Genomic DNA, 57671 nt, shown 5'->3' on the forward strand with positions numbered 1-57671 from the left:
GGGGAGTCGCCCAGAATCCTGGCCGCCTCCAGGGTGTTGGTGAGCAGGTCGTGCACGATCTGCTGCGACATGGCCGCGCCCGCCGTGAAGTCCCCGTGCTCCGGCGAGTAGCTGGGTGTCACGACGAGGGTGCCGTCACGGGGGTCGATGCGCAGGTTGTCGAGCCAGAACTCGGCGGCCTCCTTCATCACGGGGTACGCGGTGGAGCGCAGGTACGCCGTGGAGCCACCGAAGCGGTAGTGCTCGTACATCTGCTGGGTCACCCAGGCGGCCGCCTCCGGGAACCAGAACGCGGTCGCCCAGTCGTGCACGCCGGTGAAGCCGTAGGGGTTGGTCTCGTTGTGGACGACCCAGCCGCGCGAGCCGAACATCTCCTTCGCCGTATGCCGGCCGGGCGCTCGCAGGGCCTCCACGAAGCGGTCGTACGGGGCGGTGGTCTCGGCGAGGTTGGCGGCCTCGGCCGGCCAGTAGTTCATCTGGAGGTTGATGTTGACGTGGTAGTCCGCCGACCAGGGGGGTGTGGTGCTGTGGTTCCAGACGCCCTGGAGGTTCGCGGGCAGGGAGCCGGGGCGGGAGGAGGCGATGAGGAGGTAGCGGCCGTACTGGAAGTGCAGCGCCTCGAGGGCGCGGTCCGCCGCGGTCTTTCCACCGGTGTAGTTCGCCAGCAGTTCGTTCGTGGGGACGTCCGGGATGTCGGCGCGGATGTCGAGCGCGACCCGCTCGAAGAGGGCTCGGTGGTCGCGGACGTGGCGTGCCCGGAGCTTCAGGTACCCCTTGCGGAACGCCTCGTCGACGGCCTTCGTCACGGCCCGGTGCGGGTCGTCGCCCCGGTAGTCGGGGTAGGTGTCGGCGTAGTCGGTGCCCGCCGCGACGACGAACCAGACGTTGTCGGCGTCCGTGACGGTGAGTGTTCCGTCCGCGTTCGCGGTGAGGGCGCCTCCTTTCTGGTGGACCCGGATCTGCGCCTCGAACTTCAGGCCGTTGTCGGCGAGGGCACCGCGCACGGTGATCCGGTCGCCGGTGGCCGTCGCCGTGAAGTCGGAGCGGGGCGAGGTGTAGCGCAGGGTGAGGGTGACGCCTCCGGTCAGGTGGCCGGCGATCACGCCGTCCGGGTGGGAGGCGAAGAACTCCCTCGTGTGGCGTCTCTGTCCGTCCGTGTACGTCACGGTCGCCACGGCGTCACGCAGGTCGAGGGCGCGCCGGTAGCCGGCGGGGGTGTCCGTAGGTGCGCCGGGCAGGTCGAGGTGGAGGTCGCCGAACGTCTGGTGGGCGCCATAGCCGACCCGCGGCTGGCCGAGGCGGGCGGCGACGGAGTCGGGGTCGACCTCGGTCTCGGCGTCGATCCGCTCCTGGACGTCCTCGATCGCGCCGGGACGGGGCTCGGTCCAGTCGCCGTGGTGGTAGCCCTGGACGGAGCCGGGGCCTCCGGTCCACAGGGTCTTCTCGTTGAGCTGCAGCCGCTCGGAGGCGAGCGTGCCGAACACCATGGCGCCGAGCGCCCCGCCTCCGATGGGCAGGGCCTCGCGCTCCCAGTCGGAGGCGGGAGCGGCGTACCACAGCTCCAAGGGAGCAACCCGCTCGGCGGATACATGGGATGAATCAGCGGCTACTGCGGGCTGCGCGAGGGCTCCCCCGCTCACCGTCAGGGCACCGGCGCCGCCAAGCGCGCTCTTCAAAGTCGCTCTCCGGGACATCTCAGGTGACATGCCCGGGACCGTAATGGTCGGATGACTGGGGTAACAAGGGGCATGACAAGAACGCGGTACGCCCACGAGCCGGTCCGGTACGCCCGCCAGCCGGTCAGCCCTGCTGGAACAGCTCCGCAGGCAGCGGCTTCAGCAGCGCGTACAGATCGTCCGTGATGGGGCGGTCCCAGGCGGCGATGGTCACCAGGACGTTGTCACTGCGGTCGAACTGGACGCAGGAGATGCGGCTCTCGGAGAGCTTCAGGCGGCGGACGATCAGGAGGTTGTCTCCCTGCATCACCGGCATGTCCTCGGAACCGACGACGGTGATCTCCTCGTCGTTCTCCAGCGCCAGCAGCAGCTGGGCCACCTCGAAGGGGACCTCGCCCTCGGCGGTGTCCCGCGCCGGGGAGCCCTCCGGGAGGTTGCCGATGATCATCGCGGGGCCCCGGCCGCCGAACAGGTCGTAGCGCAGGAAGACGCCCTGGCAGCTGCCGTCGGGGGCGGGCAGCAGGCCCGCGCCGAGGTTGCCCGGCCAGTCGCCCGGGTCCATGGCCAGTACGTCGAAGTCGGGCCCGGCGGGGGTGGCGCTGCGGCGGCGGAGGAAGGACATGCCGCAATGGTACGTGCCCGGCGGCGAAACCGGTTCGGGGCCCGGCCTGCGATCCTTGATCACTGCTCGCTCGCCGCGGGCGTCTCACCTCGGCATCTGCGGACCGTGGTGGGCCCGCCCCCGGGAGGTGCGGCGGAGCGGGCTCACCATCACCGGCCTGCCGGCCGGTCGTGGGTCGGGCACGGGATCCCGAATCTGGGATCTCAGGGGTTGGGGTCGAGTGCGACGGCCACCTCGGACACGGGGATCGGGAACGTGTCGATGTAGGTCGTCTCCCCGGTGGACAGGTCGACGGTGTTGAACGTCGCGGTGCTGCCGTCCGGCGAGAGCAGGGTGGCGAAGCCCGTGTTGGAGATCGTCTTGCCGGCGGACAGGTCGCTGAAGATGTCGAAGCCGGAGTTGGGGCCGGCGTCCGCGCCCAGCGAGCCTGTCGCCACCAGCAGGCCGTTGGCGGGCGGCGACTGGATGAGGAGCTGGTCCGTGTTCGTGTTGATGTCGTGCAGCGTGGTGTTCGTGGCGCCGTTCAGGTCGTTGTTCGTGTAGGCGACGGCACTGACGCCATGGGTCGTCGCGCCGTCCGTGGTCAGCGGGGTGTTCGTGGCCGTCTGGTTGTTGGCGAGGTTGTGCGCCAGGTTCTGGCCGGTGTTACCGACGATGCGCAGCCGGTCGGCCGCGGGGTTGAAGTCGACACCGAAGTTCGTGCCCTGCAGCGGAACGCTGAGCTGGGAGACCTTGGTGACGACCACGTTCGCGGTCACCGGCGGCCACGTGATCGTGTAGACGCCGCCCTTGTCGCCGACGCCGTACAGGAGGCCGTTCTGTACGCGGAAGTCGATTCCGATCAGGCTGGTGTCGCCGACGAGCCCGGTGACGGTCTTGACCCAGTTGAGCACGCCGGGCTGATCGGTCCAGAACGCGGCCATCGTCTTGCCGTTGGGCGTGAGCGTGAACGCCTGGAGGCGGGGGGTCGCGGCGTGGCTGGTGCCCGGGGCCCCTGCCACCACGAGCGCGGCGACGGCGGACACGGTCGCGATCGCCGCGGCCATTCTCTTGCTGAGCCCTGATTTCATCGGTCATTCCTCCCGTTGAGCGTGTGGGGCGGGTAGGAGCGTGTGCGGCATGCTCCGCCGCGCCGAGCCCTTGGCCCGGCGGCCACAAGCTATGAGGGGGGACTGGACAGCGACTGGACGCCGACTGGGTGCGTCCCGTGAGGGGCGCGGGGCTGTGACTTCATGCGGCTCCGCCGCGTGGGCGCGCTCAGCCACAACGACCCCGCGGCGGGCCGCCGGGCCTGAACGGGCAGACGAAAAACACCCACTGCTTGGCCGCAGGGGCTTTTCAAGGAAGCCGCACACGCAGCGCGGCAGGCGGGGGCGCAGACGGCGCGGCGAACAAGGCACGCGCCATGGCACGCGGACAGCGCGCGGCGACGAGGGCGGCCGCACGACGGCCAGCCCGTTCGCCCAGCGCAGGGGCACTCGCATGCACTCGCAGGCACCCGGTGACGTTGTCGGCGACTGGGCCCGCAACCGCCGTACCGAAGCGTCGGGGGCGGGGCCGAGGGCGCGGTACGCGGGTTACACGCCGCCCTCACCCCGCCCCCATCGCTGTGTGCCTCAGGTCAGGTCGAACTCCCCCTCGCGCGCGTTCGACATGAACGCGCCCCACTCCGCGGGCGTGAAGATCAGGGAGGGGCTCTCGGGCCGGCCGCTGTTGCGCATCGCGATGAAGCCTTCCACGAAGGCGATCTGGACGTCGCCCCGCCCCTGGCTGCTGGACCGCCACTCGGCGTTGCTGAGGTCCAGGTCCGGCTTGTGCCAGCCCGCGAGCGAATGCTGCTCCATGGTGGTCTCGGCCACGGTTGTGCTCCTCCCGGTTCGTCGTCCGCCGCCAGACTAGCGATCGGTCTCCGTCGCCAACAGGCCACGCGGGGCGGAGGTTCGTCAGGCCGGCGGTTCGGCGCCCACGAGCCACATCGAGAAGAACTGCGATCCCCCGCCGTAGGCGTGTCCGAGCACGCGACGGGCCCTGTCCACCTGGTGTTCTCCCGCCTGACCACGGACCTGGAGCGCGGCCTCGGCGAACCGGATCATCCCGGACGCGCCGATCGGGTTGGTGGACAGCACACCGCCCGACATGTTGACCGGCAGGTCGCCGTCGAGTTCGGTCACCCCCGACTCCGTGAGCTTCCAGCCCTCGCCCTCGTCGGCGAAGCCCAGGTTCTCCAGCCACATGGGCTCGTACCAGGAGAACGGCACGTACATCTCGACCGCGTCGATCTCGTGGCGCGGGTCGGCGATGCCCGCCTGCCGGTACACGTCGGCCGCGCAGTCCTTGCCCGCCTGCGGCGAGACGCAGTCCTTGCCGGCGAAGAGGGTGGGTTCGCTGCGCATGGCCCCGCCGAGCATCCAGGCGGGCGGCCTCGGCGAACGGGCGGCGCCCGCGCGGTCGGTGAGCACCATCGCGCAGGCACCGTCGGAGGAGGGGCAGGTCTCCGAGTAGCGGATCGGGTCCCAGAGCATGGGCGAGGCCTGGACCTTCTCCAGGGTGATGTCGTGCTCGTGGAGGTGCGCGTAGGGGTTCTTGAGGGCGTTGCGCCGGTCCTTGTACGCGACGAGCGAGCCGACCGTGTCGGGCGCCCCACTGCGTCGCATGTACGCGCGCACGTGCGGGGCGAAGAAACCGCCCGCGCCCGCCAGCAGGGGCTGCTGGAACGGGATCGGCAGCGAGAGCCCCCACATGGCGTTCGACTCGGACTGCTTCTCGAAGGCGAGGGTCAGGACGGTGCCGTGGACCCGGGCGGCGACGAGGTTCGCGGCGACGAGCGCGGTCGACCCGCCCACCGAGCCGGCGGTGTGCACCCGGAGCATGGGCTTGCCCACCGCGCCGAGCGCGTCGGCGAGGTACAGCTCGGGCATCATCACGCCCTCGAAGAAGTCGGGCGCCTTGCCGATGACGACGGCGTCGATGTCGGCCCAGGTCAACTCGGCGTCGTCAAGGGCACGTCGGGCCGCCTCGCGCACGAGTCCGGCGATCGACACGTCGCGGCGGGCCGCCACGTGCTTGGTCTGGCCGATCCCGACGACTGCCACGGGCTCCTTGCTCATGGCGCTCATGACTCCCCTTCCAGGACGGCGACCAGGTTCTGTTGCAGACAGGGGCCCGACGTCGCGTGGGCGAGCGCCCGGTCGGACTCGCCCCGGTGGATGCGGGCGGCGGCCTCACCGATGCGGATCAGGCCCGCGGCCATCACGGGGTTGGCGGCGAGGGCTCCTCCCGAGGGGTTGACGGTGACGCCGTCGTCGAGCCGGAGTGCCTTGCGCAGGACCACTTCCTGCGAGGTGAAGGGAGCGTGCAACTCGGCTGTGTCGACGGGCCGTTCGAAGGCTCCGGCCCTCTCGGCGGCCAGCCGCGCGGACGGCGAGTCGGTCAGGTCGCGTACTCCCAGTCCGTGCGCCTCGACGCGGTGGTCGATGCCCCGGATCCAGGCGGGCCGCTCGCACAGTTCACGGGCCCGCTCCCCCGCCGCGAGGATCACGGCTGCGGCTCCGTCACCGATGGGCGGGCAGTCCCCTTTGCGCAACGGGCGCACCAGATAGTCGCCGTGCGGTACCGAACCGCTCAGCTGCGCGTGGGAGTTGGAGGTCGCGCAGGCTCGGCTGCGGGCGGCGACACCGGCCAGTGCGGGCTCGTCCGTCTCGCCCGCGTCGATGAGCGCCTGCGCCTGGAGCGCGGCCAGCGCCACGGAGTCGGGCCACAGCGGGGCCACGTAGTACGGGTCCAGCTGGCGGGTCAGCACATCGCGCACGGAGCCGGGCGAGGACTTCCCGTACGAGTAGACCAGGGCGGTGTCCGCGTCCCCGCTGAGCAGCTTGGTCCACGCCTCGTACAGCGCCCACGCGCCGTCCATCTCCACGTGGGACTCGGAGATCGGCGGCCAGGCGCCGACGCCGTCGAGGGCCATGGTGAACGAGAAGGCCCGGCCCGCTAGGTAGTCGCAGGAGCCGGAGCACGTGAAGCCGATGTCGGCGGTCTTCAGGCCGGTGGCCTCAAGCACCTCGTGCAGGACGGGCATGAGCATCTCCACCTCGGAGAGCTCCTCGCTGGTGCGGCGGTGGTCGGTCTGGGCGAAGGCGACCACGGCGATGTCACGTACGTCGTTGGCTCCCTGGCCTGTCACAACAGCTCCTTGTACGTGTCGTAGTCCGCGTCGGGTTCGCCGGTGGGCCGGTAGTGGTCGGGGTAGCGGGCGCCCTCGGTCCACACCGGTTCGACGCGCAGGCCCATGCGCACCTGGTCGTAGGGGATGCCGGCGATGCGTCCGTGCAGGGCGAGGTCGGCGCCGTCGAGGGCGATGTGCGCGTAGACGTACGGGACTTCGATGTCCAGGTTCTTGGCCTTGATGTTGACGATGCAGAAGGTGGTGACGGTGCCCGCGGGACCGACCTCGACCTGCTCGGACGTGGCGACGCCGCAGGTGGGGCAGGCACCCCTGGGCGGGACGTACACCTTGCGGCAGGAAGGGCAGCGTTCGCCGACGCACCGCCGGCCGGAGAGCGCGGCGATGTAGGCGGACTGGGCGCGGCCGGGCGAGTAGGTGTAGTCGAGGCGGGCGGCGGCGACGATGCCCGTCACCATGTCCTCGAACTCGCCGCGGTGGCCCGTGGGTTCGGGGGCGCTGTCGCCGTCGTACGGCTCGAAGCAGGCGATGTCCGTGATGGCGCCGGCGCGTTCGGCGGCCCAGCGGACACGTACGCGCATTCCGGTGTGCACGGCGTCGGGGCCGGGGGCGTCGAGGGCGTGCAGGAGGGCCGTGTCGGCGCCGTCGAGTTTCACCAGGACCCAGGCGAAGGGCGTGCCGAGGGGCTGGCCGCGGCGTGGGGCGTGGTTCCAGGCCCAGGTGGTGACGGTGCCGGTGGGGGCGACCTCCACGAGGTCGCGGATCTCCTCGGCGGTGACCGGGTCGTACTCGACGGGTGGGACGAGGACGCGGCCGTCGCCGGTCCTCACACCCAGGACGACGCCTTCCCGCAGCCCGGTGAGAAAGGCGCTCTGCACGGGGCCGAGCGAGCGGGTGAAAGGGAACTCGACGACAAGCGGGGCTTTGAGGACTTCGGGCACGGCATCTCCTCACGGAACTGGGGCTCCGCGCCCCTGAGGGGGCGCGGGGCTGTGACATCTGCGGCTCCGCCGCGTGGGCGCGACCGGCCACAACGAACCCGCACTGTGAACCGGCCTCAGGCGGAGCGCCTACGCGCGCTTGTACACGGGCGGGCGCTTCTCCGCGAAGGCGCGGGAGCCCTCCTTGGCGTCGGCGGTGTCGAAGATCGGCCAGCCGCGCTCGAGTTCCGCGGCGAGTCCGTCGGTCTCGGTCATCTCGGCGGTCTCGTACACGGAGGCCTTGACCGCCTCGACGGCGAGCGGGCCGCAGGCGTTGATCTGCTCGGCGATCTGCAGGGCCTTGGCGAGCGCGGTCCCGTCGGGGACGACGTGTCCGACGAGCCCGGCGCCTGCGGCCTCCAGGGCGGTGTACGGGCGGCCGGTGAGCAGCATCTCCAGGGCGTGGGTGCGCGGGATCTGGCGCTGGAGGCGGACCGTGGAGCCGCCGATGGGGAACAGGCCGCGCCTGACCTCGAAGAGGCCGAAGGTGGCGGACTCGCCCGCGACCCGGATGTCGGTGCCCTGGAGCATCTCCGTCCCGCCGGCGACGCAGTGTCCCTCGACGGCGGCGATCACCGGCTTGCGGGGGCGGTGGTGGCGCAGCATCGCCTTCCAGTGCAGGTCGGGGTCCGCCGTGAGCCGGTCGCGGTACTGCTGTCCTTCCATGCCCTTCCCGGCGAGGGCCTTGAGGTCCATGCCCGCGCAGAACGTGCCGCCCGCGCCGGTGAGGACGATCGAGCGGACCGAGTCGTCCGCGTCGGCCTCGACCCAGCCGTCGTACAGCCCGACGAGCATGGGCAACGAGAGCGCGTTCTTCGCTTCCGGCCTGTTGAGCGTGAGCACCAGTGTGGCGCCCTCGCGCTGCACGGTGAGGTGTTCCGTCCCACCCATCGCCGACCTCCCTGTGTCAGAACGAGAACAGGTTGCAGTAGGCGACGGTCCACTTCAAGGGTTTTCTGACAGTCAGTCAGATTTCTTGTGCGCGGACCCTTCCCACTTGTGGCCGCCTTTGCTCTGATGACCGGCGAGTCAGCACGGCAGCCGTGGACGTTCGAGGTGAGGAGGAGCGGTGGAGTACAACCTTGCCGACCTGTTCGAGTCGGTCGTCGACGTGGTCCCGGGCCGCGAGGCCCTCGTGTACATCGACCACCCCGGTACGGGCGCCGAGCGCCGCCTGACGTACGCGGAACTGGACGCGGCGGCGAACCGCGTCGGTCACCATCTGATCGACAGCGGGATACGCCCCGGTGAGCACGTGGGGCTCCACCTCTACAACGGCGTCGAGTACCTGCAGGCCGTCCTGGGCTGCCTGAAGGCGCGCGTCGTGCCGGTCAACGTCAACTACCGTTACGTGGAGGAGGAACTGGTCTACCTCTACCGCGACGCGGATCTGGTGGGACTCGTCTTCGACGCGGAGTTCACCGGGCGGGTGGCGGCGGCGCTGCCGCGGGCCTCGGCGTTGCGGCACCTCGTCCGGGTCGGCACGCCCGGACCGGACGCCCCGGCCCTGGACGCGATGGACTTCGCCGACGCGGAGGCGGCCGGTTCCCCCGAACGAGGGTTCCCCGCGCGCTCGGGGGACGACCAGTTCATCATCTACACCGGCGGCACGACGGGCATGCCCAAGGGGGTGATGTGGCGTCAGGAGGACCTGTTCTTCTCGGGTCTGGGCGGCGGCGCGCCGACCGGCGAGCCGGTGAAGAAGCCGGAGGAGCTCGCCGAGCGGGTCGCGGCCGGCGGGGACGGGATCACCTTCTTCCCCACTCCCCCGCTCATGCACGGCACGTCGACGCTCACGGCGTTCATCGGCTTCAACTTCGGCCAACGGGTCGTCCTGCACCGGAAGTTCGTACCGGAGGAGGTCCTGCGGACGATCGAGAAGGAGAAAGTCACCAGCATGTCGCTGGTGGGCGACGCGATGCTCCGGCCGCTGATCGACGCGCTGAACGGGCCGATGAAGGGCACGGACTGCTCCTCGATGTTCAGCGTGTCGTCGTCCGGCGCGGTCATGTCGGACACGGTGCGGGAGCAGTTCCAGGCACTCGTGCCGAACGTGATGCTGCTGAACAACTTCGGCTCCTCGGAGTCCGGTTTCAACGGCACGGCGACGGCGGACTCGGGCCCGGAGCGCGGCTTCCGGATCCGCGTCAACTCCCGTACACAGGTCGTCGATCCGGCCACGTACGAGCCGGTGCCGCCCGGTGTGCCGGGGCGCGTCGCCCAGCGCGGGCACGTACCGCTGGGTTACTACAACGACCCGCGGAAAACGGCCGAGACCTTCTTCGAGAAGGACGGCGAACGCTGGGTCCTCCTCGGCGACATGGCGACCGTCGACGAGGACGGCGTCGTCACGGTCCTCGGCCGGGGCTCCCAGTGCATCAACACCGGCGGCGAGAAGGTGTACCCGGAGGAGGTCGAACAGGCCCTCAAGGCCCATCCGGACGTGTACGACGCGCTGGTCGCCGGGGTGCCGGACGCGACATGGGGCAACCACGTCGCGGCCGTAATCCAACTGCGCGAGGGTGCGCCCCTGTTGTCCCTGGAGGACATCCAGTCCCACTGCCGGGCCCGTCTCGCCGGCTACAAGATCCCCCGCCAGCTGGTGGTCACGGACACCATCCAGCGCTCCCCCAGCGGCAAGGCGGACTACCGGTGGGCGCGGTCGGTGGCGGCCGCGGCGGATCGCTGACCCTCCCCAGCAAAGTTGAACACGTTCAGATCTGCTGGCAGGATGCTGTCGGCGCCACTCGCCTCCCGGGCGTGTCGCGTTCAGTCCGTCACGCGGGAACGGGGCTACGGGGGCGGGATGACGATGGGGCGCTGGAGGCGTGGAGGCCCGGCGGTCGCCATGGCAGGGGCCGTGCTGCTCCTGGTCGGCTGCAATCCGCACATGTACGACGAGGTACCGGGCGTCTCGGACGTACGGCGGTCCGAGCTCACGGGGACCTGGCGCTGCGTCGAGGGCACCCGCGTCGAACTGAAACCCGACGGCACGGCGGTGATCACTCGGCTGGACGGTCAGGAGTGGGACTACTACGACCGGTGGCGCCTGTCCGGAACCGGGACCTGGAGCCTCACCGACGACGTCGGCTGGAGCGACGGGCAGCACGTCCGGCTGCGCCTCGACGCGCCCACTTCCCGGGAGGAGCGCGCCGACGCGGCGGACACCACCCTCGATGACGACGGCGGTCCCGCGCCCGAGCGGTACACGTGGACGCTGGAACTGGACCGCCACGAGAAGGGTCTCGTCCTGTTCTTCCTCTACGGGGACCCCGATTCCCGCAGCACGTACGTGCTGGAGCCGGGCTGAGCGCGCGCCGAGAGGGGCCCCCGGACGCCCCTGGCCGGCCGCTCAGGGCCGTCCGAAGAACGCCGCGACGCGTCCCACGAACCACTCGGGGTCGTCCAGCCACGGGTAGTGGCCCGCACCGGGCTGGACAGCGAACTCGGCGTCGGCGAACAGGCCGGCGACACGACGCGCGAGTGCGGGGCGGGGGCCGCCGTCGAGTTCGGCGGCGTACACGAGCACCGGCGCGTCGAGTTCGGCGAGAGCGGCCCGCGTCGCCGGTGGGTCGTAGGCCCCCTCGGAGCCGTACAGCTCGGCGGCCTCCTCGTTGACCTGGTGCTCGTCGGCGGCCATGTGCGCCCTGGCGGCGGCGTCCCAACGGCCGTAGAAGAACGGCGCGTACGCCATGATGTCGTCGTCCTGGGAGCCCTGTCCGGTCCAGGCCGCCTCGAACGCCGGGTACGCGTCCTCGAACCACGGCTCGCCCTCGCGCAGCCCGGCCGCCTCCAGCCTGTCCTCGACGGTCGCCGGCATCCCGAGTGCCCAGGGCGTCGCCGTTATCAGGGCGAGTCGCGCCACCCGCTCCGGGTGCCTGGCGGCGTACCTCATGGCGAGGCTTCCGCCCGCCGAGTGCGCGAGCACGTCCATCCGTTCCAGACCCAGCCGCACGCGCAGCGCCTCCACGTCGCCGACGAGCCGGTCGCACCGGTACGTCGTGCGGTCCCGCGGCACGGCCGACTGCCCGGTGCCGCGCAGATCGAGCAGCACGAGTTGCCGATGGGCATCCAGTCCCCCCAGATCACCGAGGTACTCGGAAGCCCGCATCGGCCCACCCGGGAGTACGACGAGCGGCTCCCCGCGCCCCCTCAGGTGGTAGGCGAGTTCGGTCCCGTCGGGAGCGGTGAAGGTGGGCATGCCGAAGATCCTGACGGCCTCGGGGCGATCACCGCAAGCGGCTAAAAATGCGGGTCGGCGTCGCCGTATCGAGCAGTTGGTGCTGCGTACGCCGGGAGTCGCCCCTCATTTCCAGCTGCTGCTGACCCGCGAGGGCCGGCTCGACGCGCTCACCGTGCGGGCCGAGGCTCGGTGCGGGGCGGGGCGGGGCCGGTGGTCCGGGACGAGGCGGCGCGGGTCATCGCCGCCTCGGTGAAGGAGGGGATCGGGGTGTCGGTCTCGGTCGAGCTACCGCTGTGGGGTGCCCCCGAGGGGCTGGATTTTCCAGCCCGTCCGGCGTTTGAGGACGAGGCCGCAAGGCCGACAGTGGGGGCCTGGGGGCGCAGCCCCCAGGGACGGGACGGGAAAGGGCGGCGGGGGCGATCAACCCGGCCCGGTGGAACTCAGGGCTTGCGGGCCAGGCCGCCGTGCTGGCCGATCGGCACCGGAGCCGGCTCACTCGCCTCCGGCCGCCACAGCGGCACCGAGACGACCCCCGGCTCCACCAGTTCCAGACCGTCGAAGAAGGCCTCGATCTGGTCCACGGGCCGCAGGTAGTACGGAACCGCGCCGGTCTCGTTGTAGGCGTCCTGCGCCTGCTCGTAGTCCGGATCGGTGCCTCGCGAACCCTCGTTGACGGACAGGTAGCTGCCGGACGGCACGGCGTCCACGAGCCCGCCGACGATCGAGCGCGCCTGGTCGTAGTCACCGACGTGCCCCAGGATGCCGCTGAAGATCAGGGCGGTGGGGCGGGAGAGGTCCAGCGTCTGGGCGGCGGCGGCCAGGATGCGCTCGGGCTCGTACAGGCTGGCGTCCACATAGGCGGTCGCCCCCTCCGGGGAGGAGTAGAGCAGGGCACGCGCGTGCGCGAGGACAAGCGGGTCGTTGTCGACGTAGACGATCCTGGACTCCGGAGCGAGCCGCTGGGCGACCTCATGGGTGTTGTCCACGGTCGGCAGCCCGGTCCCGACGTCGAGGAACTGCCGGATGCCCGCCTCCTCGACCAGGTAGCGGATGTTGCGGCCGAGGAAGGCCCGGCTGCTCCGGGCGATCGTGACGATGCCGGGGAAGACGGCGGTGTACGCGTCGCCGGCCTCCTCGTCCACGGGGTAGTTGTCCTTGCCGCCGAGCCAGTAGTTCCAGATCCTGGCCGAGTGCGGGACCGAGGTGTCGATCTTCCGCTTCGCCGTGGGTTCGGGCGTGGTCGCGTGGTCGGTCATGGGCTCCGTCTCCTCAGCCGAGGCATGAACTGTGGCGGACAACCTGGAGGCCAAGGCCGGGAGCGCGCACGCGAGTTCGCGCTTCGAACGCCGGTTGTCACGGGGTGATCCTATGCCCCCGGCGGCCCACCGGAACCGCTCTCAGGCTTCTCCGGCCTCCGCGAACCGGTCCCGCAGTTCCCTCTTCAGGATCTTCCCGCTCGCGTTGCGCGGCAGCTCGTCGACGAACAGGACCTTCTTGGGCGCCTTGAAACCGGCGAGCCTCTCGCGGGCGTGGGCCAGCAGGTCGTCCTCCGTCACTTCCCCGCGGCGGACGACGACGGCGGTCACGGCCTCGATCCACTTGTCGTCGGGCAGGCCGATCACGGCGACCTCCGCGACCTGCTCGTGCGTGTAGAGCGCGTCCTCGACCTGGCGCGAGGCGACCAGGACGCCACCGGAGTTGATGACGTCCTTCACCCGGTCGACGATCGTGAAGTACCCCTCGGCGTCCCGCACGGCGAGGTCCCCGGAGCGGAACCACCCGTCACGGAAGGCGTGGGCCGTCTCGTCCGGCTTCTCCCAGTAGCCGTCGCACAGTTGCGGCGACTGGTAGACGATCTCGCCCTGCTCCCCGTCGGGCACGTCCTTGCCGGACTCGTCGACGACCCGCGCCTCGACGAACAGCACGGGCCGCCCGCAGGAGTCCATGCGCCCCTTGTGCTCGTACGGCCCGAGGACCATGGACAGGGGGCCGATCTCGCTCTGTCCGAAGCAGTTGTAGAAGGCGAGCCTGGGCAGCCGCTCCCTCAGCCGCTCCAGGACGGGCACGGGCATGATCGACGCCCCGTAGTACGCCTTGCGCAGTCCGCTCAGGTCCCGGGTGGTGAAGTCCGGCCGGTTGGACAGGCCGATCCACACGGTGGGCGGGGCGAACACGCTGTCCGCGCGGCCGGTCTCGATCATGTCGAAGAGCGTGTCGCCGTCGGGTGCGTCGAGGATGACGTTCTCGGCGCCCACCGCCAGGTACGGCAGCAGGAAGACGTGCATCTGCGCCGAGTGGTACAGGGGCAGGGCGTGCACGGGCCGGTCGCCCGCCTGGAGGTCGAGCGCGGCGATGGCGCTGAGGTACTCGTGCACGAGCGCCCGGTGCGACATCATCGCGCCCTTGGGGAGCGCGGTGGTGCCCGAGGTGTACAGCAGCTGCGCGAGGTCCTCGGGGCGCGGCTCCTCCCCGTCGTACGGGGCGGTGGTGGCGAGCCGTGCGAGCAGCGAGTCGTCGGTGTCGCGCAGCGCCAGCGTACGTACGCCGTCCGGGAGGTGCCCGGCGAGACGGGGGTCCGTCAGCACGAGGGTGCTGCCGGACTGGTCGAGGATGTACGTCAGGTCGTCGCCGGTCAGGTTGTGGTTGACGGGGACATGGACCAGTCCCGCGCGCACGCAGGCCAGGAAGGCGATCAGGTACGCGTCCGAGTTGTGGCCGTAGGCGCCGACACGGTCTCCGGGGGCGAGTCCGGTGTCGCGCAGCGCCTGGGCGGCGCGGGAGACGGCGTCCTCCAGCTCCGCGTACTTCCAGGACCGTTCGCCGTAGTGGACCGCGACGCGGGCGGGGGTCCGCCGGGCGCTGCGCCGCAGTACCCCGTCCACCGTCACGCTGCGACCCGCCGCCACCGTCATGCCCCGCTCCTTCGTCCCGCTGTCCTTGCCGCGATCCTCGTTGCGCCGTGTGAGCGGGTCAAGCGCGGCGCGCGGCCACGGCGACCCGGCGTACATGGCCTGAAGTGGATCAACCCCATCACACCCCGAACGTACGCACGGACATGAGGATTTGTCCGTTGTTACGCTCAACCTCCCCTTCCCCCAAGGACGTTGGGAGGCTCGACTTGCACGCCCGACTGAGACAGCTCGCGGTCACGGCCGCCGTTGTGTTGACCGCCGCCGGGTCCCTGCCGGCCGCCGCGGCCGACGGCCGGGGCCGTCAGGAGAACCCCTCGCACGGTGGCCTCTCCGCCGTCATCCGCTACACCGAGTACGGCATCCCGCACATCGTCGCGAAGAACCACGCCGGGATCGGCTTCGGCGAGGGCTGGGCGCAGGCCGCCGACGAGGTGTGCACGCTCGCCGACGGCTTCGTGACCCTGCGCGGCGAGCGCTCCCGGTACTTCGGTGCGGACGCGGCCGGCGACGGCTCGCTCTCGTCGGCCAGGACCAACCTCGCCGGCGACCTGTACTTCCGCGGGGTCCGCGAGGCCCGCACGGTGGAGAAGCTGCTCGCCGAGCCCCCTCCGGTGGGCCCGAGCCGCGAGGCCCGGGACATGATGCGCGGCTGGGCCGCCGGGTACAACGCCTGGCTGGAGCAGAACGAGATCACCAACCCCGCCTGCAAGGACGCCGACTGGGTCCGGCCGGTCACCGAGCTCGACGTGGCCGCCCGCGGGCTCGCCATCGCCTCGATCTCCGGTGAGGGGCGCTTCGTGGACACGATCACGACCGCGCAGCCGCCGACGGAATCCACCACCGGCTCCTCCCGGCCGTCCCCGTCGTCCGGGTCCGCTCGCACGCCGGACGCGAAGGCCGTTGCGGAGGCGGCGGGTGAGCTCTGGGGCGATCCCGGCATGGGTTCGAACGCGGTGGCGTTCCGCGGCGACACGACGGCGAGCGGCAGCGGTCTGCTGCTGGGCAACCCGCACTACCCGTGGGCGGGCGGGCGCCGGTTCTGGCAGTCGCAGCAGACGATCCCCGGGGAGCTGAACGTCTCCGGTGGCTCCTTGCTCGGCACCCCGGCGATCTCCATCGGCTTCAACGCGAACGTGGCGTGGAGCCACACCGTCTCCACCGGCATTCCGGCCAACTTCCACCAGTTGACGCTGGACCCGGCCGATCCGACGACGTACCTGGTGGACGGCGAGCCGGAGAAGATGACCCGGCGGACGGTGACCGTCGCGGTGAAGAACGCCTCACCGGTGACCCGCACCCAGTGGTGGACCCGCTACGGCCCCGTCGTCACCTCGCTCAGCAGTCAGGTCCCCCTGCCGTGGACCACCACGACCGCCTACGCCCTCCACGACCCCAACGCCGGCAACCTCCGCTTCGCCGACACCTCGCTCGGCTTCGGCAAGGCGCGGAGCACGGACGACGTGGCGAAGTCCCTTGCCCGTCACCAGGGCATCCCCTGGGTGAACACGATCGCAGCGGACCGCGCGGGTCACTCCCTCTACACCCAGTCACAGGTACTCCCCCGCATTACCGACGACGTGGCGGCACGCTGCTCGACAACACTCGGGAAGACGACATATCCCGCGTCGGGAATCGCGATCCTCGACGGCTCACGCGGCGACTGCGCCCTCGGCAGCGACCCCGACGCCGTACAGCCGGGCATCTTCGGGCCGTCCAGGATGCCGACGCTCAAGGACGCGCCGTACGTGGAGAACTCCAACGGCACCGCGTGGATGACCAACCCCGACCGGCCGGTCACCGGGTACGAGCGCGTCTTCGGCACGGTCGGCACCGAACTCGGTCTGCGCACCCGCGGCGGGATCGAGGAGGTGCGGGCGATGGCCGAGCGGGGCAGTCTGACCGTACGGGACCTGCAACGGCAGCAGTTCGCCAACCGGGCGCCCGCCGGCGACCTCACCGCCGAGGACGCCGCCCGGGCGTGTGCCGCGCTGCCCGGCGGTACCGCGACCGGCGGTGACGGCAGGGCCGTTGACGTGTCGGAGGCATGCGGCGTGCTGAAGGCGTGGGACCGCACCATGGACACCGACAGCCGGGGAGCACTGCTCTTCGACCGGTTCTGGCGGAAGCTGACCCAGGCAGTGCCCCCGAATCACCTGTGGAAGGTGCCGTTCTCGGCGGCGGACCCGGTCCGCACGCCCCACACGCTCAACACCGACGCGCCCGGCTTCGCCACGGCCCTCGCCGACACGGTGGCGGAACTGCGGGCCTCTGGCATCGCCTTGGACGCGAAGCTCGGCGCCCACCAGTTCGTCGTCCGCGGCGGGGAGCGCGTCCCGGTGCCGGGCGGCTCGGGACGGCTCGGTGTGTGGAACGTGATCGAGCCGACCTGGGACGCGGCGGCCGGCGCCTACACGGAGGTGCCGTTCGGCTCCAGCCACATCCAGGCCGTCGGCTGGGACGGCGGCCGTTGCCCGGTGGCGCGCACCCTCCTGACGTACTCCCAGTCGTCGGACCCCGGCTCGCCGCACTACAGCGACCAGACCCGGCTGTTCTCCGGTGAGAAGTGGGTGACGTCGCGCTTCTGTGAGAAGGACATCCTGTCCTCGCCGAAGCTGAGGGTGGTCCGGGTGAGCGAACACCGCTGACCCGTGCGGAGTGCGGGAGTGTGGTGGCGTCCCCCGTGGCGGCACCACACCCCTCCCCCGCCTCCGGGCCGGACCCGTAGGTGACCCGCACGCGTCCTGCTGCCGCCTCAGACGGTCCTGGCCCGCCCTTCCCAGTACGGCTCGCGCAGCCGTCGTTTGTAGAGCTTGCCGTTGGGGTCGCGGGGCATCGCCTCGATGAAGTCGACGCTCTTGGGGCGTTTGTAGCCGGCGAGCTCGCGCGCGCAGTGGCTCAGGATCTCCTCCGCGAGCGCCGGGCCGGGCAGGAAGCCCGGGGCGGGCTCGACGACGGCCTTGACCTCCTCGCCCCAGTCGTCGTGCGGGATGCCGAAGGCGGCGGCGTCGGCGACGGCGGGGTGGGTGAGCAGGGCGGCCTCGATCTCGGCGGGGTAGATGTTGACGCCGCCGGAGATGATCAGGTCGATCTTGCGGTCGCGGAGGAAGAGGTAGCCGTCCTCGTCGAGGTAGCCGAGGTCGCCGACGGTGAAGAAGTCGCCGATGCGGTTCTTCTTCGTCTTGCTCTCGTCCTTGTGGTACGAGAAGCCGCCGGTGCTCATCTTCATGTAGACGGTGCCGAGTTCGCCGGGTCCCAGCCGGTTGCCGTCGTCGTCGAAGACCGCGAGTTCACTGATGGGCCAGGCCTTGCCGACGGTTCCGGGCTTCTTCAGCCAGTCCTCGGCGGTGGCGAAGGCGCCGCCTCCCTCGCTGGCCGCGTAGTACTCCTCGACGCTGTGCCCCCACCACTCGATCATGGCCCGCTTCACATGGTCAGGGCAGGGAGCGGCACCGTGGATGGCGTGCCGCATGGACGACACGTCGTACGACTGCCTGATGTGCTCCGGGAGGGCCAGCAGGCGGTGGAACTGTGTGGGGACCATATGGGTGTGCGTGCACTTGTGGGTGTCGATGAGGCGGAGCATCTCCTCGGGCGTCCACTTGTCCATCAGCACGAGCCGGTGCCCGATGTGCAGGGAAGCGCCCGCGAACTGCAGGACCGCCGTGTGGTAGAGCGGCGAACACACCAGGTGCACGTTGCCGTCGTACGGCTGGATGCCGAAGATGGCGAGGAAGCCGCCGAGGTAGGACTCCTCGGGGAGTTTGCCGGGCAGCGGGCGCCGGATGCCGCGCGGGCGTCCGGTCGTGCCCGAGGTGTAGTTCATGACCCAGCCGAGGGTGCGCTCGGAGGGCGCCGACTCGGGCTGTCCGTCGAGGAGTTCGCCGTAGGGCCTGAAGCCCTCGACCGTGCCGACGGCGTACCGGTGGCTGCCGGGCAGCCCGGCCTCGTCGGCGGCGTGGCGCGCGGCGTCGGCGAACCGTTCGTGCGCGATCAGCACCTTGGCTCCCGAGTCGGAGACGATCCAGGCGATCTCGGGGCCCACGAGGTGGTGGTTGACGGGAACCAGGTAGAGACCGGCCTGGGTGGCGGCGAGGTACGCGGTCAGGAACTCCACACCGTTCGGGAGCACGACCGCGAAGGCGTCACCGCGCTGAAGTCCGGCGGCGCGCAGTCCGTGGACGAGACGGTTGGCGGCGGCGTGGAGGCGCCCGGCGGTCCACTCCTCGCCGTCGGGTGCGATGAGGACGGTCCGGTCGGGCTCGGCGGCGGCCTGGGCCCAGAAGCCGTGGGGGGCTCGGCTCACTGTCCGTCACTCCTTCCGGCGATCCGGTTGACGCGGTCGACGGCCTTCTCGAAGCCGCGCGTGAGGTCGTCGAAGACCTGCTGGACGCTGCGCTCGCTGTTCATCCGGCCGACGATCTGCCCGACCGGGGTGCCGAGGAGTGGTTCCACCTCGTACTTCTGGATGCGGGAGACGGCCTCGGCGCACAGCAGTCCCTGGAGCGGCATGGGGAGTGCGCCCGGTCCGCTCGGGTCGTCCCAGGCGTCGGTCCATTCGGTGCGGAGCTGGCGTGCGGGCTTTCCGGTGAGCGCGCGGGAGCGGACGGTGTCGCCCGATCCGGCGGCGAGCAGCTTCTCGATCAGCCTGGGCGACGGGAGTTCGGCCTCGGTGGTCGTCAGCCACAGGGAGCCCAGCCACACCCCTTGGGCGCCGAGGGCGAGGGCGGCCGCCACCTGCTGTCCGCTGCCGATCCCGCCCGCGGCCAGGACGGGCAACGGGTCCACGGCGTCCACGACTTCGGGGGTGAGCACCATGGAGGCGATCTCGCCGGTGTGGCCGCCTGCCTCGTAGCCCTGGGCGACGACGATGTCGATGCCCGCGTCCGCGTGCTTGCGGGCGTGGCGGGCGCTGCCGGCGAGCGCGGCGACGAGGATGTCCTGCTCGTGGGCGCGGTCGATGACGTCGGCGGGCGGCGAGCCGAGCGCGTTGGCGAGCAGCTTGATCGGGTAGTCGAAGGCGACGTCGAGCTGGGTGCGGGCGACCTGCTCCATCCAGCCGGTGATGCGCCACCCTGAGGCCTCGCCCTCGGCGAGTTCGGGCACCCCGTACTTGGCGAGGGTGTCCTGGACGAACTGCCGGTGGCCCTCCGGGATCATCGCCTCGACGTCGGCCTCGGTCAGTGTCTGATTGTTCGGGGCCTCCACCTTCTTGGCCGGCATCACGACGTCCAGGCCGTAGGGCTTGCCGTCGACGTGGGCCTCGATCCAGTCGAGGTCGCGTTTGAGGTCGTCGGGGGCCGTGTAGCGGACCGCGCCGAGCACCCCGAAGCCACCGGCCCGGCTGATGGCCGCGGCGACGGCGGGGAACGGCGTGAAGCCGAAGACGGCGTGCTCGACTCCGAGTGTCTTGCTCAGCTCCGTCTGCATGGGCGCAGGATGCCGTAGTCCTCCGGACGACGGAAGGGGTTTTCTGATGCTCCGTCAGATCAGTTGTTCCGGGGGTTGGTCGACCTGCGCTTGACGGGGAGGGTTGTGCCGTCTCGTTGGCGGCCGTGGATCCGTATGTGGTTGCTCGCGCAGTTCCCCGCGCCCCTTGAGGGCGCGGGGGTTGCAGGGCGCTACTCGTTGAAGACGGCCTTCTGGACCTCGTTCGGGCCGTCGAAACGATCCCGCTTCAGTCCGTTGAGGCGGCTGACGACCTTGTCGTCGGCGTTGTTCTTGCGCGCACGCTCGACGAGGTGCTTCTTGTCCGTCGGGTACTCCGCACCCCTGAGGGCCTTCTGCAGATCAGTGGGGCTGAGGTCGGCCATGGGAACCTCCCATGTGGTGACGTACAGGATCACGCACCGTCCGGAGTACCCGCCACGCGCGACACAATGCGGCATAAGCGACAAAACAGTCTCATCAGGACAGCTGTCCGAGGTCCTCCAGCACCGCCATCGCCGCGTTGTGGCCGGGCACCCCGCTGACACCTCCGCCGCGTACCGCGCCGGCACCGCACAGCAGGACGTTCGGGTGGCGGGTCTCCACGCCCCAGCGGCCGGTGCCCTCCTCGGCGTACGGCCAGGAGAGCGCGCGGTGGAAGATGTTGCCGCCCGGCAGCCTGAGGCCGTGCTCCAGGTCGAGCGGGGTCTTCGCCTCGATGCACGGGCGGCCCTCGGCGTCGGTGGCCAGACAGGCGGTGATCGGTTCGGCGAGGTGCGCGTCGAGCTGGGCGAGGGTGGATGCCAGCAGTTCCTCGCGTACGGCGTCGTTGTCGTGTGCGAACAGCCGGGCGGGTGTGTGCAGGCCGAAGAGCGTGAGCGTCTGGTAACCCCGCTCGACCAGGTCGGGGCCGAGGATGGTGGGGTCGGTGAGCGAGTGGCAGTAGATCTCCGAGGGCGGGGACTCGGGCAGTGCCCCGGCCGCCGCCTGGGTGTACGCGGCGCCCAGCTGCTCGTAGCCCTCGGCGATGTGGAAGGTCCCGGCGAAGGCCTCGCGCGGGTCGACCGAACTGTCGCGCAGCGCGGGGAGCCGGGTGAGCAGCATGTTCACCTTGAGCTGGGCGCCCTCGGCGGGCGTGGGCGGCTCGTCGCCGGTGAGGGCGGCCAGTTCCTGTGGGGAGGCGTTCACCAGCACGTGGCGGGCGGTGACCGCGCTCTCTTCGTCGGCTGTGCGGTACGTGACCTCGGCGGCCCGCCCGTCGGTCTCGATCCGTACCACTTCGTGCCCGGTGGCGAGCACAGCGCCCGCGTCCTTCGCGGCCGTGGCCAGCGCCTCGGTGAGGGCGCCCATGCCGCCGACGGGCACGTCCCAGGCGCCCGTGCCGCCGCCGATCACGTGATAGAGGAAACAGCGGTTCTGGGCCAGGGCGGGGTCGTGGGCGTCGGCAAAGGTGCCGATCAGGGCGTCGGTGAGGACGATGCCGCGGACCAGGTCGTCGGCGAAGCGCTCCTCGATGGCCTTGCCGATCGGCTCCTCGAAGAGCGTCCGCCAGGCGTCCTCGTCGTCGACGCGGGCGCGCAGCGCGTCACGGGCCGGCAGCGGCTCCGTGAGGGTGGGGAAGACCCGCTGGGCGACGCGGCCCGTCATGTCGTAGAAGCTCTGCCAGGCCTCGTACTCGCGGTCCGAGCCGGTCAGCCGCGCGAACGCCTCCCGCGTGCGCCGCTCGCCACCGCCCACGAGCAGTCCCGTGGGACGCCCGTCGCGCTCGGTGGGCGTGTACGAGGAGATCGTGCGCCCCCGGACGCGGAAGTCCAGGTCGAGATCGCGGACGATCTTCCGGGGCAGCAGGCTGACCAGGTACGAGTAGCGCGACAGGCGCGCGTCGACCCCGGCGAACGGCCGCGTGGACACGGCGGCGCCCCCCGTGATGCCCAGCCGCTCCAGCACGAGCACCGACCGCCCGGCGCGGGCGAGGTAGGCGGCGGCGACCAGTCCGTTGTGGCCGCCGCCGACGATCACGGCGTCGTAGGACCGGTGTCCCTCAGGTGCGGAGCGCTCACGTACGGGCATGGCTCTTGGTAACACGCGGTGATCCGGATCGGCCAGGGGGCCGGGCAGATGGACCACCGCGCCGCACGGGCCCCGTACCCGCGTCACCGCTGCTGCCGCAGCGCCGCCACCCTCCGGTACAGCTCCACCGCCTCCGCTCCGCGCCCGAGCTGTTCCAGGCAGTGGGCCTCGTCGTTGCGGCTGGCGAGGGCGTCGGGGTGGGCCGCGCCGAGGACCCGTTCGCGGGCGTCGGCCACCGTCCGGTACTCGGTGAGGGCGTCGGGCCAGCGGCCGAGCCAGCCGAGGCCCACGGCGACCTCGCGGCGGCTGACCAGCGTGTCCGGGTGGTCGGGGCCGAGGACGCGCTCGCGGATGGCGCACACGTCGCGGGACTCGGCGAGGGCCTCCTCCCAGCGGCCGAGCCGGCCGAGGTTGACGCCGAGACCGTGGCGGGCGCGCAAGGTCTCGGTGTGGGCGGGGCCGTGGACGCGGGTGCGGTCGTCGACGAGGGCACGGTAGAGCGTGAGCGCGTCGGCGCTGCGGCCGAGCCGGCCGAGGCTGATACCGACCTCGTAGCGGGCCGCGAGGGTGTCCGGATGGTCGGGGCCGAGCGCCTGCGTGCGCGCCTCGGCGACCTCCTGGTACATCCGCAGGGCCTCCGGCCAGCGCCCCAGCTGGCCCAGCAGATAGGCGACCTCGCACCGGGTGACGAGGGTGTCGGGGTGGTTCGGTCCGAGCACCCGCGCCCGTGCGCCGGCCACGTCGGACGCCATCTCGTACGACTCCTCCAGGCGCCCGAGCCTGCTCAGGTTGAAGGCGAGGTTGTGGCGGCAGCGCAGCGTGTCGGGATGCTCGGGGCCCATGACGCGCTCGCGCGCGGCGAGGACGGAGGTGTACGCCTCGTGGGCCTCGATGTGGCGGCCCAGCCGGCCGAGCACGTACGCCGTCTCCTGCCGGACGGTGAGCGTGTCGGGGTGGTCGGGGCCGAGCACCCGCTCCCTGGCCCGGGCGACTGCGGTGTACTCGCGCAGGGCGTCGGCGGGACGGCCGGTGCGGCTGAGGGTGAAGCCGACCTCGTAGCGGCTGGCGAGGGTGTCGGGGTGCTCGGGGCCGAGGACATGCTCGCGTTCGGCGGCGACCGCGCGGTGCACCTCGCCCGCCTCGGTCCAGCGGCCGAGCCGGCCCAGGCTGAGGCCCGCGTTGTGCCGGCCGGCCAGGGCGGTGACGACCTCCGGGGGCGGGGCCGGGCGTTCGGTGCGGGCGGGCCCCTCCTCGCCGCCGGTGGCGGGGCGGACGATCCAGTCGCCGGTGAGGCCCGCCGAGGCGTCCGGCGGGGTGGTGCGCAGTCCTCTGCCCGCCGCCTTGTGGCCGGTGGTCATGCCGCGGGTCCACGACGGCAGGCGGGGCTCACCGGACAGGGGCTGCTCGGAGTGCGGCTGAGCCGACGGCGCGACCAGGTGCGGCTGGGCCGAGGTCGTCACGGGGCGTGACAGGGCCGTCGGGACGCAGAGAGACGCCGTCCGCCCCTCGTGGAGCCTGCGGCTCAGCTCCCGGGCGTCGTCGGGTCGGTCCTCCGGCTGTTTGGCGAGCAGGTCCAGGATGATCCGCTCCACGTACTCGGGCAGCTCCGCGCGGTGGCTGCGCGGCGGCTCGGGAGGGGTGTCGCGGTGGCCGACGAGGACGGCCCACGCGTCGTCGAGGTCGAACGGCGGGACGCCGGTGGCGATCTCGTACAGCACGCAGCCGAAGGAGTACAGGTCGCTGCGCTGGTCGACCTGGTCGCCGCCGATCTGCTCCGGTGACATGTAGTGGGGAGTACCCATGGCGATGCCGGTGCCGGTGAGGCGGGAGGTGAAGCCGATGGCGTGGCCGAGGCGCGCTATGCCGAAGTCGCAGATCTTCACCGTGCCGTCGGTGAGCCGCATGATGTTCGCGGATTTCAGGTCCCGGTGCACGATGCCCTGCTGGTGGGTGTAGGCGAGGGCCGCGGCGGCCTGGTCCGCGATGTCGACGACGTCGTCGACGGGCAGGGGGTGGTGTTTGTTGTCCTCCAGGAGCTGGCTGAGGTTGCGGCCCAGCAGCAACTCCATGACGAGGTAGAGCACCCCGTCGTCCTCCCCGAAGTCGTGGACGACGGTCACCCCGCGGTGCTGGAGGGCGGCGGCCACGCGTGCCTCGCGGCGGAACCGCTCCCGCAGGATCCGCGTGAAGGCCTGGTCGTGGTCCGTGTTCAGGGGCTTGAGGCACTTCACGGCGACGTGCCGCCCCAGTGACTCGTCTCTCGCGCGCCAGACCTCGCCCATACCGCCGCGCCCGATCAGATCGAGCAGCCGGTACCGGCCCTGGATCAGTCTGGTGTCCCCCATCGCCTGCGTCCGCCCCCGTCTGTCCGGCTCCGCCCTCCCCTGGCCCGTCCAGTATGACGAGCTATCGCACGACTTTGTACGGTGCCGGGCGGGAGATCGGACCGAGCCGTCGCATCGCGCGGATGATGTGTTTGGGCGGGAGCTGCCAGCGCAGACGTGCGGGAACGCAGCGCAGGAGGGTGCCTGTGAGGCGCAGGCGCCGGGTCACCGCATCCGGGGGCGGGGCCGGTCTGCCGTACAGCTCGTGGGCGTACGGCGGCAGGGAGGCGTATGCCAGATTCGCCACGCGCCGCCACAGCAGGGCGCGCGCCGGGACGAGCAACGGGTGCGTGGGTGGCGTGCGCAGGAAGTCGTCCACCTCGCGCGCCTCGGGCCCCGCCGCCAGCTCCGGCAGCACCTTCTCGAAGTAGGCGGCCAACTCCGCCCGGCTGCCCGGAACCTCGTCGGGGTCCAGGCCCACCAGCTCGGCGGCGACGCGGTGTTCGGCGATGTAGCGGTCGGCGGCGGCGTCCGTGAGAGGGAACCCCGAGCGCCACAGGACGTGCAGGTAGGAGTCGATCTCGGCGCAGTGCACCCACAGCAGCAGCTCGGGCTCGTCGACCGGGTACCTCTCCCCCGTGTCGGGGTCGGTCGCGGACAGCTTGCTGTGGATCTTCCGTATCCGGGCGCCCGCGTGCTCCGCGGCCTCGGCGGTGCCGTAGGTGATGGTGCCGACGAAGTTGGCCGTCCGCATCAAGCGGCCCCAGGCGTCGCGTCGGAAGTCCGAGTTCTGCATGACGCCGCGCACCGTCCGTGGGTGGAGCGCCTGCAGGTACAGCGCGCGGATGCCGGCGATCCACATCATCGGGTCACCGTGCGCCTGCCAGGTCACCGAGTCCGGTCCGAAGAATCCCTGGTCACCTGTTCGAGCAGCGTCCACGGAGTCAGACTAGCGTCGTACGCGCGGCATCCCCAGGCCGATCCACGAGATGATCTCGCGCTGGATCTCGTTGTTGCCGCCTCCGAAGGTGAAGATCACGGCCGAGCGGTAGCCGCGCTCCAGCTCGCCGTGGAGGACAGCGCCCGCGGAGCCCTCCTTGAGGGCGCCGGCCGCGGCGACGACCTCCATGAGCCAGGCGTAGGCGTCGCGGCGCGCCTCGGAGCCGTAGACCTTGACGGCGGACGCGTCCTGAGGGGTGAGCGTGCCCTCCTGGACGGCGTTCACCATCTGCCAGTTGAGCAGCTTCATCGCGTCCAGCTTCGTGTGGGTCTGGGCCAGGCGGCGGCGCACCCAGGGCAGGTCGATGACGCGGCGGCCGTCGGCGAGTTTGGTCTCCATGGCCCAGCGCTGCACGTTGTGGAGGGAGCGGATCGCCATGGTGCCGTGGGCGGCGAGGGTGACGCGTTCGTGGTTGAGCTGGTTGGTGATCAGGCGCCAGCCCTTGTTCTCCTCCCCGACGCGGTGGGAGACGGGTACGCGGATGTTCTCGTAGTAGCTGGCGGTGGTGTCGTGGGAGGCGAGGGTGTTGATCAGGGTGCAGGAGTAGCCGGGGTCGGTGGTCGGGACCAGGAGCATGGTGATGCCCTTGTGGGGCGGGGCGTCCGGGTCGGTGCGGACGGCCAGCCACACCCAGTCCGCGGTGTCGCCGTTCGTGGTCCAGATCTTCTGGCCGTTGACGACGTACTCGTCGCCCTCCCGTACGGCGCGCGTCCTGAGCGCGGCCAGGTCGGTGCCCGCGTCGGGCTCGCTGTAGCCGATCGCGAAATCGATCTCGCCGGAGAGGATGCGCGGCAGGAAGTACGCCTTCTGCTCCTCGCTGCCGAACTGCATGATCGTCGGGCCGACCGTGTTGAGCGCCATCAGGGGCAGGGGGACGCCCGCCTGGGCGGCCTCGTCGAAGAAGATGAACTGCTCCATGGGGGTCAGCCCGCGTCCGCCGTACTCCTTCGGCCAGCCGACTCCGAGCCAGCCGTCCGTGCCGAGACGGCGGAGGGTCTCGCGGTAGAAGCGCTTCTGGGAGGCCGGGTCGCCGTACCGCGCGTACGCGTTGTCCGGCACCAACTTGGCGAAGTAGGCGCGCAGTTCGGTGCGCAGCCGCTGCTGCTCGGGCGTGTATTCCAGATGCACGGCGCCTCCTGGCTCCCCAAGGCCGGACCTGACGGCGCACACCGTAGAACGTGTTCCAGTAATTGGGAACACGAGGGAGCGACCGGGAGGGACAGGACAGGAGAAAGGCCCCCGGTCACCCGGGGGCCTTTCTCCCGCGCCCAACAGGTCAGTGCGGGACGCGCTCAACAGCTCAGTGCGGGACGGGAGTCGCCGGAGCGGCGGCCCCCTGGCGCCCCGCCGTGCGCGGAGCCAGCACGCGTTCCGCGAGCAGCCCGAAGAGCAGACCGTACGCGGTCCACAGGGTCACCTGGATGGCGAGGGCGGCCAACCGGTACTGCCACAGCAGGGTGCCGGGGAAGCCCTCCGGGACGTTGTCGTACGACGGCAGGAAGGCGTACGCCAGGCCGACGACGAGGACGAAGAACGCGCCCGCCGCGACGGTGGCGTTCCAGTTGCCCAGGCGTGGCGCGAGGCGCTTGCCCAGGACCACCGCCCCGACGGCCAGCAGAACGCTGAGCACGACCATCAGGAAGTACAGCGTGGTGCGCTGGTCGAGGGTGTCGGGGTCGCCCACGGCGGGCGGATTGGCGGGGTACTTCAGGAACGGGACCACATAGACCGCGACCAGCCCGGCCACCGCCAGGAGCAGCGCGCTCGCGCGCGGCCCGAAGCGGCCGATGCGGCCGAGCGCGAAGCAGTACGCGAGGGCCGCGATGCCGCCGAACGCGACCCCGTACACGAGGACGCCGGTGGACAGTCCCGCCGTGGACTGCAGGGTGCGGCTGACGAGTTCCTCGCCGCCGTGTTCGTGGGCGTGGGCCTCCTCGAACGCGATCGCCTGGTCGACGCGTGGTTCACCCAGGAAGTAGGCGACGACGAGGGCGAGCAGGCCCGCGGCGAGTCCCGCGAGCATGCCGCGCACCAGGAGGTTCCTGACCGTTGCGGAGTTCATCGGCTCGTGAGCTTCCTCGCCGCCGTCAGTGGCAGGGGAAGCCGAGCAGGTGGCGGGCGTCGTGCACCCATTCGTGGACACCCTCGCCGGACACGAGGGAGGTGGCGCCCTGTTCGGCGCCGACGAAGTAGAGCAGGACCAGCATGAGGATGCCGAAGAAGACCGCCCAGGGGGCGATCGCTCCGATCGGCAGCTTGGCCGGAACCGCGGTGGGAGCGGCGGGGGTTGCGGTCGGCTGGGCGACGGCGGACTGCGCCATGGCAGGACCTCCTGGGGGAACTCGCGTCCCGTCTCGGTGGTGCACAGGACGACGGCCACGGGTCTGACTTGCCCTGCCGTCACCGCACTTGGCGGGTGCGGATCGTGCTGGGCTTACAGTGGCGCGACCGTGCCGGATTCTCACCGGCTTCCGTCGACCGTCGTCAATATCGACGAGAAGGTACCGCGAAGTGAGGTTCCGGCCAAGGGCGCATGGGTGGCGCACGGCGTGCGGGTGAGCTGGTCACACCACGGCCCGATGGTCATGTCCCTTACAGGGCAAGGGGGTTGGGTGCACAGGTGGCCGGATCGGGAGAGCGTGAAATGACGAGCCGAGTGATGTTGATCTCACCCGCGATGAACGCGGCGCTGCGGGAGGCCCGCTTCGACGACGGATGCCCGCTCGACCCGTCCGGGCTGCGGGCGGCGACGGCGAACTCGGGCACCCTGAGGTCCCCCGACCGGGCCTGGGCCTCCCCCACGGTCCGCTGCCGCGAGACCGCTGCCGCGCTCGGGCTGGACATCGGGGGGACGCCCGGGCCGGCCGGTCTGGACGTGGGGCGCTGGCGCGGGGCGACGCTCACCGAGGTGAGCGCCGACGAGCCCGAGGCGGTGGCCCGTTGGCTGACCGACCCCGAGTCCGCGCCGCACGGCGGCGAGTCGGTGCGGGCGTTGTGCGACCGGGTGGCACTGTGGCTCGACACGGCCGCCCGGGGCGACGGCCGGACGGTCGCCGTCGTCGAGCCCGACGTCGTACGGGCCGTGGTGGTACGGGTGCTGGGGGCGCCGGAATCCGCGTTCTGGCGCGTGGACGTGCCGCCGCTGACGGCCACCGAGTTCAGCGGGCGGGGCGGGCGCTGGAACGTGCGGGTCGGGGGGCCGCCGCTCGCGGGAGCGTCCTGAGCGGGGCGGTCGGCGAGGATTCATTTCGCCCCCGCCGCCCCTACCCGTCCCCTCCCCAGGGGCTGCGCCCCTTCGACCCGCCGCGGGGCTCCGCCCCGGACCCCGGTTCGGGGGCCAGCCCCCGGACCCCCGCTCCTCAAACGCCGGAGGGGCTGATTTTCGCGGCCGGGGCTGAGTTCCCTGGCCGGGGCTTGGGTTTTCAGCGAGGGCAGGTACATCCGGCCCGTCCGGCGTTTGAGGACGAGGCCGTCAGGCCGACAGCCGGGTCCGGGGTCGCCGAGCCTGGCGGCAGCCCCTCGCCTCAGGCAGCGAGTGTCGCGAGGAAGTCCGTGCAGGCGCGGGCGCAGTCGCGGCAGGCCTTCGCGCTGTCCTCGGCACCGGGGTGGGCGTCGAAAGCGTGCGCGCACTCCAGGCACACCTCCCGGCACCACTCCACCTGGGCCCGGAGGGCGGCCTCGTCCTGGTGGGTCTGCTCGGAGAGCACCCGGCACGTCGCGTCGCACACCTCGGCGCACATGATGCCCTTGCGCCGCACACGTTCCTGGTCCCTGGGCCCGTCCGGGTCGGCGAGGCTCGCGCGCAGGGCGCACGCCCGCGCGCATTCCGTGCACGCCTGTGCGCACGCGAAGCGGTCCTCGAGGAACCGGAAGAGCTCCTGCTGAGAAGTCGTCGTCGATGTCACACCGGGCGGGTAGCCGAGCCGGAACCCGTCAAACCACGCCCGCGGAACGGGTGCGGCGCGGGCGGCCGTGCTCGCGCGCCCTCGGCCGCCCGTGTTTCTCTCACCGCCCACCCGGGCACCCGTGCGCCTCCCGGGTCACCGCGGGAATGCCGCTCGACGACGTGCGGATTCCGCGCGCTGAGCCGGTTCACCGATGCCCGCGAGGGTATTCGTCACATATGAGTATGGAATGGGTGCATTTTGCCGCAGGGGGAAGCGCACTGGTCGGCCTCTGGTCGGTCATCATGGGCGTGATCGTCGTGGCCCTCCTGGGCGGCGCCTTCTGGATGGGCAACCGCGTACGCAGCCGTGAGCCGCGCCGGCCCAGCCCGGAGGAGCAGCCCCGGCTGCCCGAGGGCGGCCCGGTCCATGAGGAGCAGCACAACCTGGAGCCCGACGAGATACCCCGAAGCGATCTGCGGCTCACGCCCTACCAGGTGCACGGCAACCTGGGCTCCCGGCCGACCGTGTCCAAGCGGCGGTCGCGCTGGAGCAAGGGCAGCAGCGGCTCCTTCGGCAGCGGCGGCCTGGGCGCCCACTGAGGCGACCGGAGCGCACGCCGAGACCCACACGGGGCCGGGCTTCGGCGCCCACCGCGGATCCGCCGCACCCCCGCTCCATGCCGCACACCATGACCGCACACAGGGAGGGTGAGAAACATGGCCCAGCGCACCGCGCTGCCGCTGCCCGACTACGACCACCTGCCGATCGGCGGTCTCGAGAGCCGCGTCCGCGCGCTCACCGCCGACGAGGTGGAGCAACTGCTCGCCTACGAGCGGGCCCACGCCGACCGCGTCCAGGCCGTCGAACTGCTGTCGGCCCGACTGGAGCAGCTCCGCTCCGGCGCCGAGCCGACGTCCGGCGACCCCGGCGCCGTACGCCCGGAGGAGTCCGGGCGGCCCAGTGCTGGATCACCCGTGTCCCCGGCGACCTCCCCGGAGCCCCACAGCCCGCCGCCGCACGGGACCCCCGACCAGCGCGGCCGCCCAAAGGGCAACCGCACCGCCTAAAGAGCAACCGCACCGCCTGAACGGACCCGCCCCCTCAGGGCGCGCGCAGTGCCTGCCGCGAGGGTGGCGTCGAGGCCGGCGCGCAGTGCGTGACCGTCGGCGGCCCAGGCGCCGTGCCGCCCGTCAGGGTCATGGCTGCGATGCCGTGCTCGGCGAGGGCGCCGCAGGCCTTCAGCGAGCGGGCGCCGGGTAGGTGGCCGGAGGCGTACTCGGCCGGGGTGCGGACGTCGATCACGGTCAGTTGGGACAGATGTGCACGGGCCTGAGCGACGCCGAGGGCGATCGGGGTGGTCACGGGTGTCATCCTCGCCTTCGACGGGCCTTGCGTCTCGGAACCCTGCTCCTCGGCTGAACCTTGCTCCTCGGCGGAACCCCTGCTCCGCGGCCGAACATGGCTTCTCGACGGGACCCTTGCTTTCGACGGGACCTCGAAGCGGGAGTACATTACCCCCAGGGGTATTCCCCGGGTTTTCTTCGAGGGAGTTGATCGTGGAGCTGGATCTCGCGGGCGCCGAGCTTCGAGGCGTGCTCAACCGGCTGCGCCGGGCTCAGGGCCAGATCTCCGGAGTCATCCGGATGATCGAGGAGGGCCGCGACTGCGAGGAGGTCGTCACCCAGCTCGCCGCCGCGTCACGGGCGCTCGACCGGGCAGGCTTCGCGATCATCGCGACCGGTCTGCAGCAGTGTCTGACGGACATCGAGGACGGCGGGAAGCCCGAGGAGGACCGCGACGCGATGCGGGCGCGGCTGGAGAAGCTGTTCCTGTCGCTTGCCTGAGCCCGCTCGCCCAGGGGGGTCGCTGGTTCACACGGCCACGTCGAGGAGCATGAACACGGCCACCGCCAGCAGCACGACCGCGAAGATCCGCTGGAGCAGCCCCCCGGAGACACGGGCGCTGAGCCGTTTCCCGTCCCACGCGCCGAGCACGGCCGCTCCCGCGAAGGGGGCGACCACCGCCCAGTCCAGCCCGTGGACCGTACCCGCGCGGGCCGCGAGCGCCGCGAGCGAGTTGACCGTGATCACGAGCAGGCTGGTACCCACCGCCACCCGCATCCTCAGCCCGAGGACGCCCACCAGCGCCGGTACGGCGAGGAACCCTCCCCCGACGCCCAGGAGCCCGGTGATCGCACCGAGTCCCGCGCCCGCCGCGGCAGTCCTGCCGGGACGCACCGGACGGTCACCCTCGGCGATGACCCGCTGCCGCAGCATCCGCAGCGCCGCCAGGGCCGCGATGACGCCGAAGGCAGCGGTCAGCACGGCGGGAGGAAGCCCGGCCGCGAGCGTCGCGGTGAGCATGGCCGGGACGATCCCCGCCATGGCGAAGAGGCTTCCCGCGCGCCAGCGCACGTTGCCCTCGCGGGCGTGCGCGGCCAGACCGGCAGCGGAGGTGGCGGTGACGATGACCAGGCTCGCGGTGGTGGCGGCGACCGGGGTGAAGCCGAGCAGGTAGATCAGGGCGGGCACGGCCAGCACGCTGCCGCCGCCTCCGAGCGCGCCGAGAGTCAGTCCTATGACTCCGCCCGCCGACAGGGCCAGGACGGTCACGCGGTACTCCTCCGCTCAGCCGGTCGGCACAGTGAGTCCGGCCTCCGTCGCGGAGGCGAACCCGTCGTCGATCGCGACGACCTCCCGCCCCGCCGCGTCCAGCAGCGACGCCGCGATCGCCGCGCGCATCCCGCTCGCGCAGTGGACCCAGACCTCTCCGGCGGGAACGTCGTCGAGTCGCTTGTGCAACTGGTGGACCGGGATGTGGACCGAGCCCGCGATGTGACCGCCCGCGCGCTCGGAGTCGCGGCGGACGTCGAGGACGACCACGCCGTCGTCACCGTCGCGCTTCGCGAGGTCGGTGAAGGTGGCGCGCGGGAAGGAGGCGGGCCTCTCGCCGTCCCGGACCCAGGACGCCGGTCCGCCGACGGCCGCGGCGGCCGGGCGGTCGATACCGACGCGCACCAGCTCGCGCTGGGCGGCGGCCAGTTGCCCGGGGGATTCGGCGAGCAGCGTCACCGGCTTGCCCCACGGGATCAGCCACGCCAGGTAGGTGGCGACCTTGCCGTCGGCCTCGAAGTTGAACGATCCCGCCACGTGGCCCTCGGAGAAGGCGACACGGCTGCGCAGGTCCACCACCCACTCCCCCCCCGCCAGCCGGGCGGCGATCGCGTCGGCGTCGGCGACCGCGGGCGGGGTCAGGTCGATCTGGGCGGGACCGGCGGCATTGGCGGGACCCATGTGCGCGTAGTAGGCGGGCACGTCCTCCAGACCGGCGAGCAGTTCGGCGACGAAGGTGTCCACGTCCTGCACCAGCGCCGGGTTGCCGGACTTCTCCTTGCCGATGGTGGTGTGGTCGCCCTCGGCATCCCCCGAGGAGCAGAAGCTGCCGAACCCGTGCGTCGGCAGGACGGGAGTCTCGTCGGGCAGCTCCTCGGCGAGCCGGTGCGCGGAGGTGTGCTGGGCGCGCGCGAGCCGCTCGGTGAGGCGCGGTTCGACGAGGTCCGGACGGCCGACGGAACCGAGGAGCAGGGAACCTCCGGTGAACACCGCGACGGCCGCCCCGGCCTCCTGAAGGACGTACGAGGTGTGGTGCGGGGTGTGCCCCGGCGTGGCGATGGCACGCAGCGCGAGCCCCGCGTCGATCTCCACCGTGTCGCCGTCGTGCACCGCGACCCGCTCGAACGAGACGTCCGCCGCGGCGGGCACCAGGTAGGTGGCGCCGGTGACGCGGGCCAGCTCCAGGCCGCCGCTGACGTAGTCGTTGTGGATGTGCGTCTCGACCACGTGGGAGACGCGCACCCCGCGCCGTACGGCCGCCGCGATCACCTGGTCGAGGTCCCTCGGCGGGTCGACGGCGACGGCCGTGTGCGCGCCGCCGGCCAGGTAGCTGCGGTTACCGAGGCCGGTCAACTCGATGGTGTCGACGAAGAACACCTGGGCACTCCTTTCACGGTTCACGATCGATTACCCCGGGGGGTATGCAAGCGACCCTAGCACGATTACCCCCGGGGGTATTTTTGAGGTTGTGCGGCTCCCCGGGAAGAGCGCGATCGGGCACGTGCGTGCCGCAGGCGCGGGCTCCCGCCGGGCTCCGGGTACCCCGGCGGGGCGGGACGTCCCGGGACCCGCAGCGCCCGTGGAAACGCCGCGAGGCGGACGGGCTCCTGATGAGTCCTTCCGCCTCGCCGTCGAAACGGTGCCGTGGCCGCCGTCAGGCGTCCGGGGCCTCCCGTGTCATCGGGGGCTCCGCGGGTGTGGGGGCGGGCGGGCCGAAGAGCACGGCGCGGGCCACCTCCGGGGCGAACAGGGCGCTCATCGGCGCGCTCAGCGACAGGACCGAGCGGAAGGCGTTGCCCACCACGGGGTCCCCGGGGCTGCGTTCCTGGAGACGGCGCAGGTACCAGGCGACCGGCCGGTCCACCGCCCGGGAGCCGAGCGCGTTGCCGATGGCGCCCGGCATGTTCTTGTCCGATCCGGCCGAGATGTCCCAGGCCTGCCGGGACGCAGCGAGGAGGGCGCGCCGCACCCGGTGTGTCGTCGGGGTCCGGCGCGCGTCCGCGAGGGTGTCGCGCAGAGCCACGGCGGTCATCGCGGCGACGGCCATGCCCTGGCCGTAGATCGGGTTGAACGTGCACAGCGCGTCCCCGATGGCCAGGAAACCCGCGGGACGCCGGCCGGGCAGGTCGTACCGGCGCCGTACGTTGGCCGTGCTGCGGAAGCCGAAGATCGGCGACTGCGGATCGGCCTCGCGCATCCAGCGGTGCACGAAGGGGTGCGGCAGGCGTTTCCCGTACGTCACGTACTCGTCCTCGTCCGTGGGCGGTTCGTCACCGCGCAGGCCCGAGAAAGTGGCCAGATGACTGCCGTCCTCCAGGGGCAGGACGACGGCCCCGTAGACGTGGGCGGGGTTCGGAACGATGTAGAGACCGCGTGTGCAGCCGCTCAGGGTGCCCTCGGTGTCGCGGTAGACGCGTGAGGCGTACGCGAGCCCGGTGTCGATGGTCTCCTCGTGCGGGGCGTCCGCGCCGAGCGCGACGAGCCACTGGGGTGCCTTCGTACCGCGCCCGGAGGCGTCCACGACCAGGTCCGCCTCCAGCGGACGCCCTTCCTTGCGGGCGCCGTCGCCGCGCTCGCGCACCAGCACGCCCCTCACCCGCGACGCGTCGCCGAGCAGCCCGACGACGTCGGTCGCCTCCAGGGTGGTGACGGCGGGGTTGGCGAGCACGCGCCGCCGTACCAGTTCCTCGATCTGCGGGCGTGAGCCGGTGAAGATGTGCGTCGAGGCCGGGGAGCGCCGGATCCAGCGTCCGAGCTGCCACTGCACCATGTCGTCCGGCATCCCGAGGCGGGGCGCGCCCGCCGCGCGCAGCTCGTCCGTGAACCCCGGCAGCAGTGCGTCCAGGGCCCGCTGCCCGGATTCGAGCAGGACGTGCGGGTGGCGGCTCTGCGGCACCCCGGGGCGCTGACCGGCGCCCTCGGGGTAACGGTCGCGCTCGACGACCGTCACCCGGTCGGCGTGTTCGGCGAGGACGTGGGCGGTGAGCAGCCCCGCGATACTGCCTCCGACGACGACCGCATGACGCCCCGCAGAGCTGCTCCGACCCCAACTGCTCGGCTTTTGCGCAGAGTTCACGTTACCTTCGCTCCCCTTGGTCAGCACCCCGATCCCGAGGGACCAGTCTCCCGCGTGCGACAGGTGGTTGATCTGATTCCGGCCCGCTTGTGCGGGGCGCATCGTGGCACGTCCGCGCCGGGCGGGATCGCGCCCACCCCCTCACCGCGCTCCTCACCGCGCTTCTGTGCCGGCCTCGTCGGCTCCGCCGCCCCCGCGGCCGGGTCCGCCGGGCCACACCTGCACGTGGTCCGCCTCGGCGGTCAGGCGGACCCGTCCGCGCAGACCGTAGCGGTCCACGTACTCGCGGGGCAGTTGCAGGCGGCCGGCGCGGTCCAGGACGGTGTACTCCTCGGCGGACGTGCGCCCGGGGTCGCGCAGGGTCTCCGTCGCCGTGCGGCCGTCGCGGATGCGGACCGTGCGGCGGACCTGCCCGGAGACGAGCGGGTCGTGGGTGACGACGAGGACGGTGGCGCCGAGTTCCTCGTTGGCGCGGCGCAGGGCGGCGAAGACGTCCTCGCCGCTCGCGGTGTCGAGTTCGCCCGTGGGCTCGTCGGCGAGCAGCACGCGGGGCGCGTTGGCGGTGGCGACCGCGACGGCGACGCGCTGCTGTTCGCCGCCGGAGAGTTCGGCGGGGCGCCGGTCCCGGCAGTGCGCGATGCCGAGTACGTCGAGGAGTTCACCCGCGCGCTCGGCCCTCTTGCCGCGCGGGACACGCGTGTACTTCATCGGCAGCGCCACGTTCTCCAGGGCCGTGAGGTAGGGCAGCAGGTTGCGGCCCGTCTGCTGCCACACGAAGCCGACGGTGTGCCGGCGGTAGGCGAGGCGTTCGCGCCGTCCCATGGCGAGCAGGTCGTGCCCGGCCACCCGCGCACGGCCCGCCGTGGGCAGGTCGAGGCCGGACAGGATGGACAGCAGCGTCGACTTGCCGGAACCGGACGCCCCGACGAGCGCCACGCACTCGCCCTCCTCGACGACGAGGTCGAGCCCCTGCAGGGCCTGGACCTCGACCTCCTCGGTGCGGTAGACGCGGACCAGGTTGTCGCACACGACGAGCCCGTCCCCGTCGTCGGCGCGTGGGCGGCGGGCGTCGCGGGCCCGCTCCTCCAGGACGCGCAGGTCGCTCACGTGGGGCTCGGTCACCGCTCCTCCAGACTGCTGTTCCTGATCTCCGGTCACCGTTCCTCCGTGAGGCGAAGGACCGCGCCGAGGCCGCGGCGCCGCCCGATTAAGGTTTCCACGGCCACCGCGGCGACCACGAGCACGCCGAGCCCGAGGCCCAGGGCGGCGGTCAGCAGCAGATCGGGGTGCGAGGCGGGCGCCGTCGGGCCGCCGGTGAACTCCCGCAGGTCCAGGGTGGGTCCGAGCAGCGCGGGCAGCGTCAGGCCCAGTGCGGTGCCGCCCACCAGCGCCGCGAGCACCATCGGCAGGAGTTGCACCAGGTGCAGTGCCGAGGTGGCGCGGCCGCCGAGGCCCAGGGTGCGCAGGTAGGAGGCGGTGCGTCCGCGTTCGGGAGCGGACAGCAGCAGGTCGAGGACGAGGGCCAGAAGGGCGAGGACGACCGCGAGCGCGGTGCACGCGGTGTGCGCGGTCCGCAGGACGTCGACCATGCCGTCGGCGTCGGCGTCGGCCTCCTCCTCGGCGCGCACGCGCAGTTCGCCGACCGCGGTCTCGGCGGCGGAGCGCGGTACGAGTGACCGCAGTTCCTCAACGTCCAGTCGCGGGCCGTACAGCAGGAGCGCGGACTCCTCGAAGTCGTTCCCCTCGAAGGCGCCGAGTTCGCGGTTGTCGGTGAGCAGCAGCCGGTCGCGGGGCGAGGTGGTGCTGCGGACGGGGCCCAGTGCGGGGTCGTGGGCCACGTCGTCGGGGAGGACGCCCACCACGCGCAGGCGCAGGGTGCGGGCGTGCGAGGTGATGGTCAGCAGGTCACCGGCCCGGGCACCGGTGGCGAGGACGGGGATGTCCTGGTCACCGCCGTCACCGCGTCCCTTTCCGGTGAGTCCGGCGGCGTCGAGCGCGCGTGCCGCGGCCGAGCCGGGCGCGGCCTCGCGGAGTGCGGCGCCGTCGACACCGACGAGGCTGCCGACGCCGTACCGCTCGCCGCTGGTTCCGCTGGTCGGGTCGACGCGCAGCTGGCGCACTCCGACGGAGTCGCGCACCCCGTCGACGTGGGACAGGAGTGCGGCGAGGGCGGGGTTGCGTTCCGCGCCGCGGAAGGACGCGTCGGCGCCGACCTGCCAGGCGGCGGCCTCACGGCGCCCGTCCGCGAGCGTACCGGCGATCAGTCCGCCGAACACCGCTCCGGCCAGCGTCACCACCAGGACGAGCAGCGCGAGCGCCCGGGCCGGGGCGTCCTTCGCCGCCCGGGACAGCGCGACGACCGCCACGACGCCGCGCCTCCGTGCCGACCAGCGCGCCAGGAACCGTACCGGAAGCGGGTAGCAGCGTACGAGGACGCCGACGGTGACGAGCCCCAGCAGGGCGGGGACCGCGGCGAGCAGTGGATCGGGACCGGCGGCCCCCGTCGTGCCCCGGGCCCGCAGCGCGGCCACACCGCCGGCGGCGAGCAGCAGCACCGTCACCTCGGCCACGATCCGGCGGCCGCCCGCGTACGGGACCGGCTCGTGGCGGAGGGCGGTGGCACCGTCGCGCAGCGCGTGCCAGGTGAGTGCGGGAAGGAGCAGCCAGACGAGCAGGGCGACGAGCAGTCCGTATCCGTACGCGGGTGACGCGTACGGAAGGGACCACGCCGTGAGCAGCCCGGCGGCGAGCCCGAGCAGCACGGCGGGCGCGGTCTGCGCGGCCCGGGTGAGCGCGACACCGGTCGCGGAGGCACCCCGGGCGCGCTGGAGCCGGTGGGCGGCGAGGCGGCGGCGCACCGCGAGCAGGGCCGTGACGACGGTGGCGAGCATCCCCACCACGATCAGGGACGCGAGCGCGAAGGAGATGACGACGCGACCCTGCCGCCACTGCGGGGCGAACTCGCCGAGCACGTCGGGGAGTCGGGTGTGATACAGCAGCGCGGAGGACGGATGCGCGCCGATCTGGCAGACCATGCTCAGCCCTTCGGCGCCGCAGTAGCCGTCGCGCGCGTCCTGTGGGTACTGGTAGAGCAGTTGCCCGAGGTCGGCCTGCCCCCGGTCGTCGGCGAACCTGGCGGCGGTGCCCGCGTCGAGGTCCAGGCGTATGCCCCAGGTCGCGGTGAGCGTGGCGTCGGCCTGTGCCTGGAGGGTGGTGACGGTGCGCGGGGCGACGAGGGCGCGGGCCTCCCAGGCGAGCCCGGAGTCGTCGTCGGCCGGGTACTGGGCGGGGCGCGCCAGTTGGGGCAGTTCGCGTACGAGGCGGTCCCCGCCCACGGTGCCCTCGGCGCCGGTGGCTTCGGCGCCGGTGGCTTCGGCCGCGCTGTCGCCGCCCGCGCGGAAGAACCCCACCACGACAGCGGTGTCGTTCACCTTCCCCAGCGCACGTGGCTCGATGGGAAGTCGCTGCCCCAGCCGCAGTTTCAGCGCGTCGCGGGTGCGGGTGGACACGGCCATCTCCAGGGCCTCGGCGTCCGGGGCGGGTGGCCGTCCCTCGGCGTAGGCGGCCCGGCCCGGAGCGTCGGAGGCGTACACCAGGCCCAGGCCGACGTCCCCGGAGGCCGTTCTGGTGCGGACGAGGGGCAGTTCGACACGGGTGGAGTCGTGGACGAGACTGCCGTCCAGGGCGTCGGGGACCGCGCTGCGGATGGCCGTGGTGACGGGGCGCAGATCCTCTTCGAGGTCCCCGGCCGGGGTGCTCGGGAACTCGGGGTCGAACGCCGCGCTGAGCTGGATTCCGGATTCGGCCCGCTGCTCCCGCTCCAGCCGTGAGGCGAGTGCCTGCCCGGCGAACCGGTCGAGGACGGCCGGGCTCGCGGCGGCGACGGCGCTGAGCAGGGCTGTCAGGACCATCAGACAGGCGAGCAACGGGAGTTCGGCCCGTGCCTCGCGCAGGGCGACGGGGACGGGCCGCCGTGTGGGGCGCCTCATGGGTCTCCTCCCGCGCGCGGCCTCCGACGGGCCATCGGTCGTCTCCCCGCGCGCGGCCTCCGCCCCGCCATCGGCTCTCTCCCCATGCGCGGCACTCGATCGCGTCATCGGTCCTCCCCCGCGCGCAGCACCCGGGCCAGGTCGACCCGCCCCAGGACCCTGGCGGCGACGGTCACCACCGCGCAGATCACGAGCGTCGTCGCGCCCGCCGTGAGAGCCACGCGCACCCACGGCACGTCGGTGAGCAGCCCGGGGTAGACCGGCCGGCCGGTGTCGTCGACGGTGACCACCGGCATGATCAGCGCGGCCAGCGCGGTGCCCAGCAGGGTGCCGAGCACCGCCGCGACACCGGCGAGGGCGAGCTGTTCGGTCCACAGGTACGCGGCGAGCTGGCCGCGTCGTACGCCCAGTGCCCGCAGCAGCGCGAACTCCCTCGCCCGTGCGCGGGCGGAGAGCGCCGTGTGCAGGGTGAAGCCGACGACGGCGAACGCCGGCGCGAGCACCAGGCACAGAGTGAGCGCGCCGCGCGCGCCCTGCCGGAGCGGGTCGGCGGCCAGCAGGGCCCGCCTGTGGGGCACGTCGACGGCTGTGCCGAGGCGGGGGTCGGCCTGGACGGCGCGCAGCGCTGCTGTGGCGTCTCCGTGGTCGGCCGCCACCCACCAGGCGGTCTCGGCGCCGGGCAGAACACCGTCGAGCGCCAACTGGGCGGCCATGGCACGGGAGTCGGCGAGCATGCGGGGATGGTCCCGTTCGCCGCCCGGTACGGCGTCGATCTCCCCGACGACCTTGATCCGGGCCGTGCCGCCGCCGGCGCGCCGGAACGTGACCGTGTCGCCGACGCGGACCACGCCGGAGTTCAGCAGGGAGCGGTCGGCGAGGGCGGGCGCGGCCGGGCGGTCCTGGGCGCGGTCCGTACCGAGGCGCAGGTTCCATGTCGGGTACTTGACCGAGGTGTCGGGGCCGCGCAGCACCGCGTCGAGCAGCGTGCCGGAGCCGGGCCGGTCGGCGCAGAGCACGGGTCCCGGGGCGCTCCCGGATCCCCTGCCCGGCTTGGCCGCCGGGCATCCGGCGGCGTGCCGGTCGGGGGCGTCGGCGCGCAGGTCGTGCCAGGCGGCGGGCCGGGTGAGGCCGGGTATCTGGTCGACGGTGAGGCGGTAGGTGCGCCGCACTCGCTCGCCCTTCATGCTCACGCCGAGTTGGACGACGCGCAGGCCCTCACCGCCGGCCGGGAGCTTCAGCCGGACCGTGCGGACCTTGCCGCCGGTGTCGTCGAGGGCCACCTCACTGGTGTGGGTGAGGCCGTCGGCGTCGACGAGGTGCAGGGAGAGGAGGACGGGCCGGGGGGTGCCGCGCCCGTCGGCGGACAGGCGGACGCGGAGGGGGAGTTCGCGTGGGGCGCCGGCGAGGGGCAGTCCGTAGTCGGGGACGTCCCGGCCGAGGGGGGCGACGAGGTCGGCGAGGGGCCGGTCGGCGAGGTCGGGGCGCAGGGCCGGGGCGGGGCCGCGCTCGGTGGCGATACCGGTGACGGTGATCCAGCTCTGGGCGACGTAGCCGTTCGTGTCGACGACGGGGGTGACGGACCGGGCGCCGGGCAACGCGGCGTACGTCGTGCGGCGTTCGTCGGCCGGGAGTCGGTCGCTCGGCTCGATCCGCAGGTCGGAGCCCACTTGGAAGACTGCCTGGTCGTGGTCGCCGCGGTCCAGGATGGCGAGCGCGGTGCTGCTGAGCGCGGCGACGGCCAGCGCCAGTGTCACCAGCAGCGCGGGTCCGGCGTGCCGTGCCGCGCGCCGCCCCATCTGCCAGGCGCCCAGGGGTAGTACGAGTCCGGTGCCGCGCCGTGCGAGAGGGTCGGTGAAGCGGGAGAGCAGGGGCAGGGCCCGAAGCGCGAGGAGGGCGGCGGCGCAGGTCATCGCTACGGGGGCGAGCACCAGCACGGGATCGACGCCGCCGTCGGTGACCGGGGAGCGGTACTGGCGCAGCTGGAGCCAGCCGAGCACGGCGACGGCCGCGAGCGCCAGGTCGGCGCCCAGTCGTTGAGCCCCCGCGAACCGCCCGAGCCGCAGCCGGAGACGGCGCACCGCGTGCCGGTCCCGCACCGTCCGTACGGTGGGCAGCAGCAGGGAGGCCCCGTGCACGACGACGGCGAGCAGTGCCGCCGCCCAGCCGACGGCCAGGGTCCCCGTCGCGGGCACGTCGCCGGGTATCAGTCCGGCCCCGTCGAGCAGCCGCAGCAGCGGACCGGCGAGGAAGGGCGCGGCGAGTCCCGCGGGTACGGCGACCGCCGCCCACTGGGCCACCGTCGCCGAGGCCAGCCGTGGTGTTCCGGCGCCGCGCGCGGCCAGCAGGGCCAGTTCGGGGCGGCGGTGCTCGGCGATCTGGCGGGCGGTCAGCACGAGGGCGGCGGCGGCCAGGGCGGCCAGCAGGGTCGCCGGAACGTAGAGGCCGGCCCGGGCCACGGCGATGGGCGTGGACAGGGCGTCGAGGGCGTCGTCGAGCTGTGACTCGGCGCTCAGGCCGTCCGCGGGCCGTGTACCGCGGTAGACGGAGAGCGAGACGTCGCTGCCGCCGAACGCGTCGGCGCGCCGCTCCAGGGGACCGATGTCGTCGAGCCGCAGGCTGCCGGCGTCCGGTACGGCGAGCCAGAGCGCGTCGGCGTCCCGGGCCAGGGCGGGGGTCGAGGTCAGTGCCGGTCGTGGCACCAGGGCGATGGACTCGGAGTTGCCGAGGGCGCTGCTCAGGTTCGCCCAGACGGCCGGGCTGCGGCCGTCCGCCCGGTACAGCCCGGCCACCCGCATGCGGATCTGGGATCCGTCGTTCGCCTGGATGCGTAACTCGTCGCCGGGCCGCACCCCGAGGCGCGCGGCATACACGTCGGTGAGCGCGGTCTCGACGGTGCCCGCGTCCCCGGTCGAGCGCGGCCAGCGTCCCGCCGTCAGCCGGGCGTGCCGGGACTCCTGCTGGAGGGCGACCACGGACACGCCCGCGTCGTCGCGCTGCCGCCCGCCCGCCTCGGTGACCGGGAGCTGGGCGGAGCGGCTGTCCGGGGACCGTAACGCGGACCAGGTGTGGTGCGGTACGCCGCCGAAGGTGCGGTCGACGGCGGCCCGTACGAGGCCGTCCGTCCTCGCGTCCCCCGACCCGTTGTCACCCGTCTCGTTGTCGCCCGCCTCGTACGGCCCGGAGACCTCGATCACTGCCTCGGGGTCGCCGGCGAGCCGCCGTTGCACCCCGCCCTCGACCGCCTTCTCGGTGAGAGCGGCCAGCGCGGCCAGGACGGTCGCGGCCAGCAGCACGGCGAGCCCCGCCGCGCCGAGTACCAGTGCGTGGTGCCTGGTTCCCCGTAACGCGGCAGGCATACGTCTTCCGCTCAAGCCCGTGGTCTCCCCCCGTGCGACCGGCACAGTATGGGCACGACCCGGCGGCGCTGGCAATCTTGGAAACCGGTCAGCCTTGCCGGACGGGCACGACGGCCGGTTCGGCGACATTGACGTGCGCGGGCGCCGCGACCGCGAAGGCGATGGTCCCGGCGATGTCGTCGTCGGACAGCGGGCCCAGGCGGCCTTGGCCGCGCCGTGGACCGACCAGTTCGGGCTGTGAAGGTGCCCGGCCACCGAGCCGGCGTGGACCCGTCGGCCCGGGCTGTGTCGTCAGGGGCGCCGAGCATCACTTTGGCGTTGACCACCACGAGGTCGGCCTGGCCGAGGACCGAGGTGACCGTGCACTCGCTTCACACAGAAGTCCTGGAAGTACGGCAGATCGATTGACGAGCTCCCGACGCACCCCTACCTTCTGACCGATCCACCGAACCCTGTTCGAAATTACGGCCACTTCCCTGGCCGCCTCACCCCTCCCCGGCTCCTCCACGCCCTTTGGAGACCAGATGAACGCGAGACCACACCCGGGCCCCCAGCCGTCCCGCCGGCTCTTCCTCGGCATGGCCGCCGCCACTCCCCTCGCCATGACCGGGGTGATGAGCCTCGGCGCGGGGACCGCCCACGCCGCCGACTCCGCCTACGTGATGGTCTACTTCACCGAGTCGACCAGCCTCGGCGCGGGCACCGACTACGGTCTCCACCTCGCGGTCAGCCCCGACGCGCTGAACTGGACGCCGCTGAACCAGAACAACCCCGTCGCCACCCCCACGACGGGCGCGCTCGGTCTGCGCGACCCCTTCGTCATGCGCAAGCAGAACGGCACCTTCGTCGTCCTCGCCACCGACCTCAAGGGCACCGACTGGAGCTACAACAGCCAGTACATCCACGTCTGGGACTCCGCGGACCTGCGCACCTTCACCGGCTACCGCCGCCTCAAGCTGCACGACATGACCACCCACAGCTGGGCTCCGGAAGCGTTCTGGGACGCCGGGCGGAGACAGTACGCGGTCATCTACTCCTCGGTGAACTCCAGCGGCCACAACGTGATCATGGTGAACTACACCAGCGACTTCGTCACGGCCTCCGCCCCGCAGGTCTTCTTCGACCCGGGTTACGACGTCATCGACGGCAACATGACCGTCGGCGTGAACGGCGTCAACTACCTCTACTTCAAGAAGAACCAGACCCTCGTCGGCGCTCGCTCCACCTCGCTCGACCCGGGGAGCTTCACCGAGTTCAGCACCGGTGTCGCACACGGCGGCACCGAGGCACCCACCGTGTTCAAGTCGCTGACCTCGAACACCTGGTACCTGTGGGGAGACACCTACACGCCCAACGGCGTCTTCTACGCGTGGCAGACGTCCGACCTCGCGTCCGGCACCTGGACCGCCCTCGACCAGAAGACCTACACACAGCCGGTCAACTCCAAGCACTGCGGCATCGCGGCCATCACCACCACCGAGTACGACAACCTGCTCGCCAAGTGGGGCGCACCGGCCTGGAACCGGCTCAAGTCCTACAACTACCCGGCGCGCTACGTCCGTCACGCGAACTACGTCGGCCGCATCGACACCTACCCGTTCGACCTGTACACCGACTCCCAGTGGAAGCTCGTGCCCGGCCTCGCCGACAGCTCCGCCGTGTCCTTCCAGTCGGTCAACTACCCCACCCGCTACCTGCGGCACTACAACTACGCGCTGCGCCTCGACGCCAACGACGGCACGTCGACGTTCGCGGCGGACGCGACCTTCCACCGCACGGCCGGCCTGGCGGACTCCGCCTGGGCGTCCTTCCGCTCGTACAACAACCCGACCCGCTACATCCGGCACTCCGACTACGTCCTGCGCATCGACCCGATCTCGACCGCCACCGACCGGCAGGACGCGACCTTCCGCGTCGGCTACTGAGGAAGCGGCTACTGGGCGAGCGGCAGCCCCGTGTAGTTCTCCGCCAGCTCGGCCGCGGCGTGCTCGGAGGTCGCGACGCGGTCGAGCTGGGAGAGCTGGAGCTTCGTCTCGAACGGCGACTGCTCCGGGTCGGTGTGCAGGGTGGTCGTCATGAAGTACGAGAAGTGCTCCGCGCGCCACACCCGGCGCAGGCAGGTGTCGGAGTAGGTGTCGAGCAGGTCGGCCGAGCCGGTGTCCTTCAGGTGCGCGAAGGCGCGGGCCAGGACGATGACGTCGGCGGCGGCCAGGTTGAGGCCCTTGGCTCCGGTGGGCGGCACGATGTGGGCGGCGTCGCCGGCCAGGAAGACCCGCCCGTAGCGCATCGGCTCGGTGACGTGGCTGCGCATCGGCAGCACGGCCTTGGAGGTCACGGTGCCGCGCTTGAGGCGCCATTCGGGGTTCGCGTCGAGCGCGAAGCGGGCGTCCAGCTCGTCCCAGATCCGCTCGTCGGACCAGTCGGCCGGGTCCGTGCCGTTGGGCACCTGGAGGTAGAGCCGGCTGACGGACTCGGAGCGCATGCTCGCCAGGGCGAAGCCGCGCTCGGAGTGCGCGTAGATCAGCTCGTGGTAGACGGGCGGAGCGTCGGCGAGGATGCCCAGCCAGGAGTACGGATACGTCCGCTCGTACGTCGTGCGCACGCCCTCGGGGACGGCGTCGCGGGTCACGCCGTGGAAGCCGTCGCAGCCGACCACGTAGTCGCAGGTCAGCGTCTGTTCGCGGCCCTCGTGGGTGTAGCGGATCACCGGCCTGTCGGTGTCGGCTCCCTCCACCGCGTGCACCTGCGCCTCGAAGTGCAGCGGGCCGCCGTCGGCGAGCTGGAGGGCGATGAGGTCCTTCACCACCTCGGTCTGGGCGTAGACCCACACGCGGCGCCCGCCGGTCAGCGCGGGGAAGTCGACCCGGTGGGCGCGGCGGCCGTAGCGCAGCTCGATGCCGTCGTGGGGCATGCCCTCGCGGTCCAGCCGCTCCCCCGCGCCCGCGGCACGCAGGACGTCCACGGTGGCCTGCTCCAGGATTCCCGCCCGCTGCCGCTGCTCGACGTACGCCCGGTCGCGGCTCTCCAGGACGACGCTGTCGATCCCGGCGTTGTGCAGCAGGCGGGCGAGCAGCAGGCCGGAGGGGCCGCCGCCGATGATCCCGACGGTCGTGTGCATGAACTTCTCCTCGTCGTCGAGGACGGGCCCGGGCCCGGAGCGGCCTCCGGACACGGACGTGTGCGCCTTCTCAGTGTGACTCCCCGGGCGTTCTGTTCGCCCAGTGAAACTTGCTTCACTTCATTGCTCGCGCTGAAGTCTGCGCCCCCGCCCGTCCCCTGTCAACGGTCACCCGCCCCCAGGAAGTGGAAGCCGGGCCGCGGGTGCATCAGGAAGTCGTGGTGGGAGATGTTCCACGCGTACGCCCCCGCCAGGGCGAACGCCACCCGGTCCCCGGCCCGCAGCCCCGGGGCGTGGACGTGGCGGGCGAGGACGTCCTTCGGGGTGCACAGCTGGCCGGTGAGCGTGACGCGGTCGCCGCCGGCCGCCGGACGCGGCCACGGGTGGGGCCAGCCGTCCACCTCCAGCACCGAGCAGGGCTGGTCGTGCCCCTTGGCCGCGGGCGTGCGCAGATGGTGCGTGCCACCGCGGACCACCGCGAACTCCTCGCCGTGGCTGTGCTTCACGTCCAGCACCTCGGTGGCGTACCAGCCGCAGTACGCCGTGAGGGCGCGGCCGGGTTCGATGCGCAGGGTCAGGTCCGGGTACTCGTCGGCCAGCCGGGAGAGGCCCTCGCCGTACGCGGCCCAGTCGAAGCGGCTCTCGGGCTCGGCGTAGTCCACGGTCATCCCGCCCCCCACGTTGACCTCGCCGATCGGGACGCCGAGTTGCGCCGCCCAGGTCACGACGGCGCGGGCCACCGCGAGGAGGTCGGGGGCGTCGAGCCCGCTGGCCAGGTGGGCGTGCACGCCGCGGAGTTCGAGGTGCGGGTGGGTGCCGTCCGTGAGGGCGCGGAGCACGGGGGCCGCCCGGGACGGGTCGAGGCCGAAGGGGGTGGGGCGCCCACCCATGGCCAGGGAGCTGCCCGCCAGCGTGCCGTCGGCCATGGCGAGGTTGAAGCGGAGCAGGACCGCCACCCGCTCCCCCGGTACGACGCGCCGCGCCAGCTCGGCCAGCACCCGCAGCTCGTGCTCGCTCTCCACGTGGAAGCGGCCGACACCCCGCTCCAGCGCTGAGGTGATCTCGTCCGGGGTCTTGCCCGGGCCGCCGAAGGCCAGCGGGTGTGCCGGCACGGCCTTCGTCACGTGGATGAGCTCGCCTCCGGAGGACACCTCGTACCCGTCGACGTAAGGTGCCAGCGCGGTCAGGATCTCCGGCTCGGGATTGGCCTTCGCCGCGTAGTACAGCTCGACGCGCGGCGGCAGTGCGGCCCGCACGGCGGCGGCGTGCTCGCGCAGGGCGTCCAGGTCATGGATGTAGGCGGGGAGCTCGGTGCTCGGCAGGGACAGCACGCGGTCGCGGACGGAGGACGTGGGACGGGTCATCGGGCACTCCGGAGCAGGATGTCCTCGGCGAGCGGGGAGGGCAGGCGGACGTAGCCGGCCTCGCGGTCGGCCTTGCGTTCCCAGCGGGTGAGCAGATTGGCCTTGGCGGGGAGCGGAACTCCCGCGAGCAGGGCGGCGAGGCGGGGCGGGCAGCCGTCGCGGTCCGCGTAGGCCCGGAGGGCGGCCCGGACCCTGCCCCACAGCTCGGCCTCGATCCCGGGGTGCAGGTCGGCGAGGGCGGCGAGGAGTTCGGCGACGTGGTTGACCAGCAGGCAGTACACGACGCGGTCCCAGCCGCGCCGGCCGTCGTACGCCATCGGGCCCGCGACCTCGGGCGGCAGCGCGGCGAGGGTGCCGGCGTGGTGCTCGGGGACGAGCTTGGTGCCCTCCAGGTCGCGGAAGAGGACCTGGGCGGGCATACCGTCGGTGTCGACGCAGATCAGCACGTTCTGCAGGTGGGGTTCGAGGACCAGGCCGTGGTCGAAGTAGGCGGCCAGGACGGGCGGGACGAGGAGCCGCAGGTAGGCGGCCCACCAGTCGAGGACGGCCCGGGGACCGGCTCCGCCGAGGAGGCGGGACACGTGCGCGGGGCCGGTGGGGTACTCGTCGGCGACGGCGGCCGCGAGCAGCGGGGTCGTGCCGGGCAGCAGCCGCCGGGAGAGGCCTTCGCGCACGATGACGCCGAAGCCCTCCAGCAGGGTGCGGTCAGAGGTGCCGTCGGGGCCGGGCAGGGCGAGGCTGCGGTAGGCGGGCTCGCGGAGCATGGCGCTGCCGGGGAAGCGGACCTCCAGCTCGGCCAGCACCGGGGCGAGGACCCGCGTGAGGGCGACGGCTCCGGAGAGTTCGTAACTGGCGTTCTTGCGCAGGCAGTTGGTGATGCGGACGTTGAGGCTGAACTTCAGGAACGCGTCACCGTCGAAGAGAGTGCGCACGGAAGCGGTGGCGGCGAAGGGACTGCCGCCGGGGCCGAGGTCGAGGACGTCCCCGCGGCCGAGGGCCTCGCGCAGGGCCGGGTGGGTGCGCAGCATCTCGTACTGCCAGGGGTGCGCGGGCAACAGCCGGTAGCCGTCCGGGACGTCGTCGCGCCGGGTGTCGAGGACGGCGGTGGCCCCGGGCTCGGCGCTGTCCTCGGCGATCAGGTGGTCGCGCACGGCGAGGTGCCGCAGGGGGAAGGACGCCCCGGTCTCGGGCGCGTACGTCCGCCACGCGTCCACGTCGCCGGTGCGGGCCTTGGGGGTGGGGTGGAAGCGGTGCCCGAAGAGGAGGGACTGCTCGGAGGCGAGGTAGTCCGGGCGCCCGTCGCCGTCGGCGCTGCCGCGTGCGTCGAGGGCGGCGGAGACGGTGTGGTGGCTGGAGGCGATCTGCCGCAGGAACTCCTCGTTGCGCACGCCGGTGCGCAGGAACAGTTCGTCGTGGGTGTACGTGGCGAGGCGGCGCCAGTCGACCTCCCGCCGGCCGGTGCCGGTCTCCTCGTGCACGGGTCCGGTGAAGCGGTGCGCGCCGAGCAGCGAGGTACGGCGGAGCGCGGCGCGCAGCAGAACGCCGCGGCGGGGCAGCCGCACCAGCAGATGACCGTCGGCGACGGTGGTCTGCCGCTCGGGGCCGGACACCTCGCGCACCAGGCAGTTGAGGAGGGTGTGGGCCACCGCGTCGTCGGCGGTGGGCAGAGACGCGGTGGCGAGGGCGTCGGAGAGGGGGGACATCAGCGGCTCCAGCGGGGGTTCAGAGCGACGGTGACGGTGGCGAGGGCGGTGAGCGCCGCGGCGGCACCACCGGTGACGACGGGAGCGGTCGGGCCGAAGCGGGCGCTGCCCGTGGCCGCGGCGGCTCCGGCCGCGACGGTCCCGGCCGTGGAGAAGAACTCCGGCGGCCCGGACGGCCCGCCGGGTGCCCGCCCCTGTCCGCAGGCGGCGGCGAGGACCGACACGCGAACGTGCCGCCGAGGAAGCCCTGTCGTACGGGCGCCGCCGTGAACGAGACGAGCGAGTCGGCCCACCCGGCGAGCAGAAACGACACGGGGAGCCGCAACTGAGCACGCGGAAGCAGCCGTTCGCGCCCGAAGCGGTCGGCGAGCCGTCCCCGGAGCGGGGCGGCGAGCGCGCCGGACACCGTGGACAGCACGAACAGCACGCCCGCCCAGCGGACCGTCCGGCCGCCCGGCTCCGGAAGGACCTCGGCCAGGTACGGCGGGAAGCCCGACGCGGCGAAGGACGCCACGAAGCAGCAGCCGGCCACGGCGTGCACCTGCCGGCGGTCGAACGTGCGGCGAGGCATGCGCCGCGCCCCGGCGCTCGTGCCGCCGCCCCGTGCGGCGCGTCCCGGCGCTCAAGCCGCCGCCCCGTTCGCCGCGTTGCCCTCCGGCAGCAGGTAGTTGGGGCCCGTCGTGTAGTGCTTGTTGATGTCGGCCGCTCCCGATCGCTCCTTGCTGAGCAGCGTCCCGGCGGTGACCATGGCCTTCACCGGCAGCCGGGGCGCCTCCAGCACCCGTGCGCGCAGAACGGCTCCGGGCTCGCCGCCCAGCCGGTCCACGGCCTGAGTGAGCCGGTCCCGTACGAGGGTCAGCAGCCGCGGCAGGGAGGCCCGGCCGCGCCCGGCGAGCCCGAACGCATGGGCGCCCGCGCACAGATGGAGGGTGATGGTGGCGAACAGGTCGGCGACCGGGCCGTCGTCGCAGCAGAACGTCCGGGGGTCGTCGAAGCCCCATGGCCCCCTGATCGACGCCTCCAGCCGTGCGGTGTTGATCCGCGGCCCGTCGTTGTCCTTGAGCAGCAGCCGCAGCTCGCCGGGGCGCGGTCCCAGGACGAGCGAGATGTTCTGCTGATGGGACTCCAGGGCGATCCCGTGGCCGAAGAGCGTGGCCTGCCAGTCGAAGAGGAGCGTGAGCACGGCGTCCAGGAGGGCGACCACGTCACCGTCGTGGAAGCGGTCGGCCAGGTGGTCGATCACCAGTCGCCCGCCCGGGGCCTCGGCGAGCAGCGCGGCCATGGGCACGACGACCGAGTCGTCGAGCCCTTCCGGGTAGCGGCGGCACAGCACGGCCAGCATCTCGTGCCCGGCGTGCGCGTACACGGTCTCGTCGGCGTGCAGGACCTGCTCCCGGAAGCGGGGTTCACGGTCGACGACCGCTTCCAGCAGCCGCTGCCCCGCCGCACCGTCGATCAGAGTGCCGGGCTTGATGGAGCGCTTGTTGCGCAGGCCCAGCGTGGCCGTGGGCAACGGGAGTTTGAGGTGCAGCGCCGGGTCGGCGGCCAGTGCGACGGTACGGGCCGACAGCGTGGGGACCACGTCGAGGTGTCCGTGGTCGGCGAGCACCGCGCGGCCGGTCAGTCCCGTCTCGCGGAGCGCCTCGTCCAGGGCGGTGCCGATGGCCAACGGGTGGACGGGAACGGCGACATGGGTGCGGTCCAGCTCGGCCAGCCCGAGCGCGGCGGGCGTGGGCCAGCACTCCGGCAGGCTCCCGGAAACGGTGAGCGCGCCCTTCGGTACGGCGAGCCAGCGCAGCGCGAACCGCGGGTGGAACTCAGGTGCGTAGGCGAGGAGTTGGTCCTCGGTGAGCCCGGAGCGGCCACGAGCGGTCGGGTACACCGGGTGGTCGAGGCGCGCGGCGAGCGCGTCGTGGGCGAGGCTGCCGGTGAGGCCGTTCCAGTGGGCGGGGTCGGCGCCGTAACGCTCGGCGAGCCGTTCGTGCACCGCCTCGGCCGTCTCGGCGTGCAGCCGCATCGCGGCGAGCGTCTGGCGGCACTCCTCGGCGAAGGCGTCGAAGCCGTCGCGGTCGACGGGCTCGGCGAGTGCGCGCAGGTGGGCGAGGACGGTCTCGTACCCCATCGCCCCGGCACCGTCCGACTCCCTGACGAGCAGCGGCAATCGGGCCGCGTACGCGCACTGGAACCCGTCCTCGGCGACCGGCAGCAGCAGGGCGTCGTTCTCGGTGGGCAGCCGGAGCCAGGGGCCGTCGGGCCGGTGGACGAGTGCGCTGCGCGTGCGCAGGCCGACGACGTCCTCACGGAGCAGGGCGCTGAGCACGCGGGTGAGCAGTCCGGACTCGACGGGATCCAGGTCCGCGGATGTCGTCATCGCCGGCGAGATCGCCTGGGTCGTCGTCATGGCTCGATCACCCAGTTCCGGGCCGCTAGGAACCCGGCCGTCGCGCGGTCCACGGCTTCCTGGTCGGTGCCGACCACCCGCAGGACGCCCAGGTAGTCGCGGTTGGTGCGGTACAGCTCGTGCCGCTCGCCGACCGGCCGGAGCGGACGGTACGTCACGTGCACGCCGCCCGCACGGAGTTCGGTGGCTCCGGGTGCGGCGGTGAGGGTTCCCGCGCGCTCGGCGCACGGGTACGCCAGCCGGGCCGCTCCGTCGCGGCGCGCGCCCAGGTCCGCGGGCAGGGGTTCGCCCAGGTGCGTGCGCAGGATGTGCTCGAAGAGCGGGATGTCCAGGAGCTGGGCGAGCAGCAGGTCGCACTGGTCGCCGATGGCCCGGTAGTTGACCTCGATGAGGCGCGCCCGGCCCTCGTGGACCACGAACTCGGTGTGACAGGCGCCGAACCCGACACCGAGCGCGTCGAGTTGGGCGAGGACCTGGCCGGCGACCGGCTCGGGGTGGGCGGGGACGAAGGTCATCCGCTCCTCGATGAAGTACGGCGGCGGGGACAGCTCGGTGTGGAAGCCGCCCAGGACGTGGCGGACGCGGCCGTCTCCGAGGGTCTCCAGCGTGTACAGCTCGCCCGGCAGGTACTCCTCCACGACCAGTGTGGCTCCGGGGCGGCGCGCGAGGATCTCCTTGCTGTGCGCGGCCAGCTCCCCGGGTCCGTCGACGAGCACGACGTCCTCGCTGGCCACGCCCTCACGGGGCTTGACGACACAGGGGTACGGGGCGTCGAGGGTGAAGGGGTCGGTGTGTTCGGTGATCTCCGCGGACCAGACGGTGTCGGCGCCCGCGGCGGCGAGCCGGCGGCGCATCTCGGCCTTGTCCTTGGTACGCAGAGTGGCCCGCCAGTCCTTGGCGGGGAGGCCGAAGTAGTGGGCTGCCAGTGCGGCCTGTGTCTGGAGGTGGTCGCTGTTGGTGAAGACGGCGTCCGGGGTGCGGTGCGTGGAGACGCGCGTGACGACGGCGCGGAAGTCGCGCACGTCGCACTCCAGGATCTCGATGCCGGGGCAGGTGCGGCGGTGGGCGTCGGGCTGGTCGGTGAGGACGGTGACATCGAGGCCGAGCCGGGCGGCGGCGGGCAGGAAGCCGTCGGTGACGGAGTCGGTGGGGTTGAGGGCGAGCAGGTACAGGCGCATGGGTGTTCTGGTGACAACTTCCTTGGGCGGATGGCTGGTTGTGAGAGGTGGCCGTGGCCGCTCGGTACAGCACTCCCCCGGGCGCGGGAGTCACCTCGCGGCAGGGACTCACCTCTCGGGCGGCTGGGCACCGGTGGCCTTCACCGCGCCGGCGAGCCTCTGCTCGGCCGAGCCGGGTGACGGCGAGCCCGGACGTCCACGCCGACACACCGAGCAGCGCGGCGCCCGGAAATGCGCTGCCGATGCAGCCCGCCGGCCGGCCGCGCGCCGCCGGCAAGCCGACGCCCTGGCGACATCACTTGCAACGCCCTTGGAAGCAAGAGGGGTTGGAGCACGGCGCCATCCAGTACGAACCATGCCGTGCCGAGGCCCGCGGTCCCTAGCCCCCGGGTGAACAGCGCGGCACCGGCCGCGCCCGCTGACGCGATCCACAGGTACTCGGGGACGGCGTGGGTGAGCCCCAGCACGAGAGGGGCCCCGAGCCCGGCGAGGAAGTGGGGTCCGTGCCGGAGGGCACGGAAGGGTGGCGCACCGGAAGGTGCCGCCTGTTCGGTCACGGCCACAAGGCGTGAGCTTAGGTTAGGCAAGCTTAAGCTCTCAACCGGCCACGCGATCACCACACCACCGAAGTCCCGCCGCCACCGGAAGGCGATTTCGCAGGTCATCGATTGCGCGCCACCTCACACACCGCCACCCGGCCGCTCCTGGTCATCAGCACTCGATCTTCAGACTAAGGTAAGCCTTACCTTTTATCTCGCCCTGAAGTCTCACTCTCTGGAGTTCCGATGACCGTGGCCCTCGACCTCGCGCCGGCGGACGCCGGCACGGACGTGCCCGGACTCCTGGCCGCGTCGTACCAGCGGCTCGCCTCGCTCTGCGAGGTGCTGTCGGTGCGCGTCACGTACGCCGGTCGACCTCGCCCGTCGGGACCGTGCCTGACAGAGGGCCAGGAACAGGTCGAGGCGTTCGTCGCCGCGGAGGCCGCCCGGATCCAGGACCGTTTCGACCACGCCGCACCCCGCCATGTCGCCGCCTCGCGGGCCCTCCACGACTACGCCTGGTCGGTGGGCCTGCTGATGGGCGGGGTCTGGTACCTGGAGCGGAGGGTGCCGCACATCGCCCCCGAGGACGTTCGGATCGACCTCGCGGCCGGAGCGTTCGAGGTGACGCCGGGCACCCGCCTCGCCTGTCTACCCGACGACCCGGCCGCCGCGCTGCCCGGTGCCCTGCCCCTGACCCACGAGGAGGCGCTGCGGGGCGAGCTGAGGCAGGCGGTCGCCGGTCACATGGGCCCCGTCCTGGAGGCGATCGGTCCATACACACGGCGTGGGTCACGCGCCCTGTGGGGCATGGTCGCCGACGACCTCGTCTCGGGCATCTGGTACCTCGGCCGGGTGCTCGGCGAGGAGGCCACCGCCGTGCGCGCCGCGACCGACATCCTGCCCTCCGCCCTGGCCCCCTTCCCCGGCGGCGCCGGCTTCCGCCACCTGCGCACCGCCGACGGCCGCGAACACCCCACCCGCACCCGTACCGGCTGCTGCCTCTACTACACGATCCGCCCGGGCGAGGCCTGCTCGACCTGTCCCCGCACCTGCGACGCGGAAAGGGTACGGCGGCTCGGCGGGTGAACCGCAGAGCCCCCGACCGCTACTGGGCGCTCGCGGACGTCGCCCGAGGCACTGCGACCGGAGCCCGCGCGCGGCGTGATGAACGTCTCCGGCCACGGGAGCGCCCCGCACCGCTCCCGGTTCCCGCCGTGCCGGAGTCCACGGCCACCGCCTCTGGCCGGGCTCACGGTCATGGTGATCTGCTCCCCCGTGCTGTGCGGGACGGCGATGGTGGGACGGCTCCGTGGCCGGCGGCCGTCGTCCTGGTTCCCCCCGCCGCCTCCTCTCTCGGTCCGGCGGCCGCCAACGCCACTGCTCTCGCCACCGCGCGCCCCGCAGGCGCCAGGCAGTGCCTCGGTGCTGCTGGGCTCGCTCCAGTTCGGCCTCCGCGAAGCGGCCCTGGGTGCCGTTCGTGGCGGACGGCTCCGTCGAGAGTGCGGCTCGGCGTCGGCGGAGCGCGTCCCGGCCGTACTCAGCGCACGAGGCAGGGCCGCTTGCTGTCGAAGGTCCAGTCCTTGATCAGGTACTGCATCCCTATCGCGTCGTCACGGCCGGACAGCGCCTTCTCCTCGTAGAGCTCCTGGGCCGCGAGGAGACGGTCCATGTCGAGCCGGACGCCGAGGCCCGGCGTGTCCGGGACGGCGACCTCGCCGCCGATGATGCGCGGCGGTTCGACGGTGAGCCGTTCCTGTCCTTCCTGCCAGATCCAGTGGGTGTCGAGGGCGTTGTACTCGCCGGGCGCGGCGGCCCCGCAGTGCGCCATCATCGCGAGCGAGATGTCGAAGTGGTTGTTGGAGTGGCATCCCCAGGTCAGTCCCATGGCGTTGCAGAGCTGGGCGACCCGTACCGACCCCTGCATGGTCCAGAAGTGGGGATCGGCGAGCGGGATGGAGACCGACTGCAGGGCCAGGGCGTGGGTCAGCTGCCGCCAGTCGGTGGCGATCATGTTGGTCGCCGTGGGCAGTCCGGTGGCCCGTCGGAACTCGGCGAGGATCTCCCGGCCGGAGAAGCCGCCCTCCGCACCGCAGGGGTCCTCGGCGTAGGCGAGCGTGCCGACGAGGGGGCGGCACAGTTCGACCGCCTCGCGCAGCGACCACGCGCCGTTGGGGTCCAGGGTGATCCGGGCCTCGGGGAACCGCTCCTTGAGCGCCTGGACGGCCCTGACCTCCTCGCTGCCCTCCAGGACACCACCCTTGAGCTTGAAGTCCTGGAAGCCGTACCGGTCATGGGTGGCCTCGGCCTGGCGGACGATCGCCTCGGGGGTCAGCGCCTCCTCACGCCGGATCCGGTACCACTCCACGTCCGCGTCGGGCTCGCGGAGGTAGTCCAGGTCGGTGCGGTCGGGGTCGCCTACGTAGAACAGGTAGCCGAGGACCCGCACGGCGTCGCGCTGCTTGCCGTCGCCCAGCAGCGCGGCGACGGGGAGGTCCAGGTGCTGGCCGAGCAGGTCGAGGAGGGCCGACTCGACGGCGGTGACCGCGTGCACGGTGGTGCGCAGGTCGAAGGTCTGGGCGCCACGTCCGCCGGAGTCGCGGTCGGCGAACGTGGCCTGCATCGTGCGCAGGACGCGCTTGTAGTCGCCCACGCGCGCCCCGACGACGAGCGGCGCCGCGTCGCGCAGGGTTCGGGTGATCTTCTCCCCGCCCGGTACCTCGCCCAGGCCCGTACGTCCCTCGGAGTCCTCGATGACGACGACGTTGCGGGTGAAGTAAGGAGCGTGGGCGCCGGAGAGGTTGAGCGCCATGGAGTCCCGGCCGGCGACCGGGTGGACGGAGAACTTGGTGACGACGGGCTGGCTCATGACGGCGATGCCCTTCTCGTGAGGGAGCTGACGCGCCGGGTGTGTCAGCGGTGTCAGCGCTGTCGACGGACGATTTCGGTACATCAGATGCTCAGCGCGTCGAGGACCTGTTCCAGGACGAGTACACCTCCCAGGCCGAGGATCGCGAGCACCGTGGTGTAGGTGGTGCGCGCCTTGATGGCGTCCAGGACGGACAGGTTGAAGTACTCCTTGAACATCCAGAAGCCCGGGTCGTTGACGTGGGAGAAGGCGATGGAGCCGCAGGAGACGGCCAGCACCATGATCTCGGGATGGACGCCGCTGCCCGCGAGCAGTGGCAGCGCCACCCCGGAGGCGGTGACGACGGCGACGGTCGCCGAGCCGAGGGCCACGCGGAGGATGGCCGCGATCAGCCAGGCCAGGATGATCGGGGAGATGGACCAGCCGTCGGTGGTGTCCTTGATGTAGTCGGCGATCCCGCCTTCGACGAGGACGTTCTTGAAGGCCCCGCCCGCGCCGATCACCAGCAGGATCATCGCCATCGCCTGGGCCGCCTCCTTGCAGGAGGTACTGACCTCCGTGAGGCTGCGCCCGATCCGGGGGCCGAACGCCCAGACCGCGACGAGCAGCGTGAGCAGCAGGGCGATCGGCGCCGATCCGATGAAGGCGACGAAGTGCAGCGGCGCGTTCGAGGAGGAGGTGGACAGGTCGGTCACCGCGGCTCCGGCGATCAGCACCACGGGCAACAGGGCCACCGCCAGGGACCAGCCGAGGCCGGGCATCTCCTCGTCCTCGAAGACGCGCTCGCTGACCAGGCCCTTGGGGATGGACGGGTTCATCACCCGTACGAACGGGATGCGGGGCCACAGCAGGGCGATCAGCGCTCCGATGGGGACGGCGATGAACAGCCCGTAGAACAGGGTCAGTCCGACGGACGCGTGGAAGGTCGCGGCCACCGCGGTCGGGCCCGGGTGGGGCGGCAGGAAACTGTGCATGGTGGACAGGGCGATCGACATGGGCAGCCCCACCCACAGCAGGTTCGAACGGGTGACCCGGACGAGGGTGAACGCGACCGGCACGATGATGACGAAAGCGACCTCGTAGAACATGGTCACGCCGATGACCATGGCGGTCACCACCATCGCGACCTGGACCCAGCGCGGGCCGCAGACGGCGAGGATCCTGTCGGCGATCCGCTGGGCGGCACCGGAGTCCCCCATCACGCGGCCGACCATGGCGCCGAGTCCGATGGTCAGCATGGTGTCGCCGATCTGGTCCCCGATCCCCGTGGAGAGGACGTCCGGGATGTCCTCAAGGCCTATCCCCTGGACGAGGGCGACGCCCACGGCCACGAGGAGCAGGGCGGCGAAGCCGTTCAGTCTGAGCTTCGTCATTAGGACGAGGAGGACCAGGACACTGATCCCGACAACGACGAGCGGCATGTGTCAGCTCTCCCTTGAACTGGCGGTGCGGTGGTGCGTGTGCACGGGCGCTGCGGTGGTGCGTGTGCACGGGCGCTGCGGCGGTGCGTGTGCACGGGCGCTGCGGCGGTGCGTGCGTGAAGTGCCGTCGAGGACTTGGCGATGGGATGTGCGAAGGGGTCAGCGTGCGGCGCCGGCGAGCCCCAGACCGTGATCCAGCAGCTTGGTCAGCTCGGCGAGGTCGTCGGGGCCGGGGTCCGTGAGCGGTGCGCGCACCGGACCGACGGGCAGGCCGCGCAGCCGGGCGGCGGCCTTGACGAGGGAGACCGCGTAGCCGGGGACCCGGTCGCGCAGTTCGACGAACGGGACGAAGAAGCCGCGCAGCAGCTCGTCCATCCTGGCCGTGTCGCCCTCCCGGAAGGCGCCGAAGAAGGCGCGCGCGATCTCCGGGGCGAAGGCGTGGACGGCCGACGAGTACGCGGGGACGCCCACCGCGGCGTAGGCACGGGCCTGGATCTCGGCCGTCGCCGCCCCGTTGAAGAACAGGAAGCCCTCGGGTGCCGCGAGCGTCAACCGCTGGAGGCGGTCGAGATCGCTGTGCCCGTCCTTCAGGCCGATGACGGTGGGGATCTCCGCGATACGGCGCAGCCCGTCGGCTGTGAAGGAGACCTGGTCCCGCTGGTAGGCGATGAGGGGCAGGCGGGTGCCGGACGCGATCCGGCGCAGCTGCTCCACCAGGCCGTCCTGCGGGGCCTTCACCAGGTAGTGCGGGAGCACCAGCGCGGCGTCGGCGCCCGCCTCCTCGGCG

Annotated in this window: 47 protein-coding genes, 1 pseudogene and 1 riboswitch (2 of these 49 only partly in view); of the genes and pseudogenes, 11 read left to right on the forward strand and 37 right to left on the reverse strand. The window is 72.3% G+C overall.

All coding sequences use genetic code 11. From position 1 onward, the window contains the following. The 8 genes from ACZ49J_RS31435 to ACZ49J_RS31470 all read right to left on the reverse strand — a co-directional run. Positions 1 to 1676 carry the 5' portion of a glycoside hydrolase family 95 protein gene (locus tag ACZ49J_RS31435; protein ID WP_467454028.1) on the reverse strand. Its footprint begins 661 nt before the window's first position, so only the first 1676 of its 2337 coding nucleotides appear in the window; it begins with the start codon at positions 1674 to 1676; its stop codon lies beyond the left edge, outside the window. Between the two features lie 124 nt (positions 1677 to 1800). Further along, entirely contained in the window at positions 1801 to 2298 is a 498-nt protein-coding gene (locus ACZ49J_RS31440) for a hypothetical protein (protein WP_467454027.1), read from the reverse strand. Between the two features lie 203 nt (positions 2299 to 2501). Then, on the reverse strand, positions 2502 to 3368 hold the full coding sequence (locus ACZ49J_RS31445; protein WP_467454026.1) for a DUF4394 domain-containing protein: 867 nt from the start codon (positions 3366 to 3368) through the stop codon (positions 2502 to 2504). A gap of 546 nt (positions 3369 to 3914) precedes the next feature. Next, the gene (locus tag ACZ49J_RS31450; protein ID WP_467454025.1) at positions 3915 to 4157 is read right to left on the reverse strand and encodes a DUF397 domain-containing protein; all 243 of its coding nucleotides are present in this window, start codon (positions 4155 to 4157) and stop codon (positions 3915 to 3917) included. 84 nt (positions 4158 to 4241) lie between these two features. After that, positions 4242 to 5405 carry a thiolase domain-containing protein gene (locus ACZ49J_RS31455; RefSeq protein ID WP_467454024.1) on the reverse strand — a complete coding sequence of 388 codons (1164 nt, stop codon included), beginning with the start codon at positions 5403 to 5405 and terminating at the stop codon, positions 4242 to 4244. Positions 5406 to 5410: 5 nt separating this feature from the next. Next, positions 5411 to 6478: a thiolase domain-containing protein gene (locus ACZ49J_RS31460; RefSeq protein ID WP_467454023.1), complete on the reverse strand. Its 1068-nt coding sequence runs from the start codon at positions 6476 to 6478 to the stop codon at positions 5411 to 5413. Continuing rightward, entirely contained in the window at positions 6475 to 7419 is a 945-nt protein-coding gene (locus tag ACZ49J_RS31465; RefSeq protein ID WP_467454022.1) for a Zn-ribbon domain-containing OB-fold protein, read from the reverse strand. Before ACZ49J_RS31465 ends, ACZ49J_RS31460 begins: the two co-directional genes overlap by 4 nt. Before the next feature lie 129 nt (positions 7420 to 7548). Next, positions 7549 to 8349: a crotonase/enoyl-CoA hydratase family protein gene (locus ACZ49J_RS31470; protein WP_467454021.1), complete on the reverse strand. Its 801-nt coding sequence runs from the start codon at positions 8347 to 8349 to the stop codon at positions 7549 to 7551. A 178-nt stretch (positions 8350 to 8527) separates the two neighbouring features. Between ACZ49J_RS31470 and ACZ49J_RS31475 the strand changes: the two genes are divergently transcribed. Both ACZ49J_RS31475 and ACZ49J_RS31480 read left to right on the forward strand, forming a co-directional pair. Continuing rightward, positions 8528 to 10147, forward strand: a complete 1620-nt coding sequence (locus ACZ49J_RS31475) for an acyl-CoA synthetase (protein ID WP_467454020.1) — start codon at positions 8528 to 8530, stop codon at positions 10145 to 10147. Between the two features lie 159 nt (positions 10148 to 10306). Beyond that, positions 10307 to 10768, forward strand: a complete 462-nt coding sequence (locus ACZ49J_RS31480) for a hypothetical protein (RefSeq protein ID WP_467454019.1) — start codon at positions 10307 to 10309, stop codon at positions 10766 to 10768. Between the two features lie 42 nt (positions 10769 to 10810). Here the strand turns inward: ACZ49J_RS31480 and ACZ49J_RS31485 are convergent, their stop codons facing one another. Beyond that, positions 10811 to 11659 carry an alpha/beta fold hydrolase gene (locus ACZ49J_RS31485; protein WP_467454018.1) on the reverse strand — a complete coding sequence of 283 codons (849 nt, stop codon included), beginning with the start codon at positions 11657 to 11659 and terminating at the stop codon, positions 10811 to 10813. A gap of 64 nt (positions 11660 to 11723) precedes the next feature. On the opposite strand from ACZ49J_RS31485, the pseudogene ACZ49J_RS31490 reads away from it, so the two are divergent. Further along, a pseudogene (locus ACZ49J_RS31490) lies at positions 11724 to 11929 on the forward strand (acyl-CoA synthetase family protein); the annotation flags it as partial. Positions 11930 to 12081: 152 nt separating this feature from the next. Here the strand turns inward: ACZ49J_RS31490 and ACZ49J_RS31495 are convergent. After that, entirely contained in the window at positions 12082 to 12897 is an 816-nt protein-coding gene (locus tag ACZ49J_RS31495; RefSeq protein ID WP_467454017.1) for an SAM-dependent methyltransferase, read from the reverse strand. 141 nt (positions 12898 to 13038) lie between these two features. Beyond that, positions 13039 to 14553, reverse strand: coding sequence for an acyl-CoA synthetase (locus ACZ49J_RS31500; protein ID WP_467454016.1), 1515 nt, complete (start codon positions 14551 to 14553; stop codon positions 13039 to 13041). 206 nt (positions 14554 to 14759) lie between these two features. Here ACZ49J_RS31500 and ACZ49J_RS31505 point away from each other — a divergent pair, with 206 nt between their 5' ends. Continuing rightward, positions 14760 to 17198, forward strand: a complete 2439-nt coding sequence (locus ACZ49J_RS31505; protein ID WP_467454015.1) for a penicillin acylase family protein — start codon at positions 14760 to 14762, stop codon at positions 17196 to 17198. Between the two features lie 107 nt (positions 17199 to 17305). Here the strand turns inward: ACZ49J_RS31505 and ACZ49J_RS31510 are convergent, their stop codons facing one another. The 9 genes from ACZ49J_RS31510 to ACZ49J_RS31550 form a co-directional block, all read right to left on the reverse strand. Beyond that, positions 17306 to 18856, reverse strand: a complete 1551-nt coding sequence (locus ACZ49J_RS31510; protein ID WP_467454014.1) for an acyl-CoA synthetase — start codon at positions 18854 to 18856, stop codon at positions 17306 to 17308. Continuing rightward, a complete protein-coding gene (locus tag ACZ49J_RS31515; RefSeq protein WP_467454013.1) occupies positions 18853 to 19980 on the reverse strand; it encodes an NAD(P)H-dependent flavin oxidoreductase in 1128 nt (375 codons plus the stop codon). Before ACZ49J_RS31515 ends, ACZ49J_RS31510 begins: the two co-directional genes overlap by 4 nt. A gap of 191 nt (positions 19981 to 20171) precedes the next feature. Continuing rightward, complete coding sequence (locus tag ACZ49J_RS31520; protein WP_467454011.1) at positions 20172 to 20363, reverse strand: DUF2795 domain-containing protein; 192 nt, start codon at positions 20361 to 20363, stop codon at positions 20172 to 20174. Between the two features lie 94 nt (positions 20364 to 20457). Continuing rightward, positions 20458 to 22047: a phytoene desaturase family protein gene (locus ACZ49J_RS31525; protein WP_467454010.1), complete on the reverse strand. Its 1590-nt coding sequence runs from the start codon at positions 22045 to 22047 to the stop codon at positions 20458 to 20460. 83 nt (positions 22048 to 22130) lie between these two features. After that, positions 22131 to 24392, reverse strand: coding sequence for a serine/threonine-protein kinase (locus ACZ49J_RS31530; RefSeq protein ID WP_467454009.1), 2262 nt, complete (start codon positions 24390 to 24392; stop codon positions 22131 to 22133). 61 nt (positions 24393 to 24453) lie between these two features. Beyond that, complete coding sequence (locus ACZ49J_RS31535; RefSeq protein WP_467454008.1) at positions 24454 to 25311, reverse strand: oxygenase MpaB family protein; 858 nt, start codon at positions 25309 to 25311, stop codon at positions 24454 to 24456. A gap of 9 nt (positions 25312 to 25320) precedes the next feature. Further along, positions 25321 to 26499: an acyl-CoA dehydrogenase family protein gene (locus ACZ49J_RS31540; RefSeq protein WP_467454007.1), complete on the reverse strand. Its 1179-nt coding sequence runs from the start codon at positions 26497 to 26499 to the stop codon at positions 25321 to 25323. Between the two features lie 172 nt (positions 26500 to 26671). Beyond that, entirely contained in the window at positions 26672 to 27433 is a 762-nt protein-coding gene (locus ACZ49J_RS31545; RefSeq protein ID WP_467454005.1) for a CbtA family protein, read from the reverse strand. 25 nt (positions 27434 to 27458) lie between these two features. Beyond that, positions 27459 to 27692: a CbtB domain-containing protein gene (locus ACZ49J_RS31550; protein WP_467454004.1), complete on the reverse strand. Its 234-nt coding sequence runs from the start codon at positions 27690 to 27692 to the stop codon at positions 27459 to 27461. A 36-nt stretch (positions 27693 to 27728) separates the two neighbouring features. After that, positions 27729 to 27869: riboswitch (cobalamin riboswitch) on the reverse strand. Positions 27870 to 28015: 146 nt separating this feature from the next. Here ACZ49J_RS31550 and ACZ49J_RS31555 point away from each other — a divergent pair. Continuing rightward, positions 28016 to 28594, forward strand: coding sequence for a histidine phosphatase family protein (locus tag ACZ49J_RS31555; protein ID WP_467454002.1), 579 nt, complete (start codon positions 28016 to 28018; stop codon positions 28592 to 28594). A 301-nt stretch (positions 28595 to 28895) separates the two neighbouring features. Here the strand turns inward: ACZ49J_RS31555 and ACZ49J_RS31560 are convergent, their stop codons facing one another. Then, on the reverse strand, positions 28896 to 29276 hold the full coding sequence (locus tag ACZ49J_RS31560) for a four-helix bundle copper-binding protein (protein WP_467454001.1): 381 nt from the start codon (positions 29274 to 29276) through the stop codon (positions 28896 to 28898). 218 nt (positions 29277 to 29494) lie between these two features. Between ACZ49J_RS31560 and ACZ49J_RS31565 the strand changes: the two genes are divergently transcribed. After that, the gene (locus tag ACZ49J_RS31565; RefSeq protein ID WP_467454000.1) at positions 29495 to 29857 is read left to right on the forward strand and encodes a DUF6479 family protein; all 363 of its coding nucleotides are present in this window, start codon (positions 29495 to 29497) and stop codon (positions 29855 to 29857) included. 117 nt (positions 29858 to 29974) lie between these two features. Next, positions 29975 to 30325 (forward strand): DUF8129 domain-containing protein, encoded by a 351-nt coding sequence (locus ACZ49J_RS31570; protein ID WP_467453999.1) that lies wholly within the window; start codon positions 29975 to 29977, stop codon positions 30323 to 30325. Between the two features lie 34 nt (positions 30326 to 30359). On the opposite strand, the gene ACZ49J_RS31575 is transcribed toward ACZ49J_RS31570, so the two are convergent. Next, complete coding sequence (locus ACZ49J_RS31575; RefSeq protein ID WP_467453998.1) at positions 30360 to 30620, reverse strand: rhodanese-like domain-containing protein; 261 nt, start codon at positions 30618 to 30620, stop codon at positions 30360 to 30362. Between the two features lie 194 nt (positions 30621 to 30814). Between ACZ49J_RS31575 and ACZ49J_RS31580 the strand changes: the two genes are divergently transcribed. Continuing rightward, the gene (locus ACZ49J_RS31580; RefSeq protein ID WP_467453997.1) at positions 30815 to 31102 is read left to right on the forward strand and encodes a metal-sensitive transcriptional regulator; all 288 of its coding nucleotides are present in this window, start codon (positions 30815 to 30817) and stop codon (positions 31100 to 31102) included. 27 nt (positions 31103 to 31129) lie between these two features. Here ACZ49J_RS31580 and ACZ49J_RS31585 read toward each other — a convergent pair whose 3' ends face one another. From ACZ49J_RS31585 to ACZ49J_RS31610, 6 genes are all read right to left on the reverse strand, one after another. Next, positions 31130 to 31870 carry a sulfite exporter TauE/SafE family protein gene (locus ACZ49J_RS31585; RefSeq protein ID WP_467453996.1) on the reverse strand — a complete coding sequence of 247 codons (741 nt, stop codon included), beginning with the start codon at positions 31868 to 31870 and terminating at the stop codon, positions 31130 to 31132. Positions 31871 to 31885: 15 nt separating this feature from the next. Beyond that, positions 31886 to 33247 carry an MBL fold metallo-hydrolase gene (locus ACZ49J_RS31590; protein ID WP_467453995.1) on the reverse strand — a complete coding sequence of 454 codons (1362 nt, stop codon included), beginning with the start codon at positions 33245 to 33247 and terminating at the stop codon, positions 31886 to 31888. Between the two features lie 277 nt (positions 33248 to 33524). Further along, positions 33525 to 34946, reverse strand: a complete 1422-nt coding sequence (locus ACZ49J_RS31595; protein ID WP_467453994.1) for an FAD-dependent oxidoreductase — start codon at positions 34944 to 34946, stop codon at positions 33525 to 33527. A gap of 153 nt (positions 34947 to 35099) precedes the next feature. Next, entirely contained in the window at positions 35100 to 36068 is a 969-nt protein-coding gene (locus ACZ49J_RS31600) for an ABC transporter ATP-binding protein (RefSeq protein WP_467453992.1), read from the reverse strand. A gap of 32 nt (positions 36069 to 36100) precedes the next feature. Next, complete coding sequence (locus ACZ49J_RS31605; protein ID WP_467453991.1) at positions 36101 to 38935, reverse strand: FtsX-like permease family protein; 2835 nt, start codon at positions 38933 to 38935, stop codon at positions 36101 to 36103. Positions 38936 to 39039: 104 nt separating this feature from the next. Beyond that, positions 39040 to 42291: an ABC transporter permease gene (locus ACZ49J_RS31610; RefSeq protein WP_468351065.1), complete on the reverse strand. Its 3252-nt coding sequence runs from the start codon at positions 42289 to 42291 to the stop codon at positions 39040 to 39042. Between the two features lie 94 nt (positions 42292 to 42385). On the opposite strand from ACZ49J_RS31610, the gene ACZ49J_RS31615 reads away from it, so the two are divergent. Both ACZ49J_RS31615 and ACZ49J_RS31620 read left to right on the forward strand, forming a co-directional pair. Then, positions 42386 to 42532 (forward strand): hypothetical protein, encoded by a 147-nt coding sequence (locus ACZ49J_RS31615; RefSeq protein WP_467453989.1) that lies wholly within the window; start codon positions 42386 to 42388, stop codon positions 42530 to 42532. Between the two features lie 283 nt (positions 42533 to 42815). Continuing rightward, the gene (locus tag ACZ49J_RS31620; RefSeq protein WP_467453988.1) at positions 42816 to 44216 is read left to right on the forward strand and encodes a glycoside hydrolase family 43 protein; all 1401 of its coding nucleotides are present in this window, start codon (positions 42816 to 42818) and stop codon (positions 44214 to 44216) included. An 8-nt stretch (positions 44217 to 44224) separates the two neighbouring features. On the opposite strand, the gene ACZ49J_RS31625 is transcribed toward ACZ49J_RS31620, so the two are convergent. The 6 genes from ACZ49J_RS31625 to ACZ49J_RS31650 form a co-directional block, all read right to left on the reverse strand. Continuing rightward, positions 44225 to 45409 (reverse strand): 4-hydroxybenzoate 3-monooxygenase, encoded by a 1185-nt coding sequence (locus ACZ49J_RS31625; protein ID WP_467454084.1) that lies wholly within the window; start codon positions 45407 to 45409, stop codon positions 44225 to 44227. Positions 45410 to 45570: 161 nt separating this feature from the next. Beyond that, positions 45571 to 46773, reverse strand: a complete 1203-nt coding sequence (locus tag ACZ49J_RS31630; RefSeq protein ID WP_467453987.1) for a type III PLP-dependent enzyme — start codon at positions 46771 to 46773, stop codon at positions 45571 to 45573. Next, the gene (locus ACZ49J_RS31635) at positions 46770 to 48476 is read right to left on the reverse strand and encodes an IucA/IucC family protein (RefSeq protein ID WP_467453986.1); all 1707 of its coding nucleotides are present in this window, start codon (positions 48474 to 48476) and stop codon (positions 46770 to 46772) included. The genes ACZ49J_RS31630 and ACZ49J_RS31635 overlap by 4 nt, the downstream gene beginning before the upstream one ends. Then, complete coding sequence (locus ACZ49J_RS31640; RefSeq protein ID WP_467453985.1) at positions 48476 to 48700, reverse strand: hypothetical protein; 225 nt, start codon at positions 48698 to 48700, stop codon at positions 48476 to 48478. Before ACZ49J_RS31640 ends, ACZ49J_RS31635 begins: the two co-directional genes overlap by 1 nt. A 398-nt stretch (positions 48701 to 49098) precedes the next feature. After that, the gene (locus tag ACZ49J_RS31645) at positions 49099 to 50877 is read right to left on the reverse strand and encodes an IucA/IucC family protein (RefSeq protein WP_467453983.1); all 1779 of its coding nucleotides are present in this window, start codon (positions 50875 to 50877) and stop codon (positions 49099 to 49101) included. Then, entirely contained in the window at positions 50874 to 52055 is a 1182-nt protein-coding gene (locus ACZ49J_RS31650; protein WP_467453982.1) for an ATP-grasp domain-containing protein, read from the reverse strand. Before ACZ49J_RS31650 ends, ACZ49J_RS31645 begins: the two co-directional genes overlap by 4 nt. Before the next feature lie 785 nt (positions 52056 to 52840). Between ACZ49J_RS31650 and ACZ49J_RS31655 the strand changes: the two genes are divergently transcribed. Next, positions 52841 to 53683 carry a (2Fe-2S)-binding protein gene (locus ACZ49J_RS31655; RefSeq protein WP_467453981.1) on the forward strand — a complete coding sequence of 281 codons (843 nt, stop codon included), beginning with the start codon at positions 52841 to 52843 and terminating at the stop codon, positions 53681 to 53683. A gap of 451 nt (positions 53684 to 54134) precedes the next feature. On the opposite strand, the gene ACZ49J_RS31660 is transcribed toward ACZ49J_RS31655, so the two are convergent. The 3 genes from ACZ49J_RS31660 to ACZ49J_RS31670 form a co-directional block, all read right to left on the reverse strand. Beyond that, a complete protein-coding gene (locus ACZ49J_RS31660; RefSeq protein WP_467453979.1) occupies positions 54135 to 55463 on the reverse strand; it encodes an enolase C-terminal domain-like protein in 1329 nt (442 codons plus the stop codon). An 83-nt stretch (positions 55464 to 55546) separates the two neighbouring features. Then, complete coding sequence (locus ACZ49J_RS31665) at positions 55547 to 56884, reverse strand: gluconate:H+ symporter (protein WP_467453977.1); 1338 nt, start codon at positions 56882 to 56884, stop codon at positions 55547 to 55549. A gap of 159 nt (positions 56885 to 57043) precedes the next feature. Beyond that, a protein-coding gene (locus ACZ49J_RS31670) for a 5-dehydro-4-deoxyglucarate dehydratase (RefSeq protein ID WP_467453976.1) crosses the window boundary here: on the reverse strand, positions 57044 to 57671 show its 3' portion. 311 nt of this gene lie beyond the right edge of the window; the window shows 628 of its 939 coding nt (coding positions 312-939); its start codon lies beyond the right edge, outside the window — the gene reads right to left on this strand; it ends in the stop codon at positions 57044 to 57046.

It is taken from the genome of Streptomyces sp. NPDC030840, assembly GCF_055572015.1.

Coding starts and splice junctions, on each gene's coding strand:
- ACZ49J_RS31440 (WP_467454027.1), bottom strand. CDS start 2,298: ATGTCCTTCCTCCGCCGCCGCAGCGCCACCCCCGCCGGGCCCGACTTC.
- ACZ49J_RS31445 (WP_467454026.1), bottom strand. CDS start 3,368: ATGAAATCAGGGCTCAGCAAGAGAATGGCCGCGGCGATCGCGACCGTG.
- ACZ49J_RS31455 (WP_467454024.1), bottom strand. CDS start 5,405: ATGAGCAAGGAGCCCGTGGCAGTCGTCGGGATCGGCCAGACCAAGCAC.
- ACZ49J_RS31470 (WP_467454021.1), bottom strand. CDS start 8,349: ATGGGTGGGACGGAACACCTCACCGTGCAGCGCGAGGGCGCCACACTG.
- ACZ49J_RS31480 (WP_467454019.1), top strand. CDS start 10,307: ATGGCAGGGGCCGTGCTGCTCCTGGTCGGCTGCAATCCGCACATGTAC.
- ACZ49J_RS31485 (WP_467454018.1), bottom strand. CDS start 11,659: ATGCCCACCTTCACCGCTCCCGACGGGACCGAACTCGCCTACCACCTG.
- ACZ49J_RS31495 (WP_467454017.1), bottom strand. CDS start 12,897: ATGACCGACCACGCGACCACGCCCGAACCCACGGCGAAGCGGAAGATC.
- ACZ49J_RS31500 (WP_467454016.1), bottom strand. CDS start 14,553: ATGACGGTGGCGGCGGGTCGCAGCGTGACGGTGGACGGGGTACTGCGG.
- ACZ49J_RS31515 (WP_467454013.1), bottom strand. CDS start 19,980: ATGCAGACGGAGCTGAGCAAGACACTCGGAGTCGAGCACGCCGTCTTC.
- ACZ49J_RS31520 (WP_467454011.1), bottom strand. CDS start 20,363: ATGGCCGACCTCAGCCCCACTGATCTGCAGAAGGCCCTCAGGGGTGCG.
- ACZ49J_RS31525 (WP_467454010.1), bottom strand. CDS start 22,047: ATGCCCGTACGTGAGCGCTCCGCACCTGAGGGACACCGGTCCTACGAC.
- ACZ49J_RS31530 (WP_467454009.1), bottom strand. CDS start 24,392: ATGGGGGACACCAGACTGATCCAGGGCCGGTACCGGCTGCTCGATCTG.
- ACZ49J_RS31545 (WP_467454005.1), bottom strand. CDS start 27,433: ATGAACTCCGCAACGGTCAGGAACCTCCTGGTGCGCGGCATGCTCGCG.
- ACZ49J_RS31550 (WP_467454004.1), bottom strand. CDS start 27,692: ATGGCGCAGTCCGCCGTCGCCCAGCCGACCGCAACCCCCGCCGCTCCC.
- ACZ49J_RS31555 (WP_467454002.1), top strand. CDS start 28,016: ATGACGAGCCGAGTGATGTTGATCTCACCCGCGATGAACGCGGCGCTG.
- ACZ49J_RS31565 (WP_467454000.1), top strand. CDS start 29,495: ATGAGTATGGAATGGGTGCATTTTGCCGCAGGGGGAAGCGCACTGGTC.
- ACZ49J_RS31570 (WP_467453999.1), top strand. CDS start 29,975: ATGGCCCAGCGCACCGCGCTGCCGCTGCCCGACTACGACCACCTGCCG.
- ACZ49J_RS31605 (WP_467453991.1), bottom strand. CDS start 38,935: ATGAGGCGCCCCACACGGCGGCCCGTCCCCGTCGCCCTGCGCGAGGCA.
- ACZ49J_RS31610 (WP_468351065.1), bottom strand. CDS start 42,291: ATGCCTGCCGCGTTACGGGGAACCAGGCACCACGCACTGGTACTCGGC.
- ACZ49J_RS31620 (WP_467453988.1), top strand. CDS start 42,816: ATGAACGCGAGACCACACCCGGGCCCCCAGCCGTCCCGCCGGCTCTTC.
- ACZ49J_RS31625 (WP_467454084.1), bottom strand. CDS start 45,409: ATGCACACGACCGTCGGGATCATCGGCGGCGGCCCCTCCGGCCTGCTG.
- ACZ49J_RS31630 (WP_467453987.1), bottom strand. CDS start 46,773: ATGACCCGTCCCACGTCCTCCGTCCGCGACCGCGTGCTGTCCCTGCCG.
- ACZ49J_RS31635 (WP_467453986.1), bottom strand. CDS start 48,476: ATGTCCCCCCTCTCCGACGCCCTCGCCACCGCGTCTCTGCCCACCGCC.
- ACZ49J_RS31645 (WP_467453983.1), bottom strand. CDS start 50,877: ATGACGACGACCCAGGCGATCTCGCCGGCGATGACGACATCCGCGGAC.
- ACZ49J_RS31650 (WP_467453982.1), bottom strand. CDS start 52,055: ATGCGCCTGTACCTGCTCGCCCTCAACCCCACCGACTCCGTCACCGAC.
- ACZ49J_RS31655 (WP_467453981.1), top strand. CDS start 52,841: ATGACCGTGGCCCTCGACCTCGCGCCGGCGGACGCCGGCACGGACGTG.
- ACZ49J_RS31660 (WP_467453979.1), bottom strand. CDS start 55,463: ATGAGCCAGCCCGTCGTCACCAAGTTCTCCGTCCACCCGGTCGCCGGC.
- ACZ49J_RS31665 (WP_467453977.1), bottom strand. CDS start 56,884: ATGCCGCTCGTCGTTGTCGGGATCAGTGTCCTGGTCCTCCTCGTCCTA.